Below are 57,671 nucleotides of genomic sequence, written 5' to 3'. Positions count from 1 at the left end.
CAAAAACACCTCAGTGATTAAATCGACTGAGGTGTTTGCAGATCAAGCCTTAAATACTCAAAAGATTACTCTTTATATTTAAGTGTTCCGTTCTCTTTGATCTCATCGAACCAAAGATTATGGTGTTGGCTTGCCCAAGTTTCATCACAGTAACCAGAAACCATACATTCCATACCGCCTTCAGACATAACCGTAGCCATAAAGATATGTACGATTGAGAAAGCTGTAATGATGATAGCGCTGACAGAGTGAAGGATCAGTGCAATCAGGCTTAATGTGCGGCTAGGCTCGAACAAGTTCGGGAATAGTAGCAACATACCTGACGCAGAGATCACTAGACCAAATACAGCAAAAGCCCAGAACCATAATTTCTCACCAGCGTTAGCAAAACCAGCATCTGGATGCTTGCCTTTGAATGGACCGAAGTTGATGTAACCACCAACAACCATCATCCACTTGATGTCGTACATTTTAGGCAATTGGTTTTTAGCCCAAAGTACAGTCATCAACGCCCAACCAATCATGAACGGAATCGCCATGATGTCATGCACCTGCTTCGCAGCGTAGACTAGGTTAGACCAAAGACCTTCACCAATATAAGGCTGGAAGAAGAAACGTCCAGCAAGCAGTGTTAAGCCGGTCAAAATCAATAGCAGACACGGAATAGCACCCAACCAGTGAATAGACACGTCAAACTTAGACCAACGATATACCAGTTTACCTGAGAAGCCACCGTGCAACTTAGAGATGCCGTTCACTTTGATAAACAGTACAAAGATAATGATCATGCCGAAAAGGGCAGCCATTAACGCTGGAGCAAGAATATCACTACGCAGTTCAAGAACACGTAAGTCATAGGTGTTGATTGGCTGAGCGTGGAACTCACTTGTTGAAGTTGTACGACCTTCAGCACCGGCTTTTAACTGCGACCAAATTTGGCCTTCAGTTGCTTGTCCGTCATGCGTGTGCTCAGCACCATCATGGGCAAATGCAGTAACACTGAATAACAGTGCAATCGCAATACCTATCTGTTTAAACCATTTGTTCATAATACGTCCTCTGTTACTCCCCGTTGGCCCAATGAATTGAGCCAACAAGCAGTAGGTTTGGAAGTTATTAACCTAAGTTAATTAACCCCAGATTGCGTTTTTAGAACCACGGTATGCAACACGCTCACGGAAGATTGCAGAAACAATTTCAGCATCACCCGCTAGTAGCGACTTAGTTGCACACAGTTCGGCACACATAGGTAGCTTGCCTTCTGCAACACGGTTTGCACCGTACTTCTGACGCTCTGCGTCAGAATGGTTCTCTTCAGGACCACCAGCACAGAAAGTACACTTGTCCATCTTACCGCGAGCACCAAATGCGCCGCCTTGAGGGAACTGAGGCGCACCAAATGGGCAAGCATATAGACAGTAACCACAACCGATACAAGTATCTTTGTCGTGCAGTACAATGCCGTCTTCGGTCTTGTAGAAACAGTTTGCAGGACAAACAGCCATACAAGGTGCATCGCTACAGTGCATACATGCTACTGAGATAGACGCTTCGCCTTTCTCACCATCATTAATAGTCACTACGCGACGACGTTGAATTCCCCACTCAAGAGCAGAGTCGTTTTCGTTCTTACATGCTGTGACACAACCGTTACACTCGATGCAGCGCTTGGTATCACATAAAAATTTCATTGTAGCCATTCTGGCAATTCTCCTAGCTAATTCTGCAATTACGCTTTAACGATCTGACAAAGCGATGCCTTGGTTTCCTGCATCTGCGTCACAGGGTCATAACCATAAGTCAATGCAGTGTTAGCTGATTCACCGATAACGTAAGGAACAGTGCCTTCAGGGTAATTAGGCGCAAGGCTTTCACCGTGCATCTCACCCGCGAAGTGGTAAGGCATCCAAGTTACACCAGGCTTAACGCGTGGAGTGACCATTGCCTTGATCTTAATACGACCACCTTCAGCACCTTCTAACCATACTGTGTCTCCGTCGCGGATTGCGCGATCAGCCGCATCAGCAGGGTTCATTTCAACAAACATCTCTTGTTGAAGTTCAGCCAACCATGGGTTTGAACGAGACTCTTCACCACCACCTTCATACTCTACTAGACGACCAGAAGTCAGGCCTAGTGGGTACTTAGCTGCAGTGTCTTTCTCTTGGATTGACTTGTACAGCGTCGGTAGACGATGAACTTGCATATCGTCATATGTTGGGTACTTAGACACAAGATCACGACGTGGCGTGTAAAGCGGCTCACGGTGAACAGGTACTTGGTCAGGGAAAGTCCAAACAATACAACGCGCTTTAGCGTTACCGTATGGGATACAACCGTGCTTCATAGCAACACGTTGGATACCACCAGAGATATCGGTCTTCCAGTTTCTACCTTCAGCTTCTGCTTTCTCAGCCGCTGTTAAGTCATCCCACCAGCCAAGTTGCTTAAGCATATCAGCGGTGAATTCTGGGTAACCGTCTTGGATTTCGGCGCCTTTAGAGAAACTACCTTCAGCAAGTAAGTTCTCACCTTTGTATTCCACACCGTAACGAGCACGGAAGTTACCACCACCCTCAAGCACATGCTTATGTGTGTTATACAGAATTTGAGTACCAGGATGCTTCTGCTCTGGTGTACCCCAACAAGGCCAAGGTAGACCGTAAGTGTCACCTTTAGCAGGACCCCCTGCAGCTTCAAGAGTCTTGTTGCTAAATGTACCCCAGTTTTGGGTGTGCATTTTAAGACGCTCTGGGCTTTGACCTGTCATACCAATTGTCCACATACCGCGGTTAATTTCGCGAGTAATGTCTTCAATCACAAGTACATCATTTGCATCTTTAGCGATACGCTTAGTGTATTCATCAGCAAAACCAAGCTTTTGAGAAAGACGGTACATAATCTCAAGGTCAGTTTTAGATTCGAATAATGGCTCGATAACCTTCTCGCGCCACTGCTGGCTACGGCCAGAGTTAGATACTGAACCTTCAGTTTCAAACTGAGTAGCAGCCGGTAGCAGGTAAACACCATTTTGACGACGATGCATAACACCCGCCATTGTTGGGAAAGGATCCACAACAACTACAGTGTCCATCTTGTCTAGTGCTTCACGCACATCACGTTGACGAGTTTCAGTGTTAACTGATTGGCCCCAGAAGAATGCCATACGAACGCGATCTTTCTGCGCTAGTTTTTCAGGCGTTTCTAAAACACCGTCATGCCAGCGAGAACAAGGAATACCAGGGGTGTTCATTGGAACGCGACCTAAGTATTCGTTTTGATCGAAGCGGTTCTTAACCCAATCAAATTCTAGATCCCAAACGTGGCTCCAATGTTTCCAAGAACCCGTCTTAAGACCGTAGTAACCAGGTAGCGTATCGAACAATAGACCTAAGTCAGTTGCGCCCTGTACGTTATCGTGACCACGGAAAATGTTTGTTCCGCCGCCTTTAACGCCCATGTTACCTAGCGCTAATTGAAGGATACAGTAAGCACGAGTGTTAGCATTACCCACGTGATGCTGAGTACCACCCATACACCAAACAACAGTACCTGGACGGTTATCGGCCATCATCTTAGCTGCTTGGTAAACTTCTTCTTCGCTACAACCTGTGATGTTCGCCACTTCTTTAGGTGGGAATTTCTTCACTTCTTCGCGAATTGATTCCATTTCGAATACACGTTGCTCGATAAATGTCTTATCTTCCCAACCGTTTTCGAAGATATGCCAAAGCATACCGTAGATGAATGGAATATCAGTACCAGGACGTAGACCACAATGTAGGTCAGCGTGCGCTGCAGTACGTGAGAAGCGTGGATCAACAACAATAATCTTCGCGTTGTTTTTCTCTTTCGCGATCAAGATATGCTGCATCGCAACTGGATGCGCTTCAGCCGGGTTTGCACCGATGAAGAAGATTGCGTTCGCATTCTGGATATCGTTGAAAGAGTTAGTTTGCGCACCGTAACCCCAAGTGTTAGCAACACCGGCTACCGTGGTAGAGTGACAAATACGTGCAGAGTGGTCGACGTTGTTTGTGCCCCACATAGCCGCAAATTTACGGTACATGTAGCAGCCTTCGTTCGAGAACTTAGCACTACCCATAAAGTAAAGTGAATCTGGACCAGACTCTTTACGGATATCTAGCATTTGGTCGCCAACTTCGTTAAAAGCTTGCTCCCAAGATAGTTTCTTCCACTTGCCATCAACAAGTTTCATTGGGTACTTAAGACGCTTCTCACCGTGACCATGTTCACGTAGTGCAGCACCTTTAGCACAGTGACCGCCTGCGTTGAATGGGTGGTCGAAAGCTGGCTCTTGACCTGTCCATACGCCGTTTTGTACTTCTGCGTATAAACCACAACCGACAGCACAAGCACTACATACAGTACGCTTGATCTCAGTTGGTGCATCATGTGGGATATCTTTGGCTTCTGCTTTACGCATCATGCCTGTACCCAGTAACGAAGCTGCAGCAATACCACCAGATGTGATACCAGCATGCTTCATAAATTGACGACGGCTAATACCTAGAGTTTTTTTCTCTACAGTAGGTGCCGCGTTGGATTTGCGAGTTAATTGCATCGCTTAAATTCTCCTAAACTAGCCGCGTAAGCTATTGTAATAACTGCGAACGTGTGCAGTTTCTTGATAGCCATTTGCACTCTTAGTGCTGACATTGTTTTCACTTGCTTGAGCTACACTCACGCCTGTTGCGGCGATTGCGACACCTGCGGTGCCACCAATGGTGAGCGCTTTCAGCAAAGATCTGCGGTTCAGATCAGGCTGTTGCTTCTTCATCTTTACTCCTGGTAGAACGGAATACTCTGGTTATATATCAAGGTGCTTTATACTTTTTGCCACGTCTGCCGCGTTAACAGCATGTTAATAAGTGACCTTAAAAAATGGACCATATCCATCGATAAAAAACACCCAACAAATTGCCCGCTAAATATAAAGAAAAATGTTGTTATAAAAGTTGATCTAAACAGGGTAAAAATGGCGGATATGAGCAGATTTACTAAGAAGTGTTAAGCAGAACATGTTTGTCAAAAGCAGACTGATAAACGCCGCTAAAGTTGACGCTATAGTAGTGCAAAAAATGTTTAACAAAATGTAACAACTACAGCAAGTTATTGAACGGTAATAACTGAGAATGATTACTAATTAATAGCCTATCGACTCATTTTATGGGGTAATAAATCAGGCAAACTTAAACAGCAAATATGGCTTAAAATGACTCACTTATAATAACTGAAAATAATCGATGATTAAGGGCGGTAATTGAGTGATTTCTGGGTGAGTTTTTCACGCTAATACGTCGACTTGGCAATGCCATTATTATTCAAGACAAATCCGATTTTTTACATTGGAAAAAACAAAAATGCCTCGACACTGTCGAGGCATTTTTATCAACGAGCTCTAATTAATCTTTATAGACAATAGAGTTGTTCTCTTTGATTTCGTCGTACCAAACATTGTGGTGCTGCGCAGCCCAGTTTTCATCACAGTAACCAGATACCATACACTCCATACCACCTTCACTCAGCACTGTTGCCATCCAAATATGGACAATGGTAAAGGCGATAATAATGATGGCACTAATTGCATGGATCAACAGTGCAGCCATTGAAGCTTCACGCGGTAGATCAAGACCTGGCAATACCAACATTAATCCAGAAGCGGCAATAAATAAGCCGAATATAGTTAATGACCAGAACCACATCTTCTCACCAGCGTTAGCAAATCCACTATCAGGATGTTGACCTTTAAATGGGCCGAAATTGATGTAACCACCAACGACAAGGAACCATTTTAAATCATACATTTTGAAGGTTTGCATCGGCATCCATTTCACAACACATAAGACCCAAGACACTATAAATAGTGGTCCAGCCCAATCATGTATTGTTTTACTACCGTATATCAGCGCAGCCCAAAAACCTTCTCCGATATAAGGTTGCAATACATACTTGCCTAACATGATATTTAAACCAGTAAATATCAGAACCATACAAGATGATGCCATCACCCAATGGATCCAAAGGTCGGCTTTAGTCCAACGCAGAACCATTTTACCCGAAAAGCCTTTACTAAGTTTAGAAGGGCCATTCACTAGATAGAAAAATAGAAACGCTACAAATACACCGACAACGGCGATCCCCATTACTGGAGTTAAATACTCGTTTCTAACATCTTTACCTTGGTTACCAACAACGTTGATCAGTACACCAGGCTCAATACCTTGAGCCGTTGTAAAACCTGAGTCACCCGCTTTTACCGCGCGCCAAAGATCAGCTTCGCTGGTTTTACCCGCTTGCTGTTGGCTATTTTGATCATCCGCTGCTATTGCTGATGCACTCAATCCCAGCCCCATCGATAACACGAGCGGGATGACTAGCATTGCGAACAAGCTGCGCAGTGATTTCATAGACATATTCACTCCTTAATTGGGTTATACACTAAAGTGTATAACCCTATTCAGCCCTAGCCAGTCGTTGGGGTGTAACCCCATATCGCACCAGGGTTTCCTCTAGCAGCAATACGCTCACGGTAAATATCAGATACTACACCGGCATCACCCGCTAACAGTGCTTTGGTTGCACAAAGCTCTGCACACATAGGTAATTTACCTTCGGCGATACGGTTAGCACCATACTTCTGGCGCTCAGCATCTGAATGTGTCTCTTCTGGGCCACCGGCACAGAAAGTACACTTATCCATTTTTCCGCGGCTACCAAATGCAGTTTTCTTAGGGAACTGAGGCGCTCCGAAAGGACATGCATAGAAGCAGTAACCACAACCGATACAAGTATCTTTATCGTGTAGAACAATGCCATCTTCAGTGCGGTAGAAACAATCTGCTGGACAGACTGCCATACACGGTGCATCAGTACAGTGCATACATGCCACTGAAATTGATGCTTCACCTGGCTCACCATCATTGATGGTAACTACACGGCGACGTTGAATGCCCCACTCTAGCGCGGCATCGTTTTCGTTTTTACAAGCAGTGACACAACCGTTACACTCGATGCAGCGTTTGGTGTCACATAAGAATTTCATGACTGCCATAATGGCTTATCTCCTCATCAAGTTAATTAGGCTTTGCTGATCTGACACAAGCTAGACTTAGTCTCTTGCATCTGAGTCACAACGTCATAACCATAAGTCATTACAGTATTGGCTGCTTCACCAATAACGTAGGGAATCGTACCTTCTGGGTAGTTCTTCTCTAGACTCTTGCCTTCGAATACACCTGCGAAGTGGTATGGCATGAAACACTCACCAGCGATAACTCGTGGAGTTACCATCGCCTTAACTGTGATTTTCGCCCCTTCAGGACTGTGAACGAACACATCATCACCATCACGTAAACCGCGATCAGCTGCATCAGCAGGGTTGATTTCGATAAACATCTCTTGCTGTAGTTCAGCAAGCCATGGGTTAGAACGCGTTTCTTCACCGCCACCTTCGTATTCAACGAGTCGACCCGTTGTCACTGCCAGTGGGAAGTCCTTAGCAAAGTCTTTGTCTTGAATAGACTTATAAAGGGTTGGTAGACGTGCAACCATGCGATCTTCGTAAGTTGGGTACTTAGAGACCAAGTCACGACGTGGCGTATAAAGTGGTTCACGATGCAGTGGAATATCATCAGGGAAGTTCCACACGATACAACGCGCTTTGGCGTTACCGTAAGGAATACAACCATGCTTGATTGCCACACGCTGAATACCACCGGAAATATCAGTTTTCCAGTTCTTACCTTCAGCGGCCGCTTTCTCTTCAGCGGTTAAATCATCCCACCAGCCAAGTTGCTTAAGCATCTTGTCGGTAAACTCTGGATAACCATCTTGGATTTCACTGCCTTTCGAGTAAGAGCCTTCAGCCAAAATGTTATTACCGTTATGCTCAACACCATAACGTGCACGGAAGTTACCACCACCGTTTTTAACTTCACGGCCTGTACGGTACAAGATCTGCGAACCAGGATGTTTCATCTCTGGTGTACCCCAACAAGGCCAAGGTAAACCGTAAGTTTCACCTTTCGCTGGACCACCTGGAGCTTCAAGTGACTTAATATCGAAGGTGCCCCAGTTTTCTTGGTGCATCTTCAAACGTTCAGGACTTTGGCCTGTGTAACCAATCGTCCACATACCACGGTTATATTCACGCGTCATATCTTCAATCAATGGCTCATCACCATTCACTTTAATATTCTTACAGAATTCACCTTCGATACCCCATTTCTTAGCAAGCTTGTACATGATCACATGGTCAGGCTTAGACTCGAATAGCGGTTCAATAACTTGTGTACGCCACTGCAGTGAGCGGTTAGACGCCGACACAGAACCGTAAGTTTCAAACTGAGTTGATGCAGGTAATAGATAAACGCCATCAGTACGTTCATGCATCACACCCGCCATTGTTGGGAATGGATCCACAACCACCACTGTATCCATCTTGTTCAATGCTTCACGCACTTCACGACCACGGGTTTCAGTGTTAACTGATTGGCCCCAGAAGAATGACATACGAATGTTATCTTTCTGAGCAATCTTAGATTTGTCTTCAAGTACACCATCATGCCAACGTGAACATGGGATACCTGTAGAAGTCATAGGATCTTGGCCGAGACGCTGCTCTTGATCGAAGCGGTTCTTCACCCACTCATAATCTAAGTCCCAAACGTTACACCAATGCTTCCAAGAACCGGTCTTCAAACCGTAGTAGCCAGGTAATGTATCAAACAGCAATCCGAAATCGGTTGCCCCTTGTACGTTATCGTGACCACGGAAAATGTTAGTTCCACCACCTGGCACACCCATGTTACCGAGGGCTAACTGCAAGATACAGTATGAACGAGTGTTAGCATTACCTACGTGATGCTGAGTACCACCCATACACCACACAACAGTACCTGGCTTAGTTTCAGCTAAAAGCTTAGCCACGCGGTACATCTGCTCTTTCGGCACACCAACAACATTTTCAACTTCAGCAGGGTCAAATTTCTTAACCTCTTCGCGGATACGCTCCATACCGTAAACACGCTGAGCGATAAAGGTCTTGTCTTCCCAACCATTTTCAAAAATGTGCCATAACAGACCATAGATGAAAGGAATATCCGTACCTGGACGAATATGCACGAACTCGTCAGACTTAGCTGCAGTTCGGGTGAATCGAGGGTCGACAACGATGATTTTCGCGCCGCGCTCTTTACCTTCCAAAATATGTTGCATTGCAACTGGGTGAGCTTCACAAGGGTTTGAGCCGATGAACATCATGGCTTTTGCATTGCGAATATCGTTGAAAGAGTTGGTTTGCGCACCATAACCCCAAGTGTTTGCAACACCGGCTACAGTGGTAGAGTGACAAATACGTGCAGAGTGGTCGACATTGTTAGTGCCCCACATCGCAGCAAATTTGCGATACATATAGGCTTGTTCATTTGAGAACTTAGCACTGCCCATGAAGAAAACTGAATCTGGACCTGACTCTTTGCGGATATCTAACGCTTTTTGGCCAACTTCTTCAATGGCTTGATCCCATGAAAGACGTTTCCACTTACCACCTTCAAGCTTCATTGGGTATTTAAGACGTTTCTCACCATGGCCGTGTTCACGTAGTGCAGCACCTTTTGCACAGTGTCCACCAGCATTGAATGGATGGTCAAATGCAGGCTCTTGCCCGGTCCAGACACCGTTTTGCACTTCAGCATAAATACCACAGCCCACTGAACAGTGAGAACAGATAGTACGTTTTACTTCAGTTGGTGCGCTGTATGGGACATCTTTAGCTTCTGCTTTACGCATCATTCCTGCGCCAAGCATTGATGCCGCAGCAATACCACCTGTCGCGAGGCTCGCAGACTTGAGGAATTGACGGCGGTTTAAACCTAAGACAGCCTTAGTACTTGTAGCTGCTTGGTCTGTTTTGCGGGTTAATCGCATCACACACTCTCCTTTAATTATTGACTACGAAACGCTTACTTGCTGCGTAACGAGGCGTAATAACTACGAACATGATCGGACTCTTGGTAGCCGTCGCCTTTAGCTGCAGGTGCAACTTCAGGTGTCGCTGCCATCGCTTGACCACTCGCTGTGGCCACAACGCCAGCAGCACTGCCGATAGCCAATGCTTTTAGCAATTGACGACGACCCATGTCGGAAGCTTGCTTCTTCATAGTGTCTCCTTTGGATTACAGATATTGAGATGATTGGTTTAGGTAACTAAACGCATCACTCGATTAAGGTAGGGATGACTCCCTGTTTTTGCCTACACCTGCCAAGCGAATTGCTTAGCAGGCATAAATACCGCTTGCACTGACAGTGGCTTAAGAAGCCAACTCATTAGTGCTTGGTTCAATCTTTTCCGCTTCACTGCCAGGGCAATTAACTGGAATATCTAAACTTAACTGTTCAAATTCATTGGCTTCGATAACAAAAAATGCTTTGGCAAGTTCCGCTACCGTGGCATAAAACGCTGCACTCGGTGTTTTCGCTAAAGCATCGCAAAAACGGGCAATCCAGCTGCCCATATGGCGTTGGTAGAAAGCTAATTGGCGGTAACCAGGCGCTTCTAAGATTAGGGTACCCATCACTTCGCATAACGCAGCAACGTGATCTTCTGGCTCCTTAACTTCCTCTTCACGCTCAAAACCGAGCTGCATAAGGTCGTTACGTAACAGTGCTAATGGCTTGTCCATCAACGAACCTGTCATGAACCAGCTACCGTATGGCAGGATTTCACCACTGCCCACGCCGAGGAAGATATTGAAATATTCATCCTCTAGCTGCTCAGATGTGAATTGCTCTGCTGCCAACTTGAGTCCAACCCAAGCTTTAGTCATGTCGCTATCATCGTTAGCGTCAATATCTAAGCCTGCTAAGAACTGCAATAATTCGGTGCTTGGCTGGCGACGTAATAGTGCAGCTAGTAACTGATAGATATCGGCTCTTAGCTGGTCATTTTCTGAAACTTCTCTTACTAATTCGGTCATGGCTAAACTCTTATCGCAGTTGCTTTTCAGGATCTTGAAGAATGTCTTCAAACATATCTTTTACTCGACAGTCGCCACACATTTTTAAACGCTCTGTGTTGGCACTGAAGGCACTGTGGGTTCCTACCACTTCTAACATCCGCTTGACCATGGATTGCGTTGCGAACGGTGTGCCGCAAGTAACACATTCAAACGGGGCTTCCTCATGTAGGGTCTGACGTTCTTGGCGTGCAGCCTTATCGAAATTAACCTGAGGCGTTAAGCTAATCACTTTTTCAGGACAACCCGCTTCACACAAACCACATTGCACGCAGTCTTGCTCAACAAAGTGTAGTGCAGGTAAGTCACCACCGTCGGTTAATGCGCCAGTAGGACAGGTTGCCACACAAGACATACACAAGGTGCAGCTCTCTGTATTGACGCTAACTCGGCCATAAGGGATATTGCTTTGAGATAAGCAGGTATCAACTGAAGCCGCCTGCTCATTTAAGTGATCAACCGCCGCATAAATTGTCTCGCGTTTAGTCGTCGCGCTAAATTCAGCAGGTACAATCACTGGCCAGCTAGCACTCGTGGTTAGCAGTTCAGACAGTTCGTCTGCGCCTGCTTCTGTTAGATGATTTTCAGTGATTAAACTAATACGACGTGGCTGACCCATCTCATCAAGAATGTCATTAGCTAACGCAAGTTCACCATTGAGCATCTGGGTTAGTGTTGGCGCAGTAGCGTCCGTATTAAGGATCAAAATTTGGCGTGCGCCCCATGCCAGTGACGACATCCAGTGATCAATGCTAGCTACGGTAATCTCTTCCATCTCTACAGGAATGATTTCGCCCGCAAGTTGGTCAGTGACTAAGTCTGCACCCTTGCCAATATCATGAAATAGCACCACTGGAGCCACTTGTGCTTGTGAGCGAAAGCGTGTCACCAATTTATTAAGGTAGTTATGCATCGATTGTGGTGTTGGCAGGTCGTAGCTAATTGCGCCGGTAGGGCATGCATTCGTACAACTACCCGCACCGTGACAGAGATAAGGATCGATTTCGATTTTTTTCTCAACGCTGGCAATCGCATCTGCTGGACAGAAATTCAAACAACGATTGCAGCCTTCGTTGCCATTGCGACTATGAGCACAGATCTCACTGTTGACCTTGATATAACGCGGCTTATCAAACTCACCGATAAGATCCGGCAACTGCGCTAATGCTTCAGCTAACTTAGCTTCATCTTGACCAACGTAGAAGTAACCGGGCGGTAGCATCTCTAAGTTGATGCAGGGACTCATGCTTAAATCGAGGATAAGATCGAAGTGCGCCTTACGAATCGCAACAACACTTAAATCAGCGTTACTGTCTTCGTTTTCGACTTTAACCTGGAATTGACCGAGAAAGCCTTTTATCTCAATAAGCTTGTTGTAAAAGCTCTCAACATCTTCAGCCGCATTCATCACCTGCTCTAGATGAGCTTCATCTTGGCTTGTGATGGCTTCGTTAGCCAAAATGGCACACTTGCCCATATGAGACAATTTGTCGGCTGCTAGGCGAGCCAAATCTTCTGGCCCGATTACGAGCACATTGCCCTCGGTGGTGTAGCTTACGGTCGGTGGAATTAGGTTTTGAATAACCTGCGTTCCAGCAAGGACCTGTTGTCGAACCTCTTTGAGTCCAACTTGTGTTTCACGATTGCTCACATTGCGTTCCTGAACAGTTCTTTGGCTGTTTCTGTACGTAGAGTCGCTGTTTAATTATATTGCGCTAATTTAATGCGCCAGCTTTACCTTAAGTACAGCAATTCACATACCAAATTTGTGGAATTAAAAACACTCTATAGTGACGTTAAACAACTTTGTTATTAGTGTCATCATGGTGTTCTGGTTCATTTTGGGACAGTAGCTCATCATCCTCGTCCAAAATGTCCGATACCGTCTCGATATCGCTAACAGCTTCAACTTGAACAGTTTCTTCGGTACTGGTCATCTCATCTGACTCAAGTGCCAAAGCTTCTTCGTTCTCCTCCTCATCGTCTTTATCTTTAACAACATGGCGGAATACTTTCTTTGCCAGTTCCGCCGATACATCGGCAGAGAGTTTGGGCTGGTTACTGTAATCGAGGGCGTATTCAAGCAAACCATCGATTTCGCTATAATGCGGCTGTTTCCATAATGCTTTTAAGGCTGCAGACTTAGCAGCAGGATCAACATTAGCTCCCATGAAGCTAGCAAAACTGCCACCCACTTCAATTTTCTCAGGATCCGGTAAGTCCTCTGCAGTAAGTAGCTGCGCTTCATCAGACTCAACAACGTCTCCGCTAGAACTTTCTGCAGAGGGCGTTGCTGGAATTGCAGCATCTTCGGTCTCGACCTTCGCTTCAACAGCAACGGGGGGTTCTATGTCAGCTTCAGCTTCCTGCTCAACTTTTTGTCGACGCAAATTCCAGCGCGACAGTAGGCCACTCATGAGTTACCTGCAAAATGGTTGGTGCTCGGGCCTTCATTCTTACGGCGATTCACATGCTTTTGACGACGATGGGCTCGAATTTCAACTTCACCGTGGCGAGTAATAAATGCTTCAATCCAGCATGCGATAGCTTGTGGCATAGGAATGTTAAGCACTGGGGTATCACCCTCGAGGCAGCCTGCAGCGACATTCTGGTCAGCAGAGATAGCCGCGGGGATCCAATCCCCCTCAAGAGTTTCGTCACAAACGATATATAACATGGCATTATCCATGTCGATATTGATACGGTAGCTACCGCGCTCGTCTTTATGCAGCTCAAGCAAGACGAGTTTTGCGCCTTCTGGTGCAGCGTGAGTGGCAGGAAGCATTTGGTCGACTTCCCACTGTACAGAGGTCCATCTTCCGACTTGCTTCTCAATCTTTTTCAGAGAAACGTACATTGGCCATTGGCTTTCGGTATGTTGCATTCAGTCTCCGTCTTGCCTGAGATGGCTGCCTGGTTGGCAGTCCAACTAAATAGATACCCCTCTAGTGAAGCAATATGTGTGCCACACAATAACAAGATAATAATTTGAACTAGATCAACTATTCCCACCAAAGATTAGGACATTTTGTCCAGAACGCAATCAACAATAGGACATAAATGGACGACCTCGACGTCATAAGTGTGATCTGTAGCTAACTTATAACCACCTAAAATTAGGTACAGATATTGCTTATCAATAACAGCAACTAAAATTCCATAACTGATGACGGGTCTTATGACAGCAAACAAGAGCAACCCAACTTTGATCAAAACCGACACCGAAGTACCGCTAACTATTGCGGTCAAAGCCGTCAATGAAAAGGGCGAACAGGTCGATAAATTTATTGCTTGTGAGCGTCCACTGACTGTTTATTTGAATTGGCGCCCTATCGTAACCTTAATGACCTTGGGAGCTAGAGCTGAGGCACTTTCATTAGGTTATCTTAAAAATCAGGGCTTTATATCAGACTTAAGTCAACTAGAATCAGTCATTGTCGATTGGGATGTTAACTCAGCTGCTATTTTAACCAGCGAGAAGACCGATGACTTAGATGAAAAACTATCAGAAAAAACAGTCACCTCAGGCTGCGGACAAGGTACGGTATACGGTGGCTTCATGGCCGGCCTCGATGAGATAAACCTACCTACACCACAAATAAAGCAAAGCATGATTTATAGCCTACTTAAAAATATCAGTGCCTATAACGAAACCTACAAGAATGCCGGAGCTGTGCATGGTTGCGGTTTATGCCAAGGTGACCAAATTAAAGGGTTTGTAGAAGATGTTGGTCGCCATAATGCCGTTGATACATTGGCTGGCGAGATGTGGCTCAAGCAAGATATTGGTCATAACAAGCTATTTTACACAACTGGACGGCTAACTTCAGAGATGGTTATTAAGGTCGCCAAGATGGGGATCCCAGTATTACTCTCGCGAAGTGGTGCAACCCAAATGGGGCTTGAACTCGCACAGAAGCTTGGGATCACTATGATCGCCCGAGCCAAAGGCCGTCACTTCTTGGTTTATAACGGTGCTGAAAACATTGAATTTGATGCAATTTAATCACTCACATCAACAAGCAACAACGGTTTTCGCCACAAGGAATCACAATGACTGAGCCTACAGAGCTTATCTACATGAGCGCACGCCAGGTCTCTGAATACTTAGATCTGAATGAGAAAAAAGTCTATTCCATGGCGAATGACCGAATTTTACCTGCGACGAAAATAACCGGCAAGTGGCTGTTCCCTAAAATATTAATTGACCGTTGGGTGATGGACTCTTGCCATAGCGGTATGCTCTCAGACCGAATGCATATAACAGGCAGCGATGATCCTCTGTTATCCATGTTAGTCGCTCGGATGATGTCACAAGTCGGTAAGAGTGAATTAATTAGTTACAGCTCTACTGGCTCACGCTTAGGCTTGGATTTACTCTCTCGCGGCTATGCCGATGTGTGTACTCTGCACTGGGGTAGTGTTGAAGAGCGCGGCGTGCGCCATCCTGCATTGCTGCAAGGCTATGCAAACCACCAACAATGGGTGATGGTGCATGGCTATACCCGTAAACAAGGGTTGATGATGCGCTCGGATATGCATCATCGTTGTCAAGAGTTGGACAAAATATCCCAACAGTCTTGGCGCTGGGTCGCAAGACAAGCGGGGGCTGGTAGTCAGCAGCATTTGGAGCAGTGGTTAATGAAGCAAGGCGCGACATTTGAGCAGTTAAACTCAAACCTAGTTGCTCAAAGTGAGCGGGAATTAGCTGGATACATTGCCCGTAATGACGCAGATATAGGCTTTGGCTGTCAGTCAGTTGCACTTGAAAGTGGTTTGAGCTTCGTGCCGTTAGTGACAGAATCTTTTGACTTTGTTATGCCGCAAGGGATCTACTTTAGACGTCAGTTGCAGCGCTTATTCAACTTACTAGCCGAACCCCAATCACAGCAATTAGCAGCTACATTAGGTGGATATGACTTAACGGGCTGTGGAAAAATAATTTGGAACGGACAAGCATAAATCTATTTAAAGATGGGGCAATGTATCAAAATGGTCGACAAGGTGTGCCTTGGTGAAACACCATTTGCCACACCTCCTTATGCTTGCGCCAGATTGAGCTGCGCATAGAAAAGTTGGTGATGTTTTCATCTGCTTTTTTTAGCTTAGCGCGGTAAAAAACCTGGCAGACACCTTCACTCAGCTCTCGAACTTCAAAGTGGCTAGTTTCAATTAATGGAGCCCTTTCATCTGGCAGGCGTGATAACACTTCACGCTTGCCAAAGCTGCATCCTGAAGCGGCAAACTCCAAAAAGTCATCACTGATCAAGCGCTCTAATTCTGCCCGAGACGATCTCACCTCCGCCTTTTGCAAATACAGCTCTAGTTCAACCAGTAAGTTTTCCAGCTTGAAGTTCATAATGCTACCTAGACGACTAAAATAACTGCGCTTCGAGCCAGTTGCGCGCCAATCCCCATACATTGAACACAAAAATACCACTGAATTGATAACAGGTATTACGCATTAAGCAAATAATCCATTCAAGTCAGTTATATTGCTATGAGTTTAGGATAAGATTTTAAAAAATTGAAATCATTCAGCCAGTTATTTTAGCAGTCCGTCGCAATACTGGGGAGACTGCGGCGCTCTGCTAACGCAACTCACGGTATTTTTGCCATAACAGCTGCTGCTCTGCCGTTAAAAAAGTCCAAGCTAAAATACGGGTGATTTTGTTGCCTTGGTGCATATCAATCACCTTCACCTCATGGGCTTTTAGTTTCTGCAACATAGCTTGGGCAGGTTGTAAATTTTCTTTTTTAGAAACTAAAGTGGTGAACCATAAACATTGGCTAGCAAATAATTGGCTTTCGTTAATCATGTTATGAAGAAACTGTCTTTCCCCGCCATCACACCAAAGTTCTGCTTTCTGGCCGCCAAAGTTAAGGACTGCAGTATCTATATTGGTTGGTTTCGTTGCCCCTTTTTGACCCGATTTAGCGGCACGATTGGCCGCCAAATTAGTCAGTTTTCTCGCTGTACCTGCATTGGCTTCGGCAAGCGATGCATGAAAGGGTGGATTGCATAAAGTGACATCAAAACGATCGTCTGGGTTGATAATCCCACTAAATACATGTTGTGGATCTCTTTGTAAGCGGCAACTCAATTTGCGACTTATTTTAGGGTTTCGAGCAAATATCTGCTGTGCATTATCTATGGATACAGGATCAACATCGCTACCGACAAATTGCCACCCATATGATTGGACTCCAAGTAGCGGGTAAATGACGTTTGCACCAGTACCAATATCTAATGCGCTAATTTTGTTTCCTTTAGGGATCTGGCTTTTAGACGCTTTTTTTACAGCTAAAAGATCTGCAATATGGTGTATATAATCAGCGCGTCCTGGTATCGGCGGACACAGGAAGCCCTGCGGAATATCCCAGTCATCCACCCCGTAATGGTGCTTGAGCAACGCAGCATTAAGCGCTTTTACTGCTTTAGGAGAGGCGAAATCTATCGACAAATTACCAAAATCGTTACGGCTAACAAACGGTTTAAGCTCACGGTAGCAATCAATTAGCGCCTCAAAGTCATAACCCGCATTATGAAGGTTACGCGGGTGCATCCCCTTATTTAGCCTTGATATTGCTTTAGCTGGAGCAGGGTTGTTCTGCTTGTTGTCTGTTTTATTCATGTTCACTCAGCGCAATGCATTGGCTATAACGAGGTCGATAACTTGGCTTTACTAAGACGATATTAATCGTACAGATATTTAGTAAACAGTAGGTTCACCACCAGCTCTTTACCAGTTTCTTGTTCTAACAGGCGATTGACCATTTTATAGCATTCACGCCTGATCTCCTCTTTGCCCGTTAGTGATTTCACTTTGTCTTCAGTTTGATTGCCTAAGATCTCCACGATTGCTGCACGCAGTAGCGGATCATGCCTTTCTAGACTCACTAAGTCTTCCGGCTTTTTAACCATTAGCTCGACACTGATCCTGACATAACCTAGCTTGTTTCGATTCGATATATAGTTAGTAACGATTTCTGGCTCGAAACCGTAATAGGCGTACTCCTCTAGCGGCTTGTCGTCTGCAGCAAATAGGCTAAAGCTGCTACTCAAGCCTAAGAGTAATATCGCGATAAATGTTCTCATTTGGAAAATGACTCCGTCGTCAACATAAGATGAGATAGCTTCTCAATCAGTTTTCTTATCAAGTAGTCCCATCAGTTCAAACCAGCAACGGCTATCTGAGTCGGCATTGACATGCTAGACTGCTTCGGTTCTAGCATTGTACCGAGAATTAGATGACTGTGACTAGGTTAAGCTTCCCTTATGGTGAATCAATTAAGTGGATTTCACCAGACAAAATGACCAACTTACCCTCTCCGCCTTTTAAAGACTGGCTATTAAGCAGCAGTAGTTTAACTAAAAAACTGAAAACACAATGCCAAGTGTTTGAGGTGAAAGTGCTTGGTGAAGACACATTATCACCGCTGACTGATGAGTACCCAACTCAACAACAAGTCTGGATTAGGGAAGTATTACTGATACTTGATGGCACACCTTGGATTTTTGCTAGAACCCTTATCCCTGGCCGCTTACTGGAAAAAAAGCAGCAAGATTTTTTGGGCTTAGGCGTCAGACCATTAGGTGAGTTGCTCTATTCAAAGGATGAGTTTACTCCAGGCAAAATTGAAGTCGCACATTTTGAAGCTTGCAGCAAAATAGCCAAACTCGCCGAATCCTTAGATCAAGATGTCAGCAGTGAACTCTGGGGGCGTCGACGTTATTTCGAGCATGCTCAGGAGCAGCTTATTGTGAGTGAGATATTCCTACCCGCAGCTCAGCAAGCCATAACAGCTCTTGGTAAATAGCCACATCTTATCTTGGTCAGCCACTATCACTAACAATAGTGGCTGCCATTACTTTTTATCTTTGCTGACGCCGATAACCGGCAAACACGCTTAAAAGCAATAGCGATAAGATCCCTAAACTACCGCCACCTGAGCTAGAACTACTCTTTTGGATGGTTGTATCCGCAGCAGCGGCAACGTTTATGGCAGCTGTCATAACACCGCTTTGACCTTGTTCATCAGTCACTGTTAGCGTCACGGTATAACTTCCAGCGGTGTAAGTATGTGATGGAGATACAGCGGTGCTTGTTACTCCGTCGCCAAATTGCCATAGATAGCTGAGCTCACCACTTCCACCAGATGATGTATTGTTAAATGTCACCGATAAACCACTCGCTGTAAATGTAAATCCAGCGTCAGGTGCCGCATGCACTGTAACAGTCGTGCTATTGGTGAATTCAGTGCCATTACCATCGGTAACAGTGAGAGTCACTAAATAGCTACCCGCATTGGCATATGTATAGCTGGGCGCGGCTAAAGTACTAGCAGCATTATTTACACCGAAATCCCACGCATATTGATAATTCCCATCCCCGCCACTGACATTGGCAGTAAAGGTTACCTGGCCTCCTTGCTGATTTTGAGAAATAGTCGCACTAAGCTCTCCAGGCGCAACTGCGCTACCTGTATAGGTAAATTTCACCATTGCAGTGCTGCTATCTTCAGCTTGTGCCATCACTTCCATTGAAATACCAAGCTCTGTCAGCACCATTCCTGATTCAGGCTGCAACGGCGCCGAATAATCAGTAGAGTCTTCAAACAGTTTATGGCCTGACAAATGTTCATCTTCAATCGTTCCAGTGCTGTAAAAAGACTGATTAAACAAACTAAATGCTGCGTCACGCACTTGCACTTCAGTATCTAAATTACCAATTAAGTTTTGGTCAGCATCCACCACGCCAATTAAGCTGTAGCCTGCATGTTTGCTAACTTCGTTACTGTTGTAGTCTTCATTTTCAAACCATAGTAATACGCCAGGATCATAACGGCGGCTAATTAGGCCTTTATCCACTCCCTGCTGACTTCGTAACTGCACAATATAACGGCGATCTTTACCTGGACGAGTATCTGTGACACGTAAAAAACCCGCGAATACTGTGTCAGTATTATTTTCAGCACCGTCAAACAACACTTGAGTCTGTGCTTGTTTAATGGTGATATCGTCAATAACTATACCGTAATCACCAACGGCCTGATCGGTCACGTAGTTGATCGAGAGCTGCACTGTGCGACCTGCATATGGACTCAAGTCATATTCTAGCTCTACCCAACTCTCACTCCCCTCTGCCGCCGCGAGTTCACTCGACTTTCCAGTAATAATATTGCGTGCGGAGTTTTGCGGATTACTTGCTTTGGTGTAATTTCCTGCCAGTGCAGTGCCATCAATCATCACCTGAGCATAGTCATAATCAAGCTCTATATTCCAATGCGCTTTCATCAGTAATGTTAATGGTGTTACTGCAGGTAGCTCTACATCAAATGACATTGCATGATTAATCATGTCCCCCTGATCTGAGTAGAACTGATAGTCACCGCGGTAAGGTGGTGTGAATGCTAAAGGCGCAGCTGGAACAGCCATTGAGATCTGGTTGACCTGCTCATGATTAACCGCTTCAACTAGCGCGACATCCAACCCACTTGAATCCAGCGCACTGAGCTGTAGTTTTTGCTCTGAAACCCAGTTACCTTGATATCGCTCCTGTAAATACGAACGCGCATAGGGACTAAACCCGGTAGGCTCAGTACCTCTTATCGCGCCGCCCCAACTACCAGAAGCCATCACAGACCATAATCCCACGGGAGAGCCCTTGCCTTCACCGCTAATATCGTATTCGTCTGGCAACCCAAGATCATGACCAAACTCATGGACACATACACCCAATGCTGCGTCTATGGGTTGAATAGTATAACTACTCAGCATCATGCTGCTTCCTGGGATGGTATAAGGATTAATAGATGAGCGGTGGGACCAAATCGCATCGGCACCTAACATACCACCACCAGTTTCTTCACCGATACTGGAATGGAAAATCATCACATGATCGATTGCGCCATCTGGTTCATCAAAGTTGCCGTTTCCATTAATATCATAGGGATCTTCAATATCATAAGTTGCTAATTCGCTACTACTCATCTGCGAAACGGCTGCAGTTATAGCCTCTTTAACTAAATCAAGCGCGCCGATGTCATTATCAGTACTGTCATTACCGCCGTATGTCGCAGCGTTATTCGCGGCGCGATACCAACCTTTGACATCGCCAGTAAAAAAGAAACTCCCACCTGATTCTGCCTGATAGTATTCATAGCCTGTCATCAGTGTTTGCCCAGACGGTCCAGCGTAACCGTTAGTCGAGAACAACAAATTTTTATAATGCTCCGCGGGATAAGAGCTGTAATACATAGAGGTATCGCTACTACTTAGGCCGTTATCATCATGGGGGAGATCGGGAAAATCAACGAGTACAGCTAATACTTTAACCGTCTTATTCGTAATCGATTGTGCTTGTGGTGCGGCAAAGCTAACCAATTTGTTAGCCTTTTCACCTTTTTTAGCTCGAGAAGCTTCAAACCTTGCTTCTTGAAGAGATATTCTTTTCGGCCCCTTAGAGCGGGCAATAAAGGCTTCAACAGCCTGTGCTTTTTCAGCTTGCGATGCATTTGAAGCCACTTCGCCACGCTTGATCAACCAATAGAGCACTCGCTCTTTATCAACGATATTGGCATCAGCCGTTATGCTATTCAATGGTGCAGCTATGGCGATATTCATGACCAAAAAACTACTAACAAGAAAGCTAATAATGACACTGTTCCGGACTAAAACTTTCATGTTACCTACTCCATCTGTTGCTATTTCCAACTGCCTGTAAAGCACAATAAAGATAAAATTTAACTTTCTATCAATAATCAGACCGCATTGTTGCAAAATAGTTTTCAACTTTATTTATCTATTTATCCCGATAATATGCTAGAAAAGGGCCACGGTATAGAATTGCCGCCCAAATCAAAGCTGAAAATAGTTAATGAATTGCTATACGTTTGTACTATGAAAATGGATTACCTTTATAAGAGTGAGCGGCAACTACGACAGCGAACCTATCGGCAGTCACCTTATAATAAGCTCTCGGCTCAATACTCTTCGGGTTGCTTTAACCAAGTGTCGTAGATCAAAAGCAGTACCGACGCAGACCAACTAAAGTTAGTGCAATGTAAGCCTTTCCCCGTGAGTGGATTATAGTTTTCTCTAATAGGGCTTTGACCGATGATGCCCTCTCCCTCAGTCACTAATTGCAATGCTAATGATTGTGCCTGTTCGTGATAGCCATAGCGTGAAATACCTTGCAAACCAAACAGTGCTTGGTCTAGCCAAACGGGACCTCGCCAGTATTGCGTAGCGGCAAAATTGGGGCTATCAACACTAACAGTTGGGAATGGAATTTTGCTGCCAAACTCATCTGCAGTTAGGTGTCGCTCAACCATGATTTTAGCTTGCGCTTTGGACGCTACACCTGCCCATAAAGGTAACCAGCCTTCGACACCTTTACCTTTGTCGATCATCAGCTCGCTGCCTGTCGCACTATAACGGATATCATAGAAAAAGCCTGACTCAGGGTCATACATCTGCATTTGGATCTGCTTAGCGAGACGCTCAGCCTCAACATCCCACTTTTGGACATCAGCATTTAGGTCAAGTACTTCAGCCATCTGTTGTAAAAAGCGCTTTTCTGCATACAGATATGCGTTCAGGTCAACAGACTCTTGCGATACTGAGTACCCCACTAACTCGCCACCTTGGTGGTTTTGCCAAACCTGTAAGCTAGCATCCGCATCAAATCTCGGCGCATTATCCATGCCAGACTCCCACGCTGCAGCCTCGATAATAGCTTCAACATTTAACGAGCCATCTTCATTAATGTGAGCGGGGTGAAGATTCGCGCCATACTCAGCTAAACCATTGTCATTATTATCACGATTGCGATACCACCATTGATGGTAAGCAACCAGTTTTGGGTACATAATTTTAACGAACTCAATATCATCATCTTGTAGATAAATCTGCCATACCGCCCAGGCAGCTAATGGAGGCTTACCATTGCGCTCGTTCCAGTTGCCGCCTTCGCCATCTCGCTGTGGATCTTTATTATAGAAAATGGCATCGGGAAGGTTACCAGCATCTTGAGGTCGCACTTCATCTTGGTCGGTAAATTGATAATCAAACATCGCCAGTACGTTCGATTTGGCCAGTTCTGGCTCAAATCTAGCGACAGCTACGGCTTGCTTCCAGGTATCCCACGCCCATACGCCGTTAAACCATTTATAGGTAATTGAGGGCGTTATGCCATCATGCAGCAGCGCGCCTGCTGGACTGCGCCAATTATGTATGATGGTTTGCATGCTCTTAACTGCAAGTTGACGAGCGATTTTATCGCCACCATCAATGAGCTTATCCATTCTGCTTTGCCAACGACGTTTATTGTCCGCAAGCTGTTGTTCAATCAAGCTCCAATCTGGAGCGCCATGAACTTTTGCCTCTTGGGCAGTATGAAAGTAACGTTGTGCACTTTTAAATAGGTGAGATTTTTTGGCTGCTATCGTTACCGGTTCTGCGATAGCTAGGTATCCTGACTGAGCATTAATTCTTATTGACATGTCACGGTCAAACCACAATTGATACTGCGCGTCAGCCAACTGCATACGCCAGGTTTGCATCACAGGCTTGAAAAGCCAATTCACATGATTATCAGTTGATTCAACCTCAGCGATAAGTGATTGCTGTGGCTGTTCGGGGTGGCTAGCAAAGGGCTGACCTCGCCAGACTAGCTGCCACTGTTGCTCCCGATTTGAAAGGTTGGTCAGCTCAGTCATCACTGTGGCGGTGCGTTCATCGCTATAACTGAGCCTCAAACTGACTTTTTTATCAGACCAGATATAGGTTTGCACTAACCCATCAGGCTGACTGTGAATATCGATACTCGCCGCACTATCAAATGAGATAAATTCATCAGTGGTCACATTGATTAGCTGTAAACGCTGCAGGCTATCACTAAGGTGCAAGCTATACTCTTGGGCAATGAATAGCGGTCCGGTGAAGCTGCCGTAATATTCAGCATTGTTAGGTAGATGAAAGCCGTGCCAAGCACCTTGATCAACATATACAGAACCAATACTGAGATTTTTCTTATTATCTCTTTGCTCCATCGAAGTTGGCACACCTTGATAGGGCAGCAAATTTTGATAATCAGTGGAATCAATTGAAGTCAGGCTAACAGCACAAAGAAACAGACAAGTAAGCATAATTATTGTTATTTTTGAATATTATATTCAGAGTATTACAGTCTAATAATTGTTCTGCAACATTTGTATCTTTGGTAAGTTTGATGGGAAGTGATTGAAATGGTCTATGGCCGCATCAATCACTCAGGTTTAGCCGTTACAGTGCTTTCATATAGCTTGCCACGCCATCTAAGAACATCTGCACTGAAATCATCACCAACACCATCCCCATTAAGCGCTCTACTGCTGTTAACCCTTTCTCACCTAAAACTTTAGTAAAGACTTTATAAAACAGCAAAATAATAGCGCTTAATCCCCATGCGGCAAGCAGAGCGACTGTCCAGTCCATCATACGAGTACCGTCTGTGTGAGCCAGTAAAATAAGTGCTGCAAGAACCGACGGGCCCGCCATTAATGGGATCGCCATCGGCACAATAAAAGGTTCTTCTCCAGCAGCTAGGCCAACAACGCCTCCGGGTTGTGGGAAAATCATCCGTATCGCGATTAAAAACAGGATAATACCGCCTGCAATACTCACAGATTCAGAACGCAAATTGAGAAAATTTAAAATCGCTTCACCTGCAAACAGAAATAACAGCATGATGACTAGCGCAAATAGCAGTTCGCGGATCAAAACCCGACGACGTTTTTTAGGTTCTATATGGCGTAATATGGAGGCAAATATCGGCAAGTTGCCTAATGGGTCCATGATTAGAAACAGCATAACGGCTGCAGAGAAAGTATCCATAGATTAAAGGACGCCTAGTTACTGAATTAGGAGAGTAGTCTATTATGTTTTACGACAAAGCTAACAAAAAGTTATAAAATATTTGCACTTGCTGCGGATCCACTCACAATTAACATGAATTTCTCATCGAGAATATATCAATGTAAATTCAACTTATCGCTCTGCCAATTAACCTGAACACTGGTATACTATGGCGCTTTTTCGCTCTCGCGGTTTGAAATGGAATCTCCATGCTGTATCTCTTAGCTAGCTGTATCGCACTACTATTAGGGCCCTTATTTTACCGATTTTTTTCATCGGGAACTGGGCTACAGAAAGGCCTAGACGGATTTATATTCGTTTCTTTGGGTGGATTAGTGCTGATCCATATTTTACCTGAGTTACTCGAGCACGGTGGTTTTCTTGCGATTGTATTTGTGGTCATTGGGATCTGGGGCCCCACCCTAAGTGAGCGCTTATTTCATCGCTATTCAGAAGTTACCCACAATCTAACCCTTATTCTTGGCATTGGCGGCTTACTGCTACACACCATTACTGATGGTGGAGCCATGATTTTAGCCCAACAAGACGGAAACTCACCATTACTTGCGCTGGGCATTATCTTGCACCGATTACCCGTCGGCGTCGCTATCTGGTGGTTATTAAAACCACAAGTCGGCAGCCGCTGGGCCATGGTCGTTTTAGCTGGAATGATGTTATTAACTGGAGTCGGTTACTTTGCCGGTGAGCAACTGCTTTCTCACTTAAGCCTTGAAAATACTGTTTATTTACAAGCCTTTGTTACAGGTTCAATCTTACATGTTGTATTGCATCAGCCCCATGGACAGCCCAATACTGATACGCAAGGTAAGTTTGAATATCAAGCAGGGATCGGCAGCTTGCTCGGTATAGGTTTACTATTTTTGCTGTTAATGATGGACTCTGGCGGCCATGATCATCACCACAGTCATAGTCATTCAACTGAACACCTATTAGATTGGATGCTTACCATTGCACCAATCTTGTTGCTCAGCTATGCCGTTGCGAGCCTTCGATTTCACTTTGGATTATCGCCTCAAAATGAGTCGCTTGGACAACGCTGGTTGCAGCGATTATTAGGTCCGGAAGCCATCATAATTACAGGCCTGTTGCTCGGACCTATTTTTGCATTGTTCCAAGCAGTTGCCGTGCTATTGATAGGTGCACTACTGACTATGAGTAAAGTAGAGCCTACCGACCCACATGACTCAGTGCCCAACTCAGCTATACGTTTTGGCTTTGCTCATCTCGTCGACCGTAGCGCGCCTTGGATTGTATTAAGCCTCATTTTAGCTAATCTAATTGGTCACCCTGCAGTGCCTTTATCTAGCCCTATAGTTCAAGTTGCAGTGTTGCTTTTAGTCTTTTTACCTATGCGCTTTTGCAACCTTGGCGCTGCCGTGCTGTCACTCTCACTAGCCTATAGCGGCTGGACAACAACTGCTGTAATGCTGCCTTTGATTGCAGCTCCCATTATTAATTTTGCGCAGTTAAAGCTAATGGACTGGCCACAAAGAGCGATACTTTTATTGCTGCTATTGGCACTCTTAGCTGTTATCGAGTGGATTCATCCGCAATGGCAAGCACTTGGGCACTTACCCAACCTGCTTAACACGGTAAGCCTTTGGGTTGTTGCCATTCTGTTTGCTGCCAGCCTACTGCGCCTAGGACCACGTAAGTTCATGAGCCGCCTAATGCTACACAAAGCCAAACCACATGCTCATGAACACTCTCATGATCATAGCCATCACCATTAAATTAAATACCCGTGCTACTTGAAGATGCTCGTTTCAGAGGCATTGTGCCAGTTCAACTCTAGGTGCATTGATGTAGAAATGGTTATTCCCTTCTAAGTAAGTGCAACAACGAAGTGGGTTGGCACATAGCCTTCGTTGATGGGTTTTAATGGCTACTCAAAGACATAGAGTAGCCATTTACCTATCAGCCTCAACATTGAGCGAGTTCGCTCATATAAACGCCTTCACGACCACTAAACAGCTAATCGCTTAATAGCTTTTCCTACTAATGAGTATTAGTCTGTATTTATCACTCTATCTGAAGTTGGCTTATGTGCATTCTATTTGTCGCTTTAAAAGCACACGCTGAATATCCACTCATTATTTGCGCTAATCGAGATGAGTTTCATCATCGCCCTACTGAGGCAGCTCATTTTTGGAGTGATAATAACCAACTCCTTGCAGGCAAAGATCTTGAAGCGGGCGGAACTTGGCTTGGTGTCAACCAACAAGGTGCAGTAGCGGGGCTCACCAACATTCGCGACCCTGAACTGATTCAGTCTGATATGAAAAGTCGCGGCGAACTAGCCATAAAAGCGCTATCTAGCGGCGGATTAGATGAAGCATGGTTGCAGCGATATAGTCCCTTCTATAACCCATTCAACTTGCTCTTTGGTGATGAAAAAGCGCTTTACTGTTTCGATAGTCGACTAAAACGCTACTCGCAATTAAGCCCGGGGTTTCATTCCATCAGCAATGGCGCCCTTGATGATATTTGGCCAAAGATGGCGCGAGGGAGTCAAGCAATCGAATCCCATATCACAGCAAACAAGGAACCAAATGTCGAAGACTTGCTGGCAATAATGACCGATGGTACGCAAGCACCCGATGATGAGCTACCGCAGACAGGAGTTAGTTTAGAATGGGAGCGGCACTTATCCTCAATCTACATACAACACCAAGAATACGGCACCCGCTCAACCACAATAATAATGAAAGATAAGCACGGAAAAGTGCACTTTTCAGAAGTGCGTTATGACGGTAAGGGCAGAAATCTCGGTCGTGATGACTTTACCATTCAACCACAGAATATAACGACTGGGCACTTAACCTAATCGGAAGTATGGTCGTGGGTTATCACCCAACGATCATCTATCTTCTCCACTAACAAAGTGAATACGCCACTTGGATTGTCTTTCGCACGCTCAAGAGACCACCGTCCAACCACTATTGCTGCGTAGTTACTGAGCATCTTAGTCTCTTTAATGGTGAATGTTAGATGGCCTAAAGTCGCCTTGTCTGGGTAATGCTTTTTGTAGGCTGCCAGTGTTTCTTCCCAGCCATAACGGAACTTACCATTAGAGACAAAACGCATCTGCTCATTATTCCAATACCCTTGCATATAAGCATCAAGATCGCCGCGGTTCCACGCCGCTTCTTGCTGCTCCAGTATGCTTGCAATATCATCGGTCGGTACTGCATTTACACTGAATGCTACACACAACAGTAAAATGCTAATTCCTTTTTTAAACATGCCTCTCTCCACACTCAGGTGATTGGGTGTACTATACCCAATTACACATCTAAGATCTTGTTACCAATTATGCAGGCTCATTGGTAAAAGTCACAGAAAACAATAATACTTATAAAAATAGCTAGGCGGTTTTGATCTTATGTTTCAATCATTTTGCAAAGGTTTGCTAAAAGTCAGTGGCTGGAAAATAGCTGGCACACTGCCAACCGATCATCAATATGTTGCTATCGTCGGTCCACACACCAGTAACTGGGATTTCATCATTGGTGTTATAGCGCGTGGTGCGCTAGGCGCAAAAATTAACTTTTTAGGTAAGCATCAACTTTTCATTGCGCCATGGGGCTGGTTCTTCCGTGCTATCGGCGGCACGCCAGTAGACAGATCTAAAAATAACAATCTAGTAGACGCTGTCGTTGATCTATTTAAATCTAACTCTCACTTTAGCTTAGCACTTGCACCAGAGGGCACTCGCAGTCCAGTCACTCGCTGGAAAACAGGATTTTACCATATCGCCAGCAAAGCTCAGGTACCGATCATCACAGTTGGGCTCGATTTTGCGAATAAAACAGTCGTTATCCCTGAAGGGATGCAGACCACAGATGATATCCAGCAAGACATGGAGCATATCATTGGGTTTTATCGCTCTATTAAAGGCCGCCACCCCAAAGTCATTCCCGACTTTAAAAGTTGATAGCAATCTGTATGAGCTTAATTGCTTAAAGCAAAATAGCCCGTTATAGTGCAGCCAGTTTTCAGACATTGTATAAAATATTATGAGCATTGATACTTGGCTGCTGTACCTTTTCGCCATTCTACTAATTGCCATCTCCCCAGGCACTATGGCTGTTCTGTCGATGGGCCATGGTATCCATTACGGTAAAAGCCGCAGTGTAGCGACCGCTTTTGGTAGCGTTACATCGGCACTGATCCTAATGATGGCATCAGCTGCAGGCTTAGGTGCCCTGTTGAATGCTACTGAATATGGATTTACCATATTGAAATGGTGTGGCGGAGCCTATTTGTTATTTCTTGGCGTTAAGTTACTGCTGACTAAAGCGGATGGACAAGGATTAAAGCTAGAGCGAACTAAGGGAACAGGTCAGCCTTATCAACTGTTTAAACAAGCTTTTTTAGTGGGGATTAGCAATCCTAAAGATCTTCTATTTTTTGCAGCTCTGTTTCCACAGTTCATCGATATCACAGCTCCACAAGGCCCACAATTAGCTATTCTTGCAATCACCTGGGCTGTAGTCGATTTTAGTTTTGTGATGATTTATGCCTGCATGGCAAATGTGCTCGCACCAACGCTAAAATCGAGTAACAAACTGCATTGGTTTGATCGCACTAGCGGCGGAGTGTTTATCACTCTCGCCGCCATATTACTAATCCGTTAACCCGCTATAATATAAAGCCGATATAACCTTGCAGTACTATCAGGTTAACGATATCGATAAAGAACGCGCCGACTATTGGTACCACCATAAAGGCTTGTGGTGAAGGACCATTTCGAGAAACCAGCGCCCCCATATTCATCACAGCAGTGGGGGTTGCCCCCATACCAAAACCACAATGACCTCCCGCTATAACCGCGGCGTCATAATTTGAACCCATCAACTTGAATGTTACGAAGTATGCAAAAAAGCCAAGTACTGCTGTTTGCACCAACAGAATAATCAACAGCGGTATAGCGAGATCAAAAATTTCCCACAGTTTCAAACTCATCAACGCCATCGCTAGAAACAGTGATAAAGACACAGTACCTAGTATATCGACACATTCACTATTGGTCTTATAACCTCTGGTCAATTCGGTCAGGTTGGTAATCACTACCCCAAGAAATAGTGCGTAAACAAAGTCTGGCATTTTCATCCAGCTAATATTAAATACCGACACCAGATGCTCAATCCAGCGCGCACCAGCCACACAAAGCAGCAGAATAAATAGCGTTTCCATGACGCTTTTTGCGGTCACTCGATCTTCTTCTAATTGGTCATAGGTCACCAGATCGGGGTGATCTTTATGATGATTACCACCAATACCATAAGATGACTCAAGCTTATGTTTATCAATAAGTCTTTGCGCCACCGGGCCGCCTATTATGCCGCCCATGACTAAACCAAATGTTGCCGCTGCCATCGCAAACTCTAACGTACTCATGCCGTAGTTTTCAGCAAAGGTCTGCGACCATGCAGCGCCTGTACCATGGCCACCAGATAGCGTAATAGAGCCAGCTACCAGCCCCATTAAGGGTTCTAGCCCCAAAGCCGTCGCTAAACTTACACCAACAGCATTTTGAATAATAATGTAAACGGAAGCGATAGCAAGGAATATAAACACCTTCTTGCCGCCTTTGGCTAACAGTTTATAGCTTGCGGCCAAACCTACCGTACTAAAAAACATTAGCATTAAGGTATTTTGCATCGGCAAAGAAAACTTAAGGGTAATATTCTGAAAATGTAGCAAAGTGGTGATCGCTGCGACCACTAACCCGCCTATGATAGGCTCTGGGATATTGTACTTTTTAAAGAAGCCAACATGACGATTTACGCTATGCCCAATAAATAGCACAAGAATCGCCACTAAAAATGATTCCAGCTCTCCGATTGAATATACGGTATTCATAACACTCCTATCCGTTACTTCGGCTTTAGCTAACAACGCTAAAGCAAAAATTAGCCGGCTATTTTGTCATATCTATTAGGGCAATTAATATTAGCTGCGTCCGAATTATGGTTATCCATTGTAATAAAGTTACCGAATCGTACAACAATTAGCCTACTCGGTAACTATTGATGCGTGCTCTTGCGCTGCTAACGTTGCTAAACGCTCTCTTTCCGCTTTAGAAACGTACTTAGGCTTATTAGCAGTATTGAGTTTCGCATTGGCTTTTTTGACTTTGCTCAAATGTTTTTTAGTGATTTTTTTAGTGCGGTTCATAGATTTATACTTTTGAGAGGTGAGCCAGTTAAAGATTATAGTTTATAGACAGCTACCACGAGGGAGAGTGGTAAGCTAATTGACCAAAAAATCAATCTAATTTAAAGAGCTCGCTGCCATGCAATAAGACAAAACAGCAAGCCCTCTAACTATATTAAGCTATTGGTTAGCCATGATATTTTCAATTATTTTAGTCGTCGAGATACCATCTTCAAAACACAATACCTTAACTAAACCACCAGCGGCGATGACTTCTTTGCCACCAGCAATATCTTCAATTTTGTAGTCGCCACCCTTAACGAGTAAGTCAGGCAGTAAACGAGCAATCACTCGTTGCGGCGTGTCTTCACTAAATGGAAGTACCCAATCCACAGATGCAAGACCCGCTAACACGGCCATTCTGCGACCTACAGGGTTTACCGGGCGACCATCTCCCTTTAAGCGCCTGACAGACTCGTCATCATTAACCGCAACAATTAACCTGTCGCCTTGTGCTTGTGCTTCTTGCAAGTAGCTCACATGACCAGCATGTAAAATATCAAAGCAGCCATTGGTCATCACCACGCGCTCACCGCGTAACCGAGTTTGCTCAAGTGCGTACATGAGCTGATCTTCAGTCACAACCCCAAAGCCTGTTTCACTATGATGAGTATCAGACAATGATTCGATAAGCTCAATGCGGCTCACAGTCGAAGTACCGAGTTTAGCAACCACAATACCTGCTGCTGTGTTAGCGATTGCACACGCTTCAGCCATAGTACTTCCAGCGGCCAATGAAGTTGCCAGTGCAGAAATAACCGTATCCCCAGCGCCAGTTACATCATGTACTTCTCGAGCAACGGTAGGAATATGAAGCTCTTTATTTTCAGCCGTAATCAACGTCATTCCCTGCTCAGAACGAGTGACTAACAGCGCTTCTAAATCAAACTCTTCAAGTAATTTATGCGCTTTTTCAACCAAATCAGCTTCGCTGGTTACAGCTCCTGCAACTAACTCAAATTCATGCAGGTTTGGGGTAAGCAGTGTTGCGCCTCGATATTTTGAAAAATCACTCCCCTTTGGATCGACTAACACTTTGACCCCTTGAGACTTCGCTTGCTGAATAAAAGCTAGCGGCTCGATCAAAGCGCCTTTGGCATAATCAGATAAAATAACCACATCTACATCTGCTAAAGAATTTGCGGCGCTGTCCAACAACGCTTGGCTATCTGCTTGCTGGTAAGGTTCTTCGAAATCTAGACGAATGAGTTGTTGGCTACGCGACATCACCCGCAATTTAGTAATCGTCGGTTTATCTGCAACCACGTGCCATTTAGGCTCAACACCCAAAGCTTGAATGCCGGTAGTTAATGCTGCTGCGGTTTCGTCTTCACCAACAATACCCGCTAAAGAGACTTGGCCACCCAAGGTTGCAATATTCAGTGCTACGTTTGCCGCTCCACCAGGGCGATCTTCTAATTGGTTAATGCGCACAACAGGCACTGGCGCTTCTGGCGAAATACGTCCAGTCGGACCGGTCCAATAGCGGTCAAGCATCACATCACCGACCACAAGAACTTTAGCTTTTTCAAATGCTGGCAGAGAATCTTTCATAACACTCATTACTTTTACAAAATATTAGTTTGTAATTGTACCTAATTTTAGTTCGAGCTGTTACTTTATCTACGTAACTTTCTAGCTAGGGCACTTTTACTTTTGTGGTTTAGCTACACAAAACATCATCCCAAACAGCCCTCTTACAACTAAAACTGATATAATTGACGGTTAAAGTCAGATTAATTTGACCCAAAAGCCATCTGTGTTAAAAATACTGAATACCGCAGAACTAGTTAACCCAATAGTGCGAAATGATAATGAAGAGAATCCTAGTTTTTAGACATGATAAAATTGGTGACTTTGTACTGCTTTGGCCTGCCTTGAGTTTACTCAAAAACGCTATGCCAGATACCAGCATTGAAGTGTTTGTAACGCCAATACTTAAGAGTTTTGCGCTCGCTTGCCCTTATGTTGATCATGTTATTGTCGATAGTGGTGACGATTTAGCAATACGTAAAGAGATCGACGCGCGTCAGTACGATGCTGCATTGGTTTCTAATTCTCAATTCCGTATATATAAAATCATTCGTAATCTAAATATTCCTTATGTGCTAGCGCCTAAACATAACTGGTATCAATACTTTTATAAAAACCGCACTGATGCACAATACAAGGTTGGTGAAGGTTGCTGGCGTGGCGGCTGCATGTTAATTGAAGCCTTTTTAACTGCGCATAATATGGCTATCCCTGCACTCCCCAAAAGGTATTGGGACGTCACAGCAGAACGTGAACATTGGCAACAATATTACGGTAAACAAAATGATGAAAAGTTGATTTTTGTTCATCCAGGTACCGGAGGGTCCTCAGGTAGTTTGCCGACAAAAGACTTTATTAAGCTCATCACCCAAGTTGATCAGTCAACCCAGCATAAATGCAGGTTTGTGCTAACGTTTAGCGGTGAAGAGGCAAGTTTAGCAAAAGCTATATTTGATGAGGTTAGTAAGCAGGGCGTCAATATTACTCTTGCCAATCCATTAAAAGATCTGACCGATTTTGCCAAATCTATAGTTGCCGCAGATATGTTTATGGCCGGTTCGACTGGCCCTTTGCATATTGCAGGGCTGCATAACGTGCCAACTGTCGGCTTTTATGCAGGCAGAAAATCTCAACCCAAAGTGCGCTGGCAGACGTTGAGCGAACAACATAAACGCTTAGCATTTACACCACCAGAGAGTAAACGAACCGGTCGCGACATGAGCTTAGTTGATATTGATTATACAGCTAAAACCATCGCAGAATTTTTAAATACTTACTACACAAAGTAAGTGTGTCCTTTTAAGGTATTGTGAACAATACCGCCCGGAAAGTGGAAATAAATATGATAGTAGTCACAGGTGCAGCAGGATTTATCGGCAGCAATTTAGTTAAAGCCCTTAACGATATGGGGCGTAATGACATTATTGCCGTGGATGATTTAACCGACGGTACAAAAATGTTCAATCTAGCGGATTGTGAGATCGCTGATTATCTGGATAAAGATCAATTTCTTGAGCAGATAATAGCAGGTAAATTCGACGGCAAGATTGAAGTTATTTTCCATCAAGGGGCATGCTCATCCACTACCGAGTGGGATGGCAAATTCATGATGAACAATAACTATGAATACTCAAAAACACTGCTGCAGTTCTGTGATAGAACAAAATGCCAGTATATCTACGCTAGCTCAGCTTCAGTCTATGGCGGTAGCGAGAAGTTTATCGAGCAAAGAGATTTAGAAAAGCCACTTAATGTTTACGCTTACTCTAAATTCTTGTTTGACCAATATGTGCGTCAACAAAAACCAAACTGCCAAGTTGCCGGCCTCAGGTATTTCAATGTCTACGGCCCAAGAGAGCAGCACAAAGGCGGCATGGCAAGTGTAGCTTTCCATTTCAATAACCAGCTCAATGCTAACGGGATCTGCCGTTTATTTGAGGGGGTTGATGGTTATGAAAATGGTCAACAACTACGTGATTTTGTATACGTGGAAGATGTTGTCAAAGTTAATCTATGGTTATGGCAAAATCCTGAGGTTTCAGGCATTTTCAACTGCGGTACTGGCCAAGCACAGAGTTTCAATGATGTTGCAAACGCTGTTATTGCCCACCACGGCAAAGGCGCCGTCGAGTACATTCCATTCCCAGATAAACTAAAGGGTGCATATCAAAGCTACACCCAAGCAGATCTCACAAAGTTACGAGCTGCAGGTTACACCGCCGAGTTTAAGACTGTTGAGCAAGCTGTACCAGAGTATTTATCTTGGTTAGCGACGCAACACTTTATTGGTGAGTAGCCCTTTGGTTATAGCCAAGAGTTAACAATTTCCCCCTTACATTAATATTCAGCTAGAAATGGCCAGTATTATCCTGGCCATTTATATAGATACACGGTGTATTATGTCCAAAAAAGTTTTAGTTGTAGGTGTTTTCGACTTATTCCACAGAGGCCATGTAGAGTTTCTCAAAAAAGCAGCCACTTTTGGTGATGAATTGATCATTTTGATCAATGGTGATGAGATGACTGAAAAGTATAAGCGTCGTCCGATATACTCAGAACAAGACAGAGCTGCAATATTGCTCTCAATGACTTGCGTTTCTATAGTGGAAATAACCAACAGTTTTGATGTGAAGCCATACCTAGAAAAACATAACATTGATGTCATCGTGCACGGTGATGATTGGGAGCATAGCTCTTACTTGGCACAGATCCGTTGTACTGAAGAATACTTATTACAACACGATATTGAAATCGCCTATACAGAATATCACTCCTCTGTCAGTACTAGCGCATTGCTGAAACGCATTAAGGAATCCTAATTGCTAAATTCAATTGGAAAGCTCAGTACACGCCAACTAGAATTTCCTGCTCAGCTTGTTGTAAGTTCAAATGCCATCTCTAAATCTAGTGATTTATTTCAGGAGCTTATTGCTGAAAAAACCCTTATCGCACTAGACGATGGTGTTCGACAACTTGCAGAAAAATCTCTGGGTCTGCTTGAGCATCCAAATTGTATAGTACATGCAGTGAAAGCTGCTGATTACAGTAGCATCAGTGAAATTGATATCTTATGTGCTCAGCAGCAAGTCCAAACCATTATTGCATTTGGTGGTGGTAAAGTTTTAGATGTATGCAAACGGCTGGCAACCCTAAGAAAAATTAGGTTAGTTGTTATTCCTACAGCATTATCCAGCGATTGTATATCCTCTCCAGTTGCCGTCATTTTCGACGACAATGGCAAGAAATTAAGCTTACCTGCTGCAATTCCTAACTTCATTCTTGTTGATATCGATATATGCTCGCAAGCGCCACTAAGACTGACTCAAGCGGGAGTCGGGGATCTGCTTTCGAATTATAGCGCTCTGTTAGACATGGAGTACGCTAAAGAACAGATTGAAATAGATGGCTTCTCTTTTCTGTTAGCCAAGTCTGCAGCAAATGAAATTCTCTATATGGAGGAGAAACCTCTCAATACACCTACAGTCATTAAGCAGCTAGCTGAAGGATTAATATTATCAGGTTTAGCCATGGGGTTCTCAGGAGATTCACGTCCATGTTCTGGTGCAGAGCACTTAATCAGTCATGCGCTTGACTATCTGCAGTTAGGGAATGGTTTACACGGTGAGCAAGTCGCTTTGGGTACTAAGTACTGTCATTATCTAAGGCAACAGTTACACCTAAAAACCCTCCCCCCTCAAGTTATCGCAACCTTAGATGGTTTCAATATTAACAGTTCACCTGCGGCATTAGGGATAAGTAAAACTGAGTTTTTCGAAGCGCTAAAAGTAGCCCCTACAATGCGTAAAGGCCGTATAACATTTTTGGAGAGGCTCGAACATATTCCGTTAGCTACACTAGAAAAAGCTTATGATCTAGCGTTTACGGATTAACTTAATAGGAAATCGACAATTCGCTTGCTACACTGACCATCAACTTTACCCGCTAATTCATATGTATATTGAGCACGCTGCTTAGCGAATGATGTAGGCTCCGCAATCTGTTGATCGACAGCAGCTTTAAGTTTTTTGTAGGTTTTTGCATGCTTAGCCACTGCGGCATATCGATATAGGTCTTCATCCATTCGCTGGTTAAAGCGAAATTTGAAGATCCCACGATAGCTCCAACGCAAGTGATAAAAATCACACCAAACAACAGGTTTATCTAGCGCGGCAAACTCAAACAATGCTGAAGAAGCATCACTAATCAGCAGGTCTGCACTAGCCATAAATGGTAGTAAGTTAGTCTGCTCTGCAGTAGCAAGGTACGCATTGTCAAAGGAAGCCCAGTGCAATAAGAGCTTTTTCTGTTTTTTATAAGCGGGTTTACTTAAGGAAAAGTAATGCGGTTTCAATAAGATATTATATTCAGCAAATTCGGCTGGCCAGTTGGTGGCCATCTTTTCGATACTGCTAGGGTAGAAAGTCGGAGCATAGAGCAGCGTTGGCTTAGCAGGATCCAAACCTAGTTTTTCAAGGTCTATTCCAGCTTCAACTCCTTGCACAATAGGATCGAGCTTGGCATATCCAGTATCGATAAACAGCTTGTCTGGAAACATTGATTGCAGCCGATTTAAGCGGTATTCACCTTCCACAAAACGTACATCAAAGTCTGAATCTGACACTGTGTAATATACCGATTTTGGCCCGATACCATGCTGCATGAGCGCTGTACCGCAAACTCCTTTGAGCTTTTTATCACCATCAAACGTGTTACCAAACACCACCCACTTAGGCTTTTGCTCTAAATAATACGCTAATGCTTGCTCTTGATTATCTACCCAAGTGACAGAGAGCTGATATTCCTCAACTAAGGCATCTAGTGCAGCTTGCTGCTCATCACTACGATAGATGACAAAATGAACAAGCTCCCCCCGTGCTTGCAATTCATGCATCACAGGTAAGTATTGCGGTAAATAGTATGGATGCAGCGCGTCAAAGCAAATCAAAAGTAAGCCTTCAGTTTAAGGTCGTATTACGGCCGTAAAGCACGGTTCAATTATAACAATAATACCATATTCCAATATTGAAACTATATCAGTAGCGCCTTCAGCGCCAGTAATTGAGGACTAGATTCATAAAAAGCTCATGTTTATCTCTAATATCAACTTGGATCTTTTTCAAAGCCAGCGAATTCAAGGTATGCTTAGCCGACTAAAAATAGGAACACTTATCAATATGGCTATCATCACTTCTGATCAATTAGCGCAATGCCAGCGCATGTTATTCATGTCACCCGTTGCTTTAGGGGATTTTCTTTATTTAAAGACTTTTCTTGTCGCTTTGAAGCAACAGCACCCACATATAACATTAGATATTTGGTTAGATGATAATCGCTGTAATAGTGATGAGTGGCGCTTGTCGCGCAGTAAAATACTGCAGCAATGGATGGAGGCGGAAGGGGCTTTCAACCTTACCTATGGCTGCACCGATTCACCACAAGCGATGCAGGTCAACACTGAAAAAGCCAAACAACAAAACTACGACATCATCTTTTGTCATACCGTAAGTAAAAGCCGACAATACTCCCAGCTAGCGCGAGATATTTCCCCTACGGCCTTTATTGTCTCCAGCATACCGAAAAAGGCTTCTTTCGGGCTTTTAAATTCTTGGTTTTTTCGCCATTCTAATGCAACATTTGTCCTTGAAGAAACTTCATTACCAGCAACTCACCATATTACCGATCGCTATCAGCTGATTTTCAACACAGTGACGGGACTATCCGTAGCTGCCACAGATATCATGCCGAACATGGTTATTCCTGAAACCATTCTACCTGTGACAACTGATTGGCTAGAACATCATTTCAATGACCCACAAAGACAAGGGAAGTTACTGTTCGTTAATCACCTTTCTACCAATGTAAAAAAAGACTGGCCTATCAGTTACCTTTTTGAGTTAATTGAGAAAATAGCTAAAGTAGATAATAGTCAGCGCTTTATTATTAATACCACTCCTGAAAGTTATCCAGAAGTATCCCGCGAGACTCAAGCGTTTACAGCAAAGACGGGACTACAAGTTGTGGTGTTTACCGTAGACAAACACTTTTTTGAGTTGCCTTCGCTAATTGCAAGAGCGGATTTCGTTATTACTGTTGATACCGCGATTCTGCATTTTGCTTTTGCAGCTCAGCGACCACTGCTCGCCATGATGCGTCAGAAAAAGCCTTACTGGGCTCCGCCAGAATCAGCTACATCTCATGTTATGTATGCTACACAAGGCAAAGGACATATTGCCGATATCGCAGTAGCGCAAGTTTACGACAAGTACATACAGATGAATGGAGCAACGGATAGTTAAAGGGCGCTAAGATCGAAAAAGGAGAGCACTTGCTCTCCTTTTTATTAATACCAATCTCATTTAGTTTTGTTAGCTTACAACGCTCTGCTCGCTCATCAAGTCAGTAATCACTTCCATTGCTACATCTAAGCCGTTGGTCGATTCACATTGCATCAAAGCATGGTCTAACTGCTGGGCACTCCCAGCTTGAATAAGATCAAGCAGTCTTGAAGCCATCTCATCAGCTGTCACACGACTACTCACCGTCAGCCCCCTGTCTTGGCACACTCTAACTCTATAATTCTGATCTTTAGCCACTGCCGCCGATACCGTCGGTTTTTTCAGCGCTATCGCCTGTAAAAGTGTATCTCCACCACTTAGCACTGCAGCTTTCGAAGCATCCAGAAGATCCATAAAATCAGCATGAATCAATTCTTTAATATTAATGACACCTTCATACTCTGGCATTGCCTTAGGGTAACTAGGACCGAAAATCACCACGCATGGTATTTTTGTTGCTTGATAAATACTTGCGGCGGCCATAGCAAATTCCTCAATACAATAGCCCTGGCCATTTTTGTGTCCACCAGAACCTGCATTAAACAATATAAAATTATTTGCGACTAAACTTAGTTTCTTAAGTAACTCTGATTGCCTATCCGCAACAGGGCTTGCAAACACCGAACCGATAATAGTCGGCTCAGGTTTGTTAATCAGCTTAAGTTTTAGCCTATCAAACGGGTTAATAGTGCCGATAATGAACTCAGGTTGCACCACCCAATGGCTATCAGTGACACGCGCTCGTAGTAGCTTCATTCCTCTACTGCGCTTGCGTTTATGCTGACTAATAAATATCACCTTGGCACCCATTTTATTAGCATGCACCAATTGTGAGCGACGACCAGATGCATCAAAAATAACAAAATCTGGTGTGAAAAAAGAGATGAAGTCATTTACCGCTTTAATATTTTTTGTCGGCGTATCATCTAAAAGTGCCACAGGATAAGGACATGTGAATGCATAGGGTGCCTGACGACTTATAATAAATTGGATATTAGCATCAGGCCAACGTTGCTTAACTTCGTTGGCGATGATTAAAGAGCGCATATATTCGCCCATGCCTTCTGATGAAGACACAGGAACAAATAGGAATTTTGGGGACAGCGACATATAAGCACCCTTAAAAATACAACAAGCAAAACAACACAGTGCTAACGTTGTTAAATCTTGTTTGATAGCCTTTAATAATAACATGTTGACCAACAAATCGGAGACTTGATAACCCTAGCTGCCAAATTAATTTTTGTTCTATACAAACAACTGTGCTTGATCTCGTTATCACAATGTCTTTATTGCTCGTTAAATACCCCTCACCTATAATCTAATCATCACCAGCGCGAATAAAGTTAACCTGTGGCATCTTCATCTTCAAATGCTCAACAATCACCCTATGTTCTCGAGATCTATATAGATAAAGCAACCCTGCCAAGCGTGCAGCAGGCAGCGATGATCGCTCACAATCAAAGTCAAAATCCAAAACTTATTTGCTGGCAACGGCATCCAGTTAACAACGAAGCCTTATTGAAAGGTATCAATGCCACATCCTTTGCTAGCATTGCTTCACTATGCCAACATGCAACTAAATTATTGGCAGGTCATCCTCACAGCTATATCACCATTTACGGCAACACCTATTGGAGCAAAGATCTTGCTAGGCTCATTAGGTGCCTGACTAGAATCTCTGGGGTTGAAATTAAAAAGCTTGAATTGATTGATGATGGCTCTTCGGAATACCAGAAGATGTTTAATTGGCAACGTTTAAGTTTCGATGAGCAAACTCGCGATCTAGCTACTGGTCTGCAAAACCTAAAAAGTTATCTTAGTGGAAGTGATAATAAACTATTAAGACTACTGACTGGCCACTCGAACAAGCTACCAAGACGTATCTCAAGCTTCATGAATTGGCACCAACTATTTCCCACTACCTACCATATGTTACGTATGGACTACTTGGATAAGCCTGAACTCCATCAATTGAAGCAATACCTTGCTAACAATACTCAGCAAATCCGTTGGAATTATATAGCAGACAATTTATTTGATGATGAGCAACAATCGCTTTTCTATCAATTGTTAGGGATCTCGCTGGCAGAACAGAATCAGTTAAAAACAGGCAGACAACAGCAGCATGATTTTATGTTCATAGGTGTCGATTCCAGCAATGCGAGCAGTGAGCTGCAAATAAATGTAATTGCAGATTCTCGTCAAGAATCAGGGGTTATTCCTACAATTACGGCTAAGAAGATGTTATTTAAAGGCCACCCTTTTGCCGATTTTAATCAAACAATTGTAAATGCACATCAAATGGGCGAGATGCCAGCGATGATCCCATTTGAAACGCTTATCATGACCGGTAATTTACCGCAAAAAGTGGGGGGAATGGCAAGTTCGCTCTACTTTTCCCTGCCAAAAAATTATCACATTGAATATATTGTTTTTACCGGTTCAAAACAGGATCTGGAAGAGCATGCACTACTACAAATCATGCTTTATTTAAAAGTGATAAGCCCTGAAAGAGTTTACTTTTCAGAGCAGTTTAAACCCGACTAAAAATTAGCTCTTCAAACGGTCAAACTGCTCAATGACTGCAGCAAGCTCAATCTGCTGCATTAACTGCTCGCCTTTAGCTCTAACGCCCCAAGGCACATCATTGCCTTTTTGCTCTCGAATAATGGTGTCGTAAACACTCACCACACTATCTTGTGATAAATACGGCCCTGTTCGCCCTGGGTTAGAATGGGCATATAGACCAATAACTGGCGTACCTTGAGTCACTGCCATATGGGCAGGGCCAGTATCAGGTGCCAGTACTATACTGGCTTGCTTTAACAGTGCTAACAGTTGCAACAATGATGTTTTGCAAACCTGATCTTCAAGCTCTGACTGAGCAAAACCTTGTATAGCTTCGGCCAGTTTTTTCTCCAATGCTGTCGGTCCGCCACACAACATCACTCGATAGCCACAGGCCACAGCGTGATCAGCCACAGCGGCATAACGCTCTGGCAGCCAATTACGCTCGGCTTTACTTGCTGCAGCGCATATAACCAAAACCGGACTTCCGCTTGGGATCAAACTTTCAGCAAACTCTGTATCAGCAGCAAGAACCGGGATGTTCCAACTTAAACGGGTATCCGTAACGCCAACGGCCTTAGCAAACCCCATAAAGCCATCAAGTACATGGGGGGTTGCTTGTGGCTCTATGCGGCGGTTAGTCACCAACCATTGCCCCTCTTTGGCGCGGAATCTGTCAAAACCAATACGCACCTTAGCTGATATAGCAAGGGATGCGATGGTCGCTCTAAGCGCTATTTGCATATGCAGTAGCACATCAAACTGCTGCCCTTTAAGCGCTCGTTTTAAATTAATGTAACTGCGCCAGCCTTGTGACTTATCGAAAATTACAAATTCCACTCCAGGAAGGTGTTTTAACAGTTGATATTCAATTTTGCCTAATACCCAAGTAATTTTGAGCTGTGGATAACGTCGTTGAATCGATTGCACCATAGCAACCGCATGGCATACGTCGCCAATAGCCGACAGTCTGAGTAGACACAAAGAGTTAGCATTGGTTAAATCCAACGTATTTACTTGCGATTCAGTAGGGAGATTCGGGGTCGTTAAGCTCATAGGACTCGAAGGTTATTTGGCGTAATCCACCGATCTTAATGTAGAATGGCTGCAGGTTCCACGCTTTAGCGTACAATTCTATCTATGAAGTTTAAAAAAACAGCCACTGGCAGCATCGCTTATTGCGAACATACCTCTGAACATATCAAAACTACTTGGTTTAGTGTGGATTTCTGGCGTGCACGCGAAGCGGTAACAGGCTCATCTAAAGGCCGTTATACAACTTGGTTTGTCGATGCCAGTATTGAACAAAAAAACGCTCAACAATGGGTGTTACGTCACTATTATCGTGGCGGCTTAATAGAAAAGGTCAGCCGTGATAAGTACCTATTTACAGGTTTAACACGTACCCGAGCAGTGGCGGAACTGGCGTTACTAGAAACCCTTTATGATCAGGGCTTCCCCGTTCCTAAACCTATCGCTGCAAATGTCGAGCGAAGCGGCCTTTACTACCGCGCTGATTTAATCATCGAGCGAGTAGAAGGCGCCGAAGATCTCGTGGCAAGATTAAGTAAAACAGCAATGACTACCGAGCAGTGGCAAGCTTTAGGTCGATGCATTGCCCGCTTCCATAATCACGGGGTGTACCACGCCGATCTCAATGCAAAAAATATTCTAATTGCAGATGAACAGTTCTATTTAATCGATTTTGATCGCGGCGAGTTAAGAACAGCAAAAGCTGACTGGCAAAAAGCCAACATGGATCGCTTACTGCGCTCCTTTAGAAAAGAGTTAGCCAAACTACCAACACTTTGCTTTAGCGAGGCAAATTGGCAACAGCTGCACGCTGCATATAGCACAGCGCTCACTAAAAAATAAGCCACACTTTGTTACCCGCTGTTATTCCAGCGGGATAGCCGGATTTAGCTCTTCTCGCTAGGTTTCACTTTCAACATTAAATCCACCAATGCAAACTGCTTATCCAATGCACCTCGATTTTGCAGCATAACTTGCTTACCCGCTTCACTTGCCGCCTGATAGGCGAGCTTGTCATTAAACATTGAAATGAGAACCTGAGCTAACGTATCACTAGAGTCAACAACCTGTAACGCCCCTTCCCGCTGCAATAATTCAGTGATCTCATTAAAGTCCCAATGATGTGGTCCCACAAATACCGGCAACCCCACAGCGGCGGGCTCTAATGGGTTATGGCCACCATTTTCGATCAAGGTGCCACCAACAAATGCTTGGTCTGCTGCAGCATATAGCGTGAGTAACTCGCCCATTGTATCGCCAACGACAACTTGAGTTTGCGCAGTGACCTCATCATTTATACTGCGCCTAACCACCAGCATTCCTGCCGCTTTGACCACGGCCACCGCCGCATCAAACTGCTCAGGGTGACGTGGTACGAGTACCATTAACGCGGTTGGATATTGTTGTAGCACTCGTTGATGAGCTTGGATCATAATCTCGAACTCACCAGGGTGCACCGAGCCTGCCACCCAGATAGGACGTTGCAGTGCATTCCAGCTTTCTCGCATCAACTGAGCGGCATCGATGCGTGTTTGCTCAATATTGAGATCAAATTTCAAACTACCGCATACAGTTATGTTATCGGTCGCAACACCAAGAGCGATAAATCGTTCGGCAGCTTGCTCTGACTGAGCCGCTATTGCATCCAAACTCTGTAGCATGGGTAGATTCAAACCTGGACGCTTGTGATAATCATTAGCGGACTTTTGCGATAAGCGAGCATTTGCCAACAAGACTTTAGCGCCACTGTGCTTAAGATAGTGAATGAGGTTAGGCCACAACTCTGTTTCCATAATGATGCAATACTTAGGCGCGATTTGATTGATAAAACGTTTACTGCACCAAGCAAGATCGAATGGCAGATAACAGTGCTGCACTTGACCTGAAAATGCTCGAAGTACTTCTCTCGATCCCGTTGGGCTGGTTGTAGTGACAGTGATAGATAGATCTGGGTAAGCTGCTTGAATTTTTTTTATCAGTGGAATAGCTGCTAAGGTTTCCCCCATAGAAACACAATGCAGTAACAGATCCGTTTGCTCTAATCCTTTAATACCAAAGCGTTCATTCCATCTAAGACGATAATCAGGGCTTTTAAAACCACGTACAAATAAGTAAACCATCAGCAATGGCGAGATAAGATAAAGCAAAGCAGAATAGAGGCTACGATTCATGAATTTTTTTACTTTCGTGAGTTTTGCTTGAAGAATTGCATCAATGCTAACATGATAGTCACAACTTAACGTAGATGCCTAACCGCGAATATGTCGAGTTGCGCGAGCATTTTTTATCGCCAAGCCTAGTGAGTCTTACCATTAAAGGCGGCAATTTCTTGGATATTAAGCATTTAGGATGAATATGAAGACCCGTGACAAAATCGTACAAGCCAGCTTAGAACTATTTAACCAGCATGGCGAAAGAACAATCACAACCAATCATATTGCAGCCCACCTAAATATTAGCCCAGGGAACCTCTATTACCATTTCCGTAATAAAGAAGACATCATTCGCTCTATATTTAGCCTCTATGAGCAACATTTAGAATCAGGCTTCCAGCCTTATGTCGACAAAGAGGTCGATGTTGATCTTCTAGTCGGTTACTTTGATGCTATGTTTTACACCCTGTGGCAATTCCGTTTTATGTACGCCAATCTCGCTGATATCCTCAGCCGAGATGAAGCATTAAAAAATCGATATCTACAAGCCCAGCAGGACGTACTTGCACGCTCAAGTAGCGTGCTTATCAAGCTGACACAAGATGGTTTTTTAAAAATTGAAGAAGATGATATTGCGCCGCTAGCAGATACCATAAAAATGTTGGTGAGCTTTTGGATAAGCTATAAATTAACGCAAACGCAGTCTTGTATTGGTTCAATCACTAAAGAATCACTCTATGAGGGATTACTGCGAGTGATCATGATATTTAAAGCCTATTCAACTCCAGAGTCTGCAGCTACCTTTGAAAGGCTAGAAGAGTATTATACCTCTATGGCAAGTGGTGCTGAAACTGCAGCTTAGACAAGGTTCAACAAGGCGTTTGCTAAATGCCTTGTTGAAAGCAGTGCTAAGAGCTCACAATTTAAAATCTTAGTCAGTAGACCAACTTTCAATCGTTTTAGTTAATCACTCATTGAGTAAAATTCTTATTTGATACTTAAGCAACTATTTCCAGGCAATAGATATTGTCCTCAACAGCAAAAACATCAACCCAAAAAATACAAACCTTTAATTAGTTTAACTAATCCGAAACATCCTGCAGGCCTAATCAGGCTTATCAGGAGGATGTTGCGCAAAAAAATGCTGTAGAGCTGGGCTTTTTAAGGTTAAAATGCCGCCACTCCAATAATCAAAACAATACTAGTTAAGGAGAATTCAGGTGGCAAAGACCTCATTCTACGACCAAATAAATCAACAGCTTGCCGATGTAAAAGCGGAAGGCCTTTATAAGAGCGAGCGCGTAATTGTTTCTCCTCAACAGACTGCAATTGAAGTCAATGGCGACGAAGTTATTAACTTTTGTGCCAACAACTATTTGGGTTTAGCGAATCACCCAGAGCTAATCAAGGCAGCACAAGGCGGACTTGATGCCCATGGTTTCGGTATGGCGTCAGTGCGATTCATCTGCGGCACCCAAGATATCCATAAAACATTAGAAGCAAGCCTAAGTTCATTTCTTGGCATGGAAGACACCATTCTTTACTCTTCATGCTTCGATGCCAACGCAGGGCTGTTTGAAACACTATTAGGTGCAGAAGACGCTATCGTCTCTGACGCACTAAATCACGCCTCTATTATTGATGGTGTGCGTTTATGTAAAGCAAAACGCTTCCGCTATGCTAACAACGATATGGCTGATCTTGAAATCCAGCTTAAAGCAGCAAAAGAAGCCGGTGCACGCAATATCTTGATCGCTACCGACGGCGTATTCTCTATGGATGGCGTAATCGCTAACCTTAAAGGTGTGTGTGATCTTGCAGACAAGTACGACGCGCTAGTGATGGTTGATGACTCTCACGCAGTAGGCTTTGTAGGCCAAGAGGGGCGTGGTACTCATGAATTCTGTGAGGTTATGGATCGCGTTGATATTATTACAGGCACATTAGGTAAGGCGCTTGGCGGTGCTTCCGGTGGATTCACTTCTGCGAAGAAAGAAGTGGTCGATTGGTTACGTCAACGCTCTCGTCCGTACCTTTTCTCTAACTCTTTGGCACCTTCAATCGTTACAGCATCTATTCATGTTTTAGAAATGCTTAAAGATGGCCAAGAGTTACGTGAAGCGGTATGGGAAAACAGCCGTTACTTCCGTGAGCAGATGTCAGCAGCAGGTTTCACCCTTGGTGGTGCAGATCATGCCATCATTCCAGTCATGATCGGCGATGCTAAACTGGCCGGTGACTTTGCCAACCGCCTGCTAGCTGAGAACATCTATGTGATTGGTTTCTCCTTCCCTGTGGTACCAAAAGGTCAAGCGCGTATCCGAACACAAATGTCAGCAGCGCATACTAAGCCGCAAATTGACAAAGCTATTGAAGCCTTTACCCGTATCGCGAAAGAGATGGGAATTATCAGCTAGAATTAAACCAATTGGGCTACACAATGTTGTAGCCCTTTTTGTATCAATTAAAAGGTTAACAATAGTTGGCCTGGCATAGGTTATAAGATGAAAGCGCTTAGCAAACTAAAGCCTGAAGAAGGCATCTGGATGGTTGACGCCCCAAAACCTGAAATGGGCCACAACGATCTGCTGATTAAGATCCGTAAAACCGCCATCTGTGGCACTGACGTGCATATCTACAACTGGGACGAATGGTCGCAAAACACCATCCCAGTGCCTATGGTGGTTGGCCATGAGTATGTGGGTGAAGTTGTCGATATGGGCCAAGAGGTTCGCGGCTTCACTATTGGTGACCGAGTATCAGGCGAAGGGCATATTACCTGTGGTCATTGCCGTAACTGTCGTGGTGGTCGTACTCATTTATGCCGTAACACATCTGGTGTTGGGGTTAACCGTGAAGGCGCATTCGCTGAATATTTAGTGATCCCTGCCTTTAACGCATTTAAGATCCCAGATGATATCTCTGATGATTTAGCTTCTATTTTTGACCCATTTGGCAATGCTGTTCATACCGCATTATCATTTGATCTTGTCGGTGAAGACGTGCTGATTACTGGTGCCGGTCCAATTGGCATTATGGCTGCAGCAGTTTGTCGTCATGTAGGTGCGCGTCATGTGGTGATCACTGACGTCAACGAATATCGTCTCGAGCTAGCTGAGAAAATGGGCGCCACTCGTGCGGTCAACGTTGCCAAGGAAAGCTTGGAAGACGTCATGAGCGAACTTGGCATGACTGAAGGCTTCGATGTAGGTCTTGAGATGTCGGGTGTGCCAGCAGCATTCCATTCAATGCTCGATACTATGAACCATGGTGGTAAAGTCGCTATGCTAGGTATTCCCGGCGGCGAAATGGCGATTGACTGGAGTAAAGTTATCTTTAAAGGGTTAATCATCAAAGGTATTTATGGCCGTGAGATGTTTGAGACTTGGTACAAAATGGCGAGCTTGATCCAATCAGGTTTAGATATCTCACCGATTATCACTCATCACTACAAGATAGATGACTTCCAACAAGGTTTTGATGCCATGCGCTCAGGACAATCTGGAAAAGTGATCCTAAACTGGGATTAAATTGTATTTGGGGGCTAGCCGCATTGCTAGCCCCTATTTGTCTCTAAGCAACCGCTACTCACACATTCGATTAATGCAGGTTTTCTATGTCAGCGTTTCAACACTTAAGTGTCAATCAACTCATCCACATGCAAGAGGCCGCAGCCGATTTGCAAATCGTCGATATTAGAGATGCCGCCAGCTTTGAAGCAGGACATATCGACAGCTCTTTTAACCTAAGTAATGAAAACATCAGCCATTTTATTGCCCAAGCCGATATGGATCAGCCTTTGATTGTTGTCTGCTATCACGGTATTAGCAGCCAAAGCGCTGCAACCTACCTAAATGAGCAAGGTTTTGATAATGTTTATAGCTTAGATGGCGGATATAGCGCTTGGCATCAAGCTAACATGTAATACTCGTTTCATTAATGACAGCAGGAGAGATCGATGATTGAGATAGGCAGCTTACCCAATGGCAGAGCAGCGCAAGCACTCATCGACTATCTCAAAGGGCAGAACATCACCTGCAGTATTATGCCCGCCGAACAAGGAGTGATGCTGGTACTACACGATGAAACTCAACTATCTCGAGTTCAACAAGAATATCATGCGTTTCTTAGCAACCCTTATGACGAGAAGTATCTCGCCGCGTCATGGGAAAATGGCAGCACCCAGACCCAACTAGACTACGGTAATCCTGCTCTGCAGTTAGTCACGCAATTTATCACTGGAGCTGGTCCACTCACTTTGCTGGTGTTTTTTAGTTGCCTAGTAATATATGCAGCCATGAATCTCGGCTTTGCAAACCCCATTTTTGAAAGTTTATCCTTCTTTGGCGCTACCTCACCTGCCTCACTCAGTGAATTCTGGCGACTATTCACCCCAAGCCTTATCCATTTTTCAGCGATGCACATCATCTTTAACCTATTATGGTGGTGGTACTTAGGCGGTAAGATCGAGAATAAAATAGGCTTTAAACCGCTATTTATACTGCTATTAGTCGGTGGTACATTACCGAATATATTGCAGTACTTTATGGCTGGACCAAATTTCGGTGGGCTATCTGGAGTGGTATACGCCGTAGTCGGCTACACCTGGATAATGGGAGTTAAGCGTCCCGAATCAGGCATTGGGCTACCACCTGCTTACATCGGTTTTATGTTGTTATGGCTTGTTTTTGGCTTTACCGATATGTTCGGCCTTTCTATTGCCAATGGTGCACACTTGGGTGGATTATTAGTCGGTGTTCTGCAAGGCTTTATCGACAGCCGGAAAAAGTACGTTTAACCACAGTAGCTACGCTACTAAATGACCAACATGTAGCCTTTTGGCAGCTAAACCTCGCAGAGGCCCTACAAACCCATAGACTCAATTGTCATCTTATGGGCAAACATGTATAACTGATTTTATTTTATTAAGGTTTCCATCCATGAAGCGGATATTGATTGTCAGAGTCGATAAGCTGGGTGATTTTTGTCATTCATTACCAGCAATATCGTTGTTAAAGCGTTCAATGCCCGACGCTCAGATCGATGTCATCGTTTCCCCTTTGATCCACTCATTGGCGAGTCAGTTCGACTTTATAGATAACCTACTTATTTATAAAAAAGATGATCCGAACCTCGTAGAGCTAATCAAAGCTAACCGCTACGATGCCGCCATTGTGATGCATAGTCATAAAGATATGACCAAAGTCATTAAAGCCGCAGGCATTCCCTATCGACTAGGCCAACGTAGAAAGTGGTTCCAATACTTATATACCCATAGAGCGCCACTTAATCGCAGTGCATGTTTAAAACCTGAATGGCGCTACTGTACAGATCATATTGAGTACTTTTTATGCCAACAATATATTCCCCCGGCAGACATCAAATGGCGCTTATGGGATGTCAGCGAGGAAAAAGCTCAATGGCAGCAGTTCTACGGTAAAACGGCTAATGAGAAGCTTATCTTTATTCATCCAGGTAGCGGTGGATCTGAAGGTTCACTGTCTCCAGCGCAATTTGCCACCATGGCTGATGTTATCGCTAAAGAGTCAGGCGTCGAAGTTAAATTTGTCGTCACATTTGGGCCGACTGAAGAGCCTTTAGCTGCCAGTGTAGTCGAATTAATAACGGCTGATGGGCATGATGCAATCATGGCTAAGCCGATAAAAGATATCGGCGAATTCTCTCGTTCGTTAGTCGCTGCAGATATGATGATTGCAGGCTCAACGGGTCCACTGCATGTGGCAAGCCTGCACAATGCCATTACGCTAGGTTTCTACCCTCATGGTTCGAGGGATGACAAGATACGCTGGCAAACATTGAGTGATGACTATAAGCGATTATCTTTTTCTCCCCCTATGGGCGAGAAAACAGGAGAAGACCTTTCACTGATTGATGCTAAGTATGTTGGTAGCCAAGCAGCATTGAAGCTTAAAAAGCTAAGCTAAGACTCTCACTCGTTGCATTTTAAAGGTGCCCGTTTAGGGCACCTTTTTCTCGTCACTTACTTAGCCATTAATAGCACTTGCCTAACCAGCTTCTCAATACCACTATGAGCTTCAATAATACTACCAGCAAGCATATAAGCTGGGGTGCTCACCACTTTATTGATCTCATCAATCACGATATCGTCTACTGCAGCAACTTGATGGCAGCCCCCTTGCAGCTCAAATGCCGCAGCAGTATCACTATCGGAGCCAATAGTGCCCTTTACGCCTGCCTCATAACATTGCGGGATCATCACTGGCGATATGCAAATAAAGCCAACAGGCTTACTCGCTTGGGTAAATTGGCTAATAAACTGTTTTACACTCGGATCGATAATATGATCCGCCCCCGCCAAAGCAAAATTACAAAGATTCTTCGCTGCGCCAAAGCCACCAGGGATAATCAATGCGTCAAATTCGCTAATAGCTAAATCTGTAACCGGCTTAATATCGCCGCGAGCAACTCTGGCTGATTCGATCAATACATTACGACTATCAGTTTCATCCACTTCTCCAGTTAAATGATTAACCACATGTAACTGCGGGATATCAGGTGCGAAGCACTGGTAACATGCACCAGCACGGGCGATCTCTAACAAAGTTAAAACAGACTCATGTAGCTCCGTGCCATCGAAGACGCCACTACCACTTAAAAGAACTGCGACTTTTTTCATTAAAATCTCCATTTATATATCATATTGTTTTAACAAAATTGCAATAAAGCGCTTGATCAGATTAATTATCGTGCTAAGTTATCACTGCACTTTATCAAACGGTGAATATTTGACCAAGGAATAGGTTTATAAAACGAATAAAAATAAAAAGTCCACATTTATAGTTTAATTACTCAAAATTGCACCCACTTCACACAATTAGAATTTATCACTAAAATTCAACAACTTATCATGCGCCCATTTTATAGCTAAAAATAAGTAAATTTTGGTTTTGCAGTTCCATGCACAGAGTTATCCACAGGCTCATCATTATTTATCCGTAGCTGAAACAGCGCTGATATGGCATGCTATCGCCATCATCGAAACGCGATAAATGAATACCTATTATGCCAAAAATTGCCGACAACCCTTTAGTCCTTGTGGATGGATCCTCTTACCTTTACCGCGCCTATTATGCTCCGCCACATTTGACTAACTCTAAAGGTGAAGCAACTGGTGCCGTATATGGCGTGATAAACATGCTTCGCAGTCTGCTAAATCAATATAAACCTAGCCAAATGGCAGTTGTATTTGATGCAAAAGGCAAGACATTCCGTAACGACATGTACTCAGAGTATAAGGCGCAGCGTCCACCAATGCCTGATGATCTGCGTGGCCAGATTGCGCCACTGCATCAAATCATTAAGGCCCTCGGTTTACCACTAGTGTGTATTCCAGGTGTCGAAGCTGATGACGTCATAGGTACCATTGCCACCCAAGCCAGCAAAGAGGGACGTGCTGTACTCATTAGCACCGGTGATAAAGATATGGCGCAGTTAGTTGACGAGAATGTCACCTTAATTAATACCATGACTAACACTGTGATGGGCCCTGCTGAAGTTACCGAAAAATTTGGAGTAGGCCCAGAGCTTATCATTGACCTGCTAGCATTGCAGGGAGATAAAGCCGACAACATACCTGGTCTACCAGGTGTCGGTGAAAAAACGGCGCTAGCGATGTTGCTCGGAGTAGGCGGCGTCGATAATATTCTCGCTGCACCGGAAAAAATGCCAGCGCTAGGTTTTCGTGGCTCGAAAACCATGCCAGCAAAAATCGCTGAGCACGGCGATATGCTTAAACTGAGTTATGAGCTCGCCACCATTAAGCTTGATGTAGAACTTGAGCAAGATTGGCGCACCATGGATATTGAACCAGCCAATAAAGATGAGCTAGTTAAATGCTATGGCGAAATGGAGTTTAAGCGTTGGTTAGCGGAGGTACTAGATAACAAATCCACCGCCACCGCAAATGAAGACCACGATGAAGCCGTCGTTAAGCAAGATATTGAAGCCAAGTACGACACTATTTTATCTGTTGAGCAACTCGACAGCTGGATTGCAACACTTAGCAAAGCAGAGCTCATTGCCATTGATACTGAGACCACAAGTCTCAACTACATGGAAGCTGAACTGGTTGGGATATCATTTGCAGTAGAAGTGGGCAAAGCTGCCTACCTGCCCTTGTCTCATGACTACGTAGATGCGCCAGAGCAACTTGATAAAGCATTGGTTTTTGAGAAACTAACACCATTGTTAGAAAATGAGGCAATTAAAAAGGTTGGTCAAAACCTTAAATACGACATCAGCATTTTTGCTAATGCGGGCATTGAGCTTAAAGGTGTACAGTTCGATACTATGCTTGAGTCCTATGTATTTAACTCTGTCGCATCAAAACACAATATGGATGACTTGGCGCTTAAATATCTTGGCCACAAAAATATCAGCTTTGAAGAGATTGCTGGTAAAGGGGCCAAACAGCTCACTTTCAATCAGATCCCGCTGGAAACTGCAGCGCCTTATGCGGCTGAAGACGCAGATATCACCCTAAGACTACATCAACACTTGTGGCCTCGATTAGAGAAGCTGCCGGAACTTGCCAGTGTATTTACCGATATAGAACTACCATTGATCGATATACTGTCAACAATTGAGCGTCAGGGCGTCCTCATCGATAGCATGCTGCTAGGCCAGCAAAGCGAAGAGCTGGCGCGTAAAATTGATGATCTTCAATCAAAAGCCCATGAGATTGCAGGTCAGCCATTTAATCTTGCATCGCCAAAACAGCTACAAGAGCTATTTTTCGAGAAGCTCGGTTACCCAATTATCAAGAAAACCCCAAAAGGCGCTCCTTCAACCGCTGAAGAGGTTTTGGTTGAATTGGCGCTAGATTATCCATTGCCGAAAATCATTCTGGAGCATCGCAGTCTTGCCAAGCTAAAAAGCACATATACTGACAAGCTCCCCTTAATGGTCAATGCCAAGTCAGGGCGAGTTCATACCAGCTACCACCAAGCGAATGCTGCTACAGGGCGCTTGTCTTCTAGTGAGCCGAACCTGCAGAACATCCCTATTAGAACCGAAGAGGGTCGCCGTATTCGCCATGCGTTTATCGCCCCTGAAGGCAGAAAAATCCTCGCAGCCGATTACTCGCAAATCGAACTAAGGATCATGGCGCACCTATCGCAAGATAAAGGTCTGCTAACCGCTTTTGCTGAAGGTAAAGATATTCATAAAGCGACAGCAGCAGAGGTATTTGATGTGGATTTCAGTGAGGTCACTAGCGATCAACGTCGCCGTGCAAAAGCTGTCAACTTCGGTCTAATCTATGGTATGTCGGCCTTTGGATTAGCCAAACAATTAGATATCCCTCGCGCAGAAGCACAACGTTATATCGATACCTACTTTAAACGCTACCCAGGTGTGCTCAATTACATGGAAGAGACTCGCGCTATTGCCACTGATCTCGGCTATGTATCGACTCTATTTGGACGCCGATTGTATTTACCTGCGATTAAAGATCGCAACGCAATGCGCAGGCAAGCTGCCGAACGCGCAGCGATCAACGCACCTATGCAGGGCACAGCTGCCGATATAATTAAAAAAGCAATGATTAACGTCGCTAAATGGATTGAGACCGAAACAAACGGTGAAATCACCATGATCATGCAGGTACACGATGAATTGGTATTTGAAGTTGATGCTGATAAAGCTGACAGTTTGCAAGTTAAGGTTTGTGAGTTAATGGCCGCAGCTGCAACACTTGATGTAGAACTGCTTGCTGAAGCCGGCATTGGTGACAACTGGGAGCAGGCGCACTAAATTGATGGTGACTGGTTAGAGATGATCAAATCTCGCCTAATCAATTATATAAAATGAAGCCTCATAGAGCTGATTACTATCAATCAGCTCTATTAATCTAAACCTGCCAACCTGACCCCGATAGCCCCTTTGTGAAAACGGCTAGTCAGTTCAGCCACTGAACAGAAAATCCATAATCTATCTCGCTAATCAACTGTTCAATTTAAAAGCAACGCAAGCATATGTTTTTAAATCAGTAATATGAAATATACTGATCAAAACATGTATTTTTATTGAACGATTCTTGAGATCGGCGTCACATTATTGTGTGTTTTTTACAAAAACTGTTTTTCATAATACGGTTAATAGGGTAATATTCTCTGCGTAGGGTACAGAGGTTAAGATGTTCTATCTTTCAGACCTTTTTTTAAATTCGCTGATTTGAAGTGAATTGCCAAATTATGGCGCCCCAGCAGATCTAATCTGCTGGGGCTTTTTTTCGTCTTAAATAAAATTTAGAGTAAATACTTTAATTCGGTAAAAAAAACAGTTATGCTGTGTTCATTAAGCACTATCAACATAGTTTGGTAGGTCTTGAGTCTTGTTGAATTTAGCTTCTCCCCAAAAGAGCTAATTTACGCCGATGGTTTATTCCGTCGGTTTTTTTTTGGCTAAAAAAAACGCCCCTGTCATTAGGAGCGTTATTCATACCAGCCGTCTTACAGTGTCGAGATGACTACTTATCAGATTCTATTTGCGCTTCAATCGCTTCTGCAGTCAGCTGCTCTTGCAACCATTGCGGCTTACACCACTGGTCAAGAATGCCCAATACCTTGCCTTTGCCAATCCCTTTCAATGAAGAAAAGGCTTCTACTTTCACTGCATCATCAAAGTTACTCAGCTTTTTGCGCACTTCATTAACCATTTTCATTCTGGCACTTTGACCCAACTTATCAGCCTTAGTTAATAGTGCTAAAACGGGAATGTCACTTTCAACTGCCCACTCAATCATCTGCATATCAAGATCTTTCAGTGGATGACGAATATCCATCAATACTACAACGCCACTTAAACATTCACGCTTAAGTAAGTATTCACCTAGCGCTTGCTGCCACTTCTTTTTAAGTGCCAATGGAACTTGAGCAAAACCATAACCCGGCAAATCCACCAAGCGGCGATGTTTGTCTAGTTTAAACACGTTAATCAACTGCGTTCGACCAGGCGTTTTACTGGTACGGGCGATTTTTTGCTCTGTTAATAAATTTAACGCACTAGATTTACCCGCGTTCGAACGACCCGCAAAGGCTATCTCCACCCCAACGTCACCTGGGAGGTATTCATTTAAGTGCGCAATGTCCGGCGCACTAATTAAAAACTCTGCTTTACGGAAATCGATACGAGATTCACTCACAATTAACTCCAAAATTTTCTCAACTAACTCTGTTAAATATCGAAGAGTTGCTTACATTTTCACAATTTCGTGTAAAATATTACCCCGATCACATAAAATACATTTTATCACGCTTGCGGGTCTTCCTAGTAAGCTCAGGACAAATATTTTAATAAGAAGTTGGAACGCCATGAAAAAGTTAGCTCTTGCGCTGTCTGTTTTAGCCACAATGTCTTCACCTGTAATGGCCGAAGGTAATGCTGAAGCAGGAAAAACCAAAGCCGTTGTTTGTTCTGCTTGTCACGGTGTTGACGGCAACAGCATGATAGACATGTACCCCAAACTTGCTGGTCAGCAAACGACCTATATCGAAAAGCAACTACATGATTTCCGCAGCGCGGCTAAGTCAGGTGGCAAAGAAGGCCGTGCAGACCCAATCATGGGCGGCATGGCTATGATGCTTAGCGACGAAGATATCTCTGATATCGCTGCATTCTATGCAAGCCAAACCAAACAAGTTATCGAAGTTAAAGACGTTCCTGCTTTAGGTGAACAACTTTACAAAGGCGGTGACTCTGCTCGTGGCATCACAGCATGTATTGCTTGTCACGGACCTGAAGGTAAAGGTTCTGAAGCTGCAGGATTCCCTGATGTTAGCGGACAGCACGCTAATTACATCAAGATCCAGCTAAATAAGTTTCACGATACAAATCGTAACAACGACTTAAATGGCATGATGCAAGATATTGCGAAGAAGCTAAATGCTGACGATATGGACGCATTATCTAAATATATATCAAGCCTTAAGTAAATATTAGTTAATACTAAAAGGACAGCGATGCTGTCCTTTTTTATTTCACTTACTTAACGTTTACGTAAACTACCGATAAAAACTTACTTGACAGTGATCACAGATTTCGGTTTAATGAGCCCCGTACCGAGATGAACCCAACTGTTAGTACAAAAATTATTTAATAATAACTTTCAGATTTTGGTATTTTTACATTTAAGATATAAGAATAAATTAACAAAATAATAATAATATTATTGAGACCACTCACTAAAAATAATAAGAGTAGAGATTTCAGTTTGAAGTCCCGGTCGTAAGAATTTTAGTAAGGATTTGGTTAGGAAGGCCAAAGCGCTATTTAGCATTTACCCTTACATTCAGAGAAACGCGCACCAATAGGAGAATGTTTGTAGGATACAAACATTGGCATAGGAAGCTAATTGCTTTGGATGCACTCGCTGGAAGCTTGTTATCACTGGAAGATACTTAGATACACCTAACAAGGATGGTTACTTAGGCGTCATTGATAGACGATAGGATTGTGATGTGTCATGAAGACCATCTACGGAAGCTGTGGTCAGGAAGACAACAGGACTAAAAATAAAGTGTCGGGAAGACCATAAACTAAAATAATTGCACGGAAAGCAATAAAAATAAGACGGATATTGACCGGGATAGTCACTAGCAAGTATGGATACTTGAAATAAGAATTGGTGCTAATTGCACTTTTATAGGCGACAGTTTATCTGTCGCCTTTTTTATTGCCTAAAATACTCCAATCTTTATACTGGTTTATCCTCATACCAATTGCATTAAAAGTTTGACCATTCAGCGGGAATTCAAAACGCTGTAGGCAAGTAGTGGAATTTGAGCTAATAGTTATTCTCGGCTCTGGCATCCTGCTTCGCTCT

General features: G+C 43.9%; 50 protein-coding genes. 22 read left to right on the top strand and 28 right to left on the bottom strand.

What is annotated here, in order from left to right; genetic code table 11:
* Positions 1-65: 65 nt before the first annotated feature.
* The 12 genes from L2730_RS16605 to L2730_RS16550 all read right to left on the bottom strand — a co-directional run bounded on the left by L2730_RS16605 (position 66) and on the right by L2730_RS16550 (position 13,923).
* On the bottom strand, positions 66-1,049 hold the full coding sequence (locus tag L2730_RS16605) for a formate dehydrogenase subunit gamma (RefSeq protein WP_248975615.1): 984 nt from the start codon (positions 1,047-1,049) through the stop codon (positions 66-68).
* An 81-nt stretch (positions 1,050-1,130) separates the two neighbouring features.
* Entirely contained in the window at positions 1,131-1,700 is a 570-nt protein-coding gene (gene fdh3B / locus L2730_RS16600) for a formate dehydrogenase FDH3 subunit beta (RefSeq protein WP_220737173.1), read from the bottom strand.
* A 29-nt stretch (positions 1,701-1,729) separates the two neighbouring features.
* Complete coding sequence (locus L2730_RS16595) at positions 1,730-4,585, bottom strand: molybdopterin-dependent oxidoreductase (RefSeq protein ID WP_248975614.1); 2,856 nt, start codon at positions 4,583-4,585, stop codon at positions 1,730-1,732.
* An 18-nt stretch (positions 4,586-4,603) separates the two neighbouring features.
* Positions 4,604-4,801, bottom strand: a complete 198-nt coding sequence (locus L2730_RS16590) for a twin-arginine translocation signal domain-containing protein (RefSeq protein WP_101090110.1) — start codon at positions 4,799-4,801, stop codon at positions 4,604-4,606.
* Between the two features lie 625 nt (positions 4,802-5,426).
* On the bottom strand, positions 5,427-6,437 hold the full coding sequence (locus L2730_RS16585; RefSeq protein WP_248975613.1) for a formate dehydrogenase subunit gamma: 1,011 nt from the start codon (positions 6,435-6,437) through the stop codon (positions 5,427-5,429).
* A 50-nt stretch (positions 6,438-6,487) separates the two neighbouring features.
* Complete coding sequence (fdh3B, locus tag L2730_RS16580) at positions 6,488-7,075, bottom strand: formate dehydrogenase FDH3 subunit beta (protein WP_248975612.1); 588 nt, start codon at positions 7,073-7,075, stop codon at positions 6,488-6,490.
* Between the two features lie 26 nt (positions 7,076-7,101).
* The gene (locus tag L2730_RS16575) at positions 7,102-9,951 is read right to left on the bottom strand and encodes a formate dehydrogenase subunit alpha (protein ID WP_248975611.1); all 2,850 of its coding nucleotides are present in this window, start codon (positions 9,949-9,951) and stop codon (positions 7,102-7,104) included.
* A 35-nt stretch (positions 9,952-9,986) separates the two neighbouring features.
* On the bottom strand, positions 9,987-10,184 hold the full coding sequence (locus L2730_RS16570; protein ID WP_202287348.1) for a twin-arginine translocation signal domain-containing protein: 198 nt from the start codon (positions 10,182-10,184) through the stop codon (positions 9,987-9,989).
* Between the two features lie 150 nt (positions 10,185-10,334).
* The gene (locus tag L2730_RS16565; protein ID WP_248975610.1) at positions 10,335-11,000 is read right to left on the bottom strand and encodes a TorD/DmsD family molecular chaperone; all 666 of its coding nucleotides are present in this window, start codon (positions 10,998-11,000) and stop codon (positions 10,335-10,337) included.
* Positions 11,001-11,010: 10 nt separating this feature from the next.
* Positions 11,011-12,690, bottom strand: a complete 1,680-nt coding sequence (locus L2730_RS16560) for a 4Fe-4S binding protein (protein ID WP_248975609.1) — start codon at positions 12,688-12,690, stop codon at positions 11,011-11,013.
* Between the two features lie 145 nt (positions 12,691-12,835).
* Positions 12,836-13,456, bottom strand: coding sequence for a DUF3306 domain-containing protein (locus L2730_RS16555; RefSeq protein ID WP_248975608.1), 621 nt, complete (start codon positions 13,454-13,456; stop codon positions 12,836-12,838).
* The gene (locus L2730_RS16550; protein WP_220737183.1) at positions 13,453-13,923 is read right to left on the bottom strand and encodes a DUF3305 domain-containing protein; all 471 of its coding nucleotides are present in this window, start codon (positions 13,921-13,923) and stop codon (positions 13,453-13,455) included. Before L2730_RS16550 ends, L2730_RS16555 begins: the two co-directional genes overlap by 4 nt.
* Positions 13,924-14,217: 294 nt before the next feature.
* Between L2730_RS16550 and L2730_RS16545 the strand changes: the two genes are divergently transcribed.
* Together L2730_RS16545 and L2730_RS16540 are read left to right on the top strand one after the other, a co-directional pair.
* The gene (locus L2730_RS16545) at positions 14,218-15,045 is read left to right on the top strand and encodes a formate dehydrogenase accessory sulfurtransferase FdhD (RefSeq protein WP_228371094.1); all 828 of its coding nucleotides are present in this window, start codon (positions 14,218-14,220) and stop codon (positions 15,043-15,045) included.
* 47 nt (positions 15,046-15,092) lie between these two features.
* Positions 15,093-16,001 carry a substrate-binding domain-containing protein gene (locus L2730_RS16540; RefSeq protein ID WP_248975607.1) on the top strand — a complete coding sequence of 303 codons (909 nt, stop codon included), beginning with the start codon at positions 15,093-15,095 and terminating at the stop codon, positions 15,999-16,001.
* 25 nt (positions 16,002-16,026) lie between these two features.
* Here L2730_RS16540 and L2730_RS16535 read toward each other — a convergent pair whose 3' ends face one another.
* From L2730_RS16535 to L2730_RS16525, 3 genes are all read right to left on the bottom strand, one after another.
* Positions 16,027-16,398, bottom strand: a complete 372-nt coding sequence (locus tag L2730_RS16535) for a nuclear transport factor 2 family protein (protein WP_248975606.1) — start codon at positions 16,396-16,398, stop codon at positions 16,027-16,029.
* 232 nt (positions 16,399-16,630) lie between these two features.
* A complete protein-coding gene (gene rlmF / locus L2730_RS16530; RefSeq protein WP_428848466.1) occupies positions 16,631-17,680 on the bottom strand; it encodes a 23S rRNA (adenine(1618)-N(6))-methyltransferase RlmF in 1,050 nt (349 codons plus the stop codon).
* A gap of 56 nt (positions 17,681-17,736) precedes the next feature.
* Entirely contained in the window at positions 17,737-18,138 is a 402-nt protein-coding gene (locus L2730_RS16525; RefSeq protein WP_248975604.1) for a flagellar basal body-associated protein FliL, read from the bottom strand.
* A gap of 152 nt (positions 18,139-18,290) precedes the next feature.
* Between L2730_RS16525 and L2730_RS16520 the strand changes: the two genes are divergently transcribed.
* Positions 18,291-18,860 carry a chorismate--pyruvate lyase family protein gene (locus tag L2730_RS16520; RefSeq protein WP_248975603.1) on the top strand — a complete coding sequence of 190 codons (570 nt, stop codon included), beginning with the start codon at positions 18,291-18,293 and terminating at the stop codon, positions 18,858-18,860.
* A 55-nt stretch (positions 18,861-18,915) separates the two neighbouring features.
* On the opposite strand, the gene L2730_RS16515 is transcribed toward L2730_RS16520, so the two are convergent.
* The 3 genes from L2730_RS16515 to L2730_RS16505 form a co-directional block, all read right to left on the bottom strand.
* Positions 18,916-21,726 carry an immune inhibitor A domain-containing protein gene (locus L2730_RS16515; RefSeq protein WP_248975602.1) on the bottom strand — a complete coding sequence of 937 codons (2,811 nt, stop codon included), beginning with the start codon at positions 21,724-21,726 and terminating at the stop codon, positions 18,916-18,918.
* 299 nt (positions 21,727-22,025) lie between these two features.
* Complete coding sequence (locus L2730_RS16510) at positions 22,026-24,191, bottom strand: MGH1-like glycoside hydrolase domain-containing protein (RefSeq protein ID WP_248975601.1); 2,166 nt, start codon at positions 24,189-24,191, stop codon at positions 22,026-22,028.
* A 136-nt stretch (positions 24,192-24,327) separates the two neighbouring features.
* Positions 24,328-24,918 (bottom strand): YhgN family NAAT transporter, encoded by a 591-nt coding sequence (locus L2730_RS16505; protein ID WP_248975600.1) that lies wholly within the window; start codon positions 24,916-24,918, stop codon positions 24,328-24,330.
* Positions 24,919-25,148: 230 nt separating this feature from the next.
* Here L2730_RS16505 and L2730_RS16500 point away from each other — a divergent pair, with 230 nt between their 5' ends.
* Together L2730_RS16500 and L2730_RS16495 are read left to right on the top strand one after the other, a co-directional pair.
* Positions 25,149-26,693 carry a metal transporter gene (locus tag L2730_RS16500; RefSeq protein WP_248975599.1) on the top strand — a complete coding sequence of 515 codons (1,545 nt, stop codon included), beginning with the start codon at positions 25,149-25,151 and terminating at the stop codon, positions 26,691-26,693.
* A gap of 311 nt (positions 26,694-27,004) precedes the next feature.
* Positions 27,005-27,787 carry an NRDE family protein gene (locus L2730_RS16495; protein ID WP_248975598.1) on the top strand — a complete coding sequence of 261 codons (783 nt, stop codon included), beginning with the start codon at positions 27,005-27,007 and terminating at the stop codon, positions 27,785-27,787.
* Here the strand turns inward: L2730_RS16495 and L2730_RS16490 are convergent.
* Positions 27,784-28,206 (bottom strand): YybH family protein, encoded by a 423-nt coding sequence (locus L2730_RS16490; RefSeq protein WP_248975597.1) that lies wholly within the window; start codon positions 28,204-28,206, stop codon positions 27,784-27,786. The two genes, L2730_RS16495 and L2730_RS16490, sit on opposite strands and share 4 nt — an antisense overlap.
* Positions 28,207-28,345: 139 nt before the next feature.
* Between L2730_RS16490 and L2730_RS16485 the strand changes: the two genes are divergently transcribed.
* The gene (locus L2730_RS16485) at positions 28,346-28,897 is read left to right on the top strand and encodes a lysophospholipid acyltransferase family protein (protein WP_248975596.1); all 552 of its coding nucleotides are present in this window, start codon (positions 28,346-28,348) and stop codon (positions 28,895-28,897) included.
* Positions 28,898-28,979: 82 nt separating this feature from the next.
* Entirely contained in the window at positions 28,980-29,600 is a 621-nt protein-coding gene (locus tag L2730_RS16480) for a LysE family translocator (protein ID WP_020914993.1), read from the top strand.
* A 4-nt stretch (positions 29,601-29,604) separates the two neighbouring features.
* On the opposite strand, the gene gltS is transcribed toward L2730_RS16480, so the two are convergent.
* The 3 genes from gltS to hldE all read right to left on the bottom strand — a co-directional run bounded on the left by gltS (position 29,605) and on the right by hldE (position 32,736).
* Positions 29,605-30,828 carry a sodium/glutamate symporter gene (gene gltS, locus L2730_RS16475; protein WP_248975595.1) on the bottom strand — a complete coding sequence of 408 codons (1,224 nt, stop codon included), beginning with the start codon at positions 30,826-30,828 and terminating at the stop codon, positions 29,605-29,607.
* A 153-nt stretch (positions 30,829-30,981) separates the two neighbouring features.
* A complete protein-coding gene (locus L2730_RS16470) occupies positions 30,982-31,143 on the bottom strand; it encodes a DUF2986 domain-containing protein (protein ID WP_248975594.1) in 162 nt (53 codons plus the stop codon).
* 159 nt (positions 31,144-31,302) lie between these two features.
* Positions 31,303-32,736, bottom strand: a complete 1,434-nt coding sequence (gene hldE / locus L2730_RS16465; protein WP_248975593.1) for a bifunctional D-glycero-beta-D-manno-heptose-7-phosphate kinase/D-glycero-beta-D-manno-heptose 1-phosphate adenylyltransferase HldE — start codon at positions 32,734-32,736, stop codon at positions 31,303-31,305.
* A gap of 260 nt (positions 32,737-32,996) precedes the next feature.
* On the opposite strand from hldE, the gene L2730_RS16460 reads away from it, so the two are divergent.
* The 4 genes from L2730_RS16460 to L2730_RS16445 all read left to right on the top strand — a co-directional run bounded on the left by L2730_RS16460 (position 32,997) and on the right by L2730_RS16445 (position 36,605).
* Positions 32,997-34,004 carry a glycosyltransferase family 9 protein gene (locus L2730_RS16460; RefSeq protein WP_248975592.1) on the top strand — a complete coding sequence of 336 codons (1,008 nt, stop codon included), beginning with the start codon at positions 32,997-32,999 and terminating at the stop codon, positions 34,002-34,004.
* Between the two features lie 53 nt (positions 34,005-34,057).
* Positions 34,058-35,011 (top strand): ADP-glyceromanno-heptose 6-epimerase, encoded by a 954-nt coding sequence (gene rfaD / locus L2730_RS16455; RefSeq protein WP_248975591.1) that lies wholly within the window; start codon positions 34,058-34,060, stop codon positions 35,009-35,011.
* A 103-nt stretch (positions 35,012-35,114) separates the two neighbouring features.
* A complete protein-coding gene (locus L2730_RS16450; RefSeq protein WP_248975590.1) occupies positions 35,115-35,534 on the top strand; it encodes an FAD synthase family protein in 420 nt (139 codons plus the stop codon).
* Positions 35,535-36,605, top strand: a complete 1,071-nt coding sequence (locus L2730_RS16445; RefSeq protein ID WP_248975589.1) for an iron-containing alcohol dehydrogenase — start codon at positions 35,535-35,537, stop codon at positions 36,603-36,605. It abuts the gene before it with no gap.
* On the opposite strand, the gene L2730_RS16440 is transcribed toward L2730_RS16445, so the two are convergent.
* On the bottom strand, positions 36,602-37,660 hold the full coding sequence (locus L2730_RS16440; RefSeq protein WP_248975588.1) for a CDP-glycerol glycerophosphotransferase family protein: 1,059 nt from the start codon (positions 37,658-37,660) through the stop codon (positions 36,602-36,604). The genes L2730_RS16445 and L2730_RS16440 overlap by 4 nt on opposite strands.
* A 229-nt stretch (positions 37,661-37,889) precedes the next feature.
* On the opposite strand from L2730_RS16440, the gene L2730_RS16435 reads away from it, so the two are divergent.
* Entirely contained in the window at positions 37,890-39,011 is a 1,122-nt protein-coding gene (locus L2730_RS16435) for a glycosyltransferase family 9 protein (RefSeq protein WP_248975587.1), read from the top strand.
* Positions 39,012-39,080: 69 nt separating this feature from the next.
* Here L2730_RS16435 and L2730_RS16430 read toward each other — a convergent pair whose 3' ends face one another.
* Positions 39,081-40,160 (bottom strand): hypothetical protein, encoded by a 1,080-nt coding sequence (locus L2730_RS16430; protein ID WP_248975586.1) that lies wholly within the window; start codon positions 40,158-40,160, stop codon positions 39,081-39,083.
* Between the two features lie 243 nt (positions 40,161-40,403).
* Between L2730_RS16430 and L2730_RS16425 the strand changes: the two genes are divergently transcribed.
* Complete coding sequence (locus tag L2730_RS16425) at positions 40,404-41,600, top strand: hypothetical protein (protein WP_248975585.1); 1,197 nt, start codon at positions 40,404-40,406, stop codon at positions 41,598-41,600.
* 3 nt (positions 41,601-41,603) lie between these two features.
* Here the strand turns inward: L2730_RS16425 and L2730_RS16420 are convergent, their stop codons facing one another.
* Positions 41,604-42,554 (bottom strand): glycosyltransferase family 9 protein, encoded by a 951-nt coding sequence (locus tag L2730_RS16420; RefSeq protein ID WP_248975670.1) that lies wholly within the window; start codon positions 42,552-42,554, stop codon positions 41,604-41,606.
* 207 nt (positions 42,555-42,761) lie between these two features.
* Between L2730_RS16420 and L2730_RS16415 the strand changes: the two genes are divergently transcribed.
* On the top strand, positions 42,762-43,496 hold the full coding sequence (locus L2730_RS16415; RefSeq protein ID WP_248975584.1) for a 3-deoxy-D-manno-octulosonic acid kinase: 735 nt from the start codon (positions 42,762-42,764) through the stop codon (positions 43,494-43,496).
* A gap of 44 nt (positions 43,497-43,540) precedes the next feature.
* Here the strand turns inward: L2730_RS16415 and waaA are convergent, their stop codons facing one another.
* Positions 43,541-44,824, bottom strand: coding sequence for a lipid IV(A) 3-deoxy-D-manno-octulosonic acid transferase (gene waaA / locus L2730_RS16410; RefSeq protein WP_248975583.1), 1,284 nt, complete (start codon positions 44,822-44,824; stop codon positions 43,541-43,543).
* A 184-nt stretch (positions 44,825-45,008) separates the two neighbouring features.
* On the opposite strand from waaA, the gene L2730_RS16405 reads away from it, so the two are divergent.
* From L2730_RS16405 to L2730_RS16380, 6 genes are all read left to right on the top strand, one after another.
* Positions 45,009-45,668: a TetR/AcrR family transcriptional regulator gene (locus L2730_RS16405; RefSeq protein ID WP_248975582.1), complete on the top strand. Its 660-nt coding sequence runs from the start codon at positions 45,009-45,011 to the stop codon at positions 45,666-45,668.
* Between the two features lie 358 nt (positions 45,669-46,026).
* Positions 46,027-47,223 carry a glycine C-acetyltransferase gene (locus L2730_RS16400; protein ID WP_248975581.1) on the top strand — a complete coding sequence of 399 codons (1,197 nt, stop codon included), beginning with the start codon at positions 46,027-46,029 and terminating at the stop codon, positions 47,221-47,223.
* Positions 47,224-47,310: 87 nt separating this feature from the next.
* A complete protein-coding gene (gene tdh, locus L2730_RS16395; RefSeq protein ID WP_248975580.1) occupies positions 47,311-48,336 on the top strand; it encodes an L-threonine 3-dehydrogenase in 1,026 nt (341 codons plus the stop codon).
* An 86-nt stretch (positions 48,337-48,422) separates the two neighbouring features.
* Complete coding sequence (glpE, locus tag L2730_RS16390; RefSeq protein ID WP_248975579.1) at positions 48,423-48,731, top strand: thiosulfate sulfurtransferase GlpE; 309 nt, start codon at positions 48,423-48,425, stop codon at positions 48,729-48,731.
* 33 nt (positions 48,732-48,764) lie between these two features.
* A complete protein-coding gene (gene glpG / locus L2730_RS16385) occupies positions 48,765-49,604 on the top strand; it encodes a rhomboid family intramembrane serine protease GlpG (protein WP_248975578.1) in 840 nt (279 codons plus the stop codon).
* Positions 49,605-49,746: 142 nt separating this feature from the next.
* A complete protein-coding gene (locus tag L2730_RS16380) occupies positions 49,747-50,751 on the top strand; it encodes a glycosyltransferase family 9 protein (protein WP_248975577.1) in 1,005 nt (334 codons plus the stop codon).
* Positions 50,752-50,807: 56 nt separating this feature from the next.
* On the opposite strand, the gene elbB is transcribed toward L2730_RS16380, so the two are convergent.
* Entirely contained in the window at positions 50,808-51,464 is a 657-nt protein-coding gene (elbB, locus tag L2730_RS16375) for an isoprenoid biosynthesis glyoxalase ElbB (RefSeq protein WP_248975576.1), read from the bottom strand.
* 386 nt (positions 51,465-51,850) lie between these two features.
* Here elbB and polA point away from each other — a divergent pair, with 386 nt between their 5' ends.
* The gene (gene polA / locus L2730_RS16370) at positions 51,851-54,601 is read left to right on the top strand and encodes a DNA polymerase I (protein WP_248975575.1); all 2,751 of its coding nucleotides are present in this window, start codon (positions 51,851-51,853) and stop codon (positions 54,599-54,601) included.
* Positions 54,602-55,316: 715 nt separating this feature from the next.
* Here the strand turns inward: polA and yihA are convergent.
* Positions 55,317-55,991, bottom strand: a complete 675-nt coding sequence (gene yihA / locus L2730_RS16365) for a ribosome biogenesis GTP-binding protein YihA/YsxC (protein ID WP_248975574.1) — start codon at positions 55,989-55,991, stop codon at positions 55,317-55,319.
* A 169-nt stretch (positions 55,992-56,160) separates the two neighbouring features.
* Here yihA and L2730_RS16360 point away from each other — a divergent pair, with 169 nt between their 5' ends.
* On the top strand, positions 56,161-56,781 hold the full coding sequence (locus L2730_RS16360; RefSeq protein ID WP_248975573.1) for a c-type cytochrome: 621 nt from the start codon (positions 56,161-56,163) through the stop codon (positions 56,779-56,781).
* Positions 56,782-57,671 lie beyond the last annotated feature (890 nt).

Source organism: Shewanella kaireitica (assembly GCF_023284045.1).
Lineage (GTDB): Bacteria > Pseudomonadota > Gammaproteobacteria > Enterobacterales > Shewanellaceae > Shewanella > Shewanella kaireitica.
The sequence above is the reverse complement of the archived record's forward strand: the minus strand, read 5'-3'. Positions and strand labels throughout refer to the sequence as shown.

Coding starts and splice junctions, on each gene's coding strand:
- L2730_RS16605 (WP_248975615.1), bottom strand. CDS start 1,049: ATGAACAAATGGTTTAAACAGATAGGTATTGCGATTGCACTGTTATTC.
- fdh3B (WP_220737173.1), bottom strand. CDS start 1,700: ATGGCTACAATGAAATTTTTATGTGATACCAAGCGCTGCATCGAGTGT.
- L2730_RS16595 (WP_248975614.1), bottom strand. CDS start 4,585: ATGCAATTAACTCGCAAATCCAACGCGGCACCTACTGTAGAGAAAAAA.
- L2730_RS16590 (WP_101090110.1), bottom strand. CDS start 4,801: ATGAAGAAGCAACAGCCTGATCTGAACCGCAGATCTTTGCTGAAAGCG.
- L2730_RS16585 (WP_248975613.1), bottom strand. CDS start 6,437: ATGTCTATGAAATCACTGCGCAGCTTGTTCGCAATGCTAGTCATCCCG.
- fdh3B (WP_248975612.1), bottom strand. CDS start 7,075: ATGGCAGTCATGAAATTCTTATGTGACACCAAACGCTGCATCGAGTGT.
- L2730_RS16575 (WP_248975611.1), bottom strand. CDS start 9,951: ATGCGATTAACCCGCAAAACAGACCAAGCAGCTACAAGTACTAAGGCT.
- L2730_RS16570 (WP_202287348.1), bottom strand. CDS start 10,184: ATGAAGAAGCAAGCTTCCGACATGGGTCGTCGTCAATTGCTAAAAGCA.
- L2730_RS16565 (WP_248975610.1), bottom strand. CDS start 11,000: ATGACCGAATTAGTAAGAGAAGTTTCAGAAAATGACCAGCTAAGAGCC.
- L2730_RS16555 (WP_248975608.1), bottom strand. CDS start 13,456: ATGAGTGGCCTACTGTCGCGCTGGAATTTGCGTCGACAAAAAGTTGAG.
- L2730_RS16550 (WP_220737183.1), bottom strand. CDS start 13,923: ATGCAACATACCGAAAGCCAATGGCCAATGTACGTTTCTCTGAAAAAG.
- L2730_RS16545 (WP_228371094.1), top strand. CDS start 14,218: ATGACAGCAAACAAGAGCAACCCAACTTTGATCAAAACCGACACCGAA.
- L2730_RS16540 (WP_248975607.1), top strand. CDS start 15,093: ATGACTGAGCCTACAGAGCTTATCTACATGAGCGCACGCCAGGTCTCT.
- L2730_RS16535 (WP_248975606.1), bottom strand. CDS start 16,398: ATGAACTTCAAGCTGGAAAACTTACTGGTTGAACTAGAGCTGTATTTG.
- L2730_RS16525 (WP_248975604.1), bottom strand. CDS start 18,138: ATGAGAACATTTATCGCGATATTACTCTTAGGCTTGAGTAGCAGCTTT.
- L2730_RS16520 (WP_248975603.1), top strand. CDS start 18,291: ATGACTGTGACTAGGTTAAGCTTCCCTTATGGTGAATCAATTAAGTGG.
- L2730_RS16515 (WP_248975602.1), bottom strand. CDS start 21,726: ATGAAAGTTTTAGTCCGGAACAGTGTCATTATTAGCTTTCTTGTTAGT.
- L2730_RS16510 (WP_248975601.1), bottom strand. CDS start 24,191: ATGCTTACTTGTCTGTTTCTTTGTGCTGTTAGCCTGACTTCAATTGAT.
- L2730_RS16505 (WP_248975600.1), bottom strand. CDS start 24,918: ATGGATACTTTCTCTGCAGCCGTTATGCTGTTTCTAATCATGGACCCA.
- L2730_RS16500 (WP_248975599.1), top strand. CDS start 25,149: ATGCTGTATCTCTTAGCTAGCTGTATCGCACTACTATTAGGGCCCTTA.
- L2730_RS16495 (WP_248975598.1), top strand. CDS start 27,005: ATGTGCATTCTATTTGTCGCTTTAAAAGCACACGCTGAATATCCACTC.
- L2730_RS16490 (WP_248975597.1), bottom strand. CDS start 28,206: ATGTTTAAAAAAGGAATTAGCATTTTACTGTTGTGTGTAGCATTCAGT.
- L2730_RS16485 (WP_248975596.1), top strand. CDS start 28,346: ATGTTTCAATCATTTTGCAAAGGTTTGCTAAAAGTCAGTGGCTGGAAA.
- L2730_RS16480 (WP_020914993.1), top strand. CDS start 28,980: ATGAGCATTGATACTTGGCTGCTGTACCTTTTCGCCATTCTACTAATT.
- gltS (WP_248975595.1), bottom strand. CDS start 30,828: ATGAATACCGTATATTCAATCGGAGAGCTGGAATCATTTTTAGTGGCG.
- L2730_RS16470 (WP_248975594.1), bottom strand. CDS start 31,143: ATGAACCGCACTAAAAAAATCACTAAAAAACATTTGAGCAAAGTCAAA.
- hldE (WP_248975593.1), bottom strand. CDS start 32,736: ATGAAAGATTCTCTGCCAGCATTTGAAAAAGCTAAAGTTCTTGTGGTC.
- L2730_RS16460 (WP_248975592.1), top strand. CDS start 32,997: ATGAAGAGAATCCTAGTTTTTAGACATGATAAAATTGGTGACTTTGTA.
- rfaD (WP_248975591.1), top strand. CDS start 34,058: ATGATAGTAGTCACAGGTGCAGCAGGATTTATCGGCAGCAATTTAGTT.
- L2730_RS16450 (WP_248975590.1), top strand. CDS start 35,115: ATGTCCAAAAAAGTTTTAGTTGTAGGTGTTTTCGACTTATTCCACAGA.
- L2730_RS16435 (WP_248975587.1), top strand. CDS start 37,890: ATGGCTATCATCACTTCTGATCAATTAGCGCAATGCCAGCGCATGTTA.
- L2730_RS16430 (WP_248975586.1), bottom strand. CDS start 40,160: ATGTCGCTGTCCCCAAAATTCCTATTTGTTCCTGTGTCTTCATCAGAA.
- L2730_RS16420 (WP_248975670.1), bottom strand. CDS start 42,554: ATGGTGCAATCGATTCAACGACGTTATCCACAGCTCAAAATTACTTGG.
- L2730_RS16415 (WP_248975584.1), top strand. CDS start 42,762: ATGAAGTTTAAAAAAACAGCCACTGGCAGCATCGCTTATTGCGAACAT.
- waaA (WP_248975583.1), bottom strand. CDS start 44,824: ATGAATCGTAGCCTCTATTCTGCTTTGCTTTATCTTATCTCGCCATTG.
- L2730_RS16405 (WP_248975582.1), top strand. CDS start 45,009: ATGAAGACCCGTGACAAAATCGTACAAGCCAGCTTAGAACTATTTAAC.
- tdh (WP_248975580.1), top strand. CDS start 47,311: ATGAAAGCGCTTAGCAAACTAAAGCCTGAAGAAGGCATCTGGATGGTT.
- glpE (WP_248975579.1), top strand. CDS start 48,423: ATGTCAGCGTTTCAACACTTAAGTGTCAATCAACTCATCCACATGCAA.
- glpG (WP_248975578.1), top strand. CDS start 48,765: ATGATTGAGATAGGCAGCTTACCCAATGGCAGAGCAGCGCAAGCACTC.
- L2730_RS16380 (WP_248975577.1), top strand. CDS start 49,747: ATGAAGCGGATATTGATTGTCAGAGTCGATAAGCTGGGTGATTTTTGT.
- elbB (WP_248975576.1), bottom strand. CDS start 51,464: ATGAAAAAAGTCGCAGTTCTTTTAAGTGGTAGTGGCGTCTTCGATGGC.
- polA (WP_248975575.1), top strand. CDS start 51,851: ATGCCAAAAATTGCCGACAACCCTTTAGTCCTTGTGGATGGATCCTCT.
- L2730_RS16360 (WP_248975573.1), top strand. CDS start 56,161: ATGAAAAAGTTAGCTCTTGCGCTGTCTGTTTTAGCCACAATGTCTTCA.